Here is a 55,814-nt window from a genome sequence, read left to right as displayed (position 1 = left end):
ACTGCGCCAAGGCGCAAAGCCCGATCGAGAAGGCGATTTGCGCCGATCCGAAGCTCAAGGCGGCGGATGATGCGATGTCGGCGGCCTATTCGAGCCTGCGCGAGGCGCTCAGCGCCACCGAACGCAAGGGACTGACCGCCTCGCAGCGCAAATGGATCAAGAGCCGTGAAGACAGTTGCGGCGTCCAAGAGGGCGCGGAGCTGTCGAGCTGCATCCAAGATCAGACCGAGGAACGTCGCCGCCTGTTCCTGGCCGAGCCTGAAAGCGGCCCGGGCACCGGCGCTCGCATGGTGCCGGTCTTCGTCCAGCAGGATCCCGATCCGCATCGTTTCGATGTCGACTACACACTCATTCGCTTCGCCGCTCCCAAATCAAACGGGGAAAAGCTGTTCAACGCCGAAGTGGACAAGATCGTCAAGGATGCGCCCTTGAAGCGCCAGGCAGAGGCGGCGCCCGAAGGCATGAATTATGCATCCTACTCGGCGATGGACATCACTTACGCGTCGCCCAAATTCCTCTCGGCCAAGATCGAAGGATGGGAGAATACCGGCGGCGCCCATGGCAATGGCGGCACCTCGGCGATCAATGTCGATCTGGCGCGCGGCGTCGCGATGAAAGCCGATGATGTGTTCGACGGCAAGGCGCTGGCGGCACTCAAGGCCGACTGCGTCGCCCAGATCATCGTCCAGAAGAAAGAGAAGAATGACGGCCAGGATTTCGATCCGGCCAATGATCCGAATTACCAGGAGCAGACCGTGGTCGATGTGCTGAAGTCGCTCGACAGCTGGAATTTCTGGCAGGACAAAGCGATCGTCACCTTCAATTCCTATGCGATCGGCTCCTATGCCGAAGGTCCTTACGAATGCGAATTCCCGATGGCCAAGCTCAAATCGCTGGCCAAACCTTCCGCCCCGTTGCCTCAATAGGAGATCATCATGCTCGACCATGTCGGATTCGCTGTTGCGGATTATGCCAGGTCCAAGGCCTTCTATGAGAAGGCCTTGCGACCGCTCGGCATCAGCCTCCTGATGGAAGTGACGCCCGAGCAGACGGGCGGCGACGCCCATGGTGGTTTCGGTGAAGGCCAAAAACCTTATTTCTGGATCGGCACCGGCGCCAAGCCGAAAGGCGGCCAGCATGTCGCCTTCGCCGCGTCTGATCGCAGGGCGGTGGATGCCTTCTATGCGGCGGCGATCGCCGCCGGTGGGCGCGATAATGGCAAGCCTGGCCTCCGGCCGATCTACCACCCCGATTATTATGGTGCCTTCATCCTCGATCCCGACGGCAACAATATCGAAGCGGTGTGTCACGCTCCGGCATGAGCCTGCAGCTATCGCGGCCGCAATATCAGGCGCTGCTGCGGCTTGCCGCTTTTCATGCGCAACGCCGCGACGAAGCCGAGGACCTGCTCCATGACGCGCTGATCGCGGCGATCGCGCAAGGGCGCCGGCCCTGGCAGGAGGGCTTGGCGTGGTTTCGCGGTGTCCTGCGCCAGCAGGCCGCCATGCAGGCCCGCGGCGCGGTGCGCCGGCGCCGCCGCGAAACGCTGGCGGCGGTCCCTGACCACGCCGAGCCCGTTGCGCTGCCGGAACCGTGGATATCGGTGGCGGCCCTGCCCAAGAGCCTGCGTATCGTGGCGTTGCTGATTCTCACCGGCCACAACCGGGCGGAGATCTGCCATCTTCTGCGTATTGCGGACGAAACCTTGCGTCAGCGCCTCTGTGCCCTCAGGCGCAAGCTCGGCGGCGTGCGAGCGGGCGAGCCGCTCGCTGAATTCACCATGCTGAACGGGGGGCTCGCCGCCGGCGCGCTTCGGCGGGCGCTGCTGCCGGTGGTCAAGCTGGGTGGCGCCTCCTTCGGAAGTTATGATCCCGACGGGCATCTCTTTGCCGTAAAAATAGTGGGACGCACAGCTCACAAAACACCAGATGGCGGCAACTAGCGTGCATCCCGGCGACGTGGAATCACGTCTCCGAAAAGGATTCGCGCCAAATCTGGAGCAAATCCTTAGCGCCAAAGTCTTCAACTTTGGCGGGATTTGCCTTTCACAATTCAAAAGGGGAGCTCGTAATGCTCAAAAACTGCCGGATCGGGAATATCTGCTTCTTCGTGAAGGATGTCGCCCGCACCGAAGCCTTCTATCGCGACGTGATGGGCCTGGAGATCCAGCAAATGGGCGATGACGGCAGCGGCAATGACTGGATCATGATCGCGATCGAGAACAATATCGAGCTGATCTTCTTCAAAGGCGACAGCCGGCCAGGCACCACGCCGATCCTCGTCTTCGACCTGAAAGAAGGCCTGATCGACGACGTGATCGAGGGCCTGGCGCAGAAGGGTGCCAGCATCGTGACGCCGGTAAGCCATGCGCCGGGCGGTTGGTCGGCCGAGTTCGCCGATCCGGACGGCCATCAGTTCTCTGTCTATCAGAGCGTGGAGATGCCGCGCCGCAAGTGATGGGCTCTAGATCACGATGAATTTGGATCGTTACGATCCAAATTCATAAACGTGATCGATTCTAATATGTTGGCGCGGGATTCTCGCGAAAAACCGGGATCCACTTTTTCGCATCCCGCGCTAGCGATCCGACTGGTCGTCGGATCGCGCGCCCGTCGCGCGCAGCGGCGATGCCAGCGCGGCGCCGATCGGTGCCGCGGACCTGATCACCTGCGCCCACAGGCCGTGCTCGTGGATGTAATCCTGATAGGCGCGATAGGTGGGATCGCGTGCCAGATGCCGTTCCTCGGTCCAGGCGCGCAGCAGATAGACGCCGTTGATGCAGAGGAGCATCAGGGAATTGCGCAGCCCTTCGGCCAAGCCCGCTTCGTTGAAGAAGGGAAGCGATACCAGCCACCAGGCGAGATTCTTGGTGATGTAGGCCGGGTGCTTCACAAAGCGGTAGGGGCCGCTGGTGATGATGCCGCGATGGGTGAGATTAGAGAAGCGAAGGCCGAAGCTGACGGTCGACCAGACATAAATGAAGAGGCAAATGAGGATCGCCGCGCTCCAGAAAATCTGCAGCGCCGGCCATGCCGCGAGCAATGCGAACCAGTTGTTGTCGAGGACATCGCGACTGAAATAGGCATTCATGACGACGACGAACGGATCGTAGCATAAAAGGCAGACGAACCAGCCGAAGGCCGTCGGTTCGGCCGACCTGACGTGGGTGTCGAGAATGCGAAGCGTCAGGCTATAACCCGCCACCGCGAAGCTTACGTCCAGCAGAAAGAAGAAAGTGACGATCAGGCGATGCAAGGCGAGCCTGCCGAGCTCGTCCTGCTGCAAGCCGGTCAGGAAGGCGTTGAGCGAGCCGCACATATAGGCGAACATCAAAGGCAGGAAGAACGCCTTGACGGCCCAGCCCAGAGCATGCTGGCCGATCTGCCCCATATCCGATGGCACTTTGCCATGGAGAATGAAGCTGCCGATGGCCGCATAGGTGTCTTCGGGCTCGCGCAGTCGGCGGTCGATGAAGGCGATATAGATCGGCGCCGCAAGAATGACGCAAGGCATCACCAGCTCGATGGCGGGCCAGAAATTATCAAAGACCGGGCGACGATAAACCGGAAAGAACCAATAGCCGGCGGCGATCACCGAGAAGGTGGCGTAGAGCCCCGTCACTTTGCGGATCGTGCGCTCGAGCGAAAACGGACGGTTTGGTGAGGACGTAAGCCCGGTGGAGGGATTGCAATGCGTTCTGAACAGCGCGGTCTCGATAATGATCATGACCACCGCCGCCGCGGCGGCGATGAATAATGCCTTCACGTGGACGGGAAGCGCCGGTTCACGCAGAATTGTGACGGCAATACCAACCGTGATAACGCCGGCAGCGCCAGTCAGCTGCGTGGTTGCGGAAGATGGACGCAGACTCACGGAGGATCTCCCGTCCGTGTCCGATGATCAGTCTATCTGAACGTCCCAATCGACCCCGCTGTCGCTGTCGTTCGTAGAGCTGCTGTCGGCGACGGTGTTGCTCGTATCGCTCGTGCTGCTGGTGTCCGCCGTGCTGCTGGTGTCGCTGGTGCTGCTCGTATCGCTCGTGCTGCCACTGCTACTGCTACTGCTCGCCGTGTTGCCAATGCTGCTGGAGCTTCGCGATCTTTGTTCGTCGCTCTGCTTGTCGCATTTGAAGGGAGGAAGGCATTCATATCTGGTCGCGGCTGTCGTCGGTCCGATGACGAGACTCTTGAGCCACAAGCCGCCAGTTACCGCGACCGCCGCAACCAGAGCGCACCGCACCGCAACCTTGATCACTTGCATGACATAGCCTCCCGCGAAAATCGCGCAAAGTAGGCCCTCTCGCCTGTAGCTTGCATCAAACACGCGGCTACGTCAAGTTGTAGTTGCGTCAATGACACTTACAGGATTCTTTTGCCAAATGCGGAAAGTGCGAAATGCACGATCACCGAAGCGAGGCGCGGTTCCGTCTCGCCATCGAGGCCAGTGATGTCCATGCCCCGCATCGCCTTGCTCTGATGGATCGCTTCCATCACCTGATGTGTTTCACGCACAGTGATGCCGCCCGACCCCGGCAGATGGCCCGGAATGTCGGTGACGGCGGGGTTGTAGCTCACATGGAAGCCCTGCATGCCGGCGGAAGCGATCTGCACCGCCTGGCGGATCACCTCGCGCATACCGAGGGCGTCGATATCGGCGATGGTGAAGATCTTGAGCCGGGCGGATTTCAGGATCTCCACTTCCTCCGGCGCGGTTTCGCGCAAGCCTATGAGCACGACATTCTCAGGCGACAATTTCGGCGCCAGCGGTTCGGCCCCTGTGCCTAAGCCCAGCGCCCGGTAGAGTGCCGATTCCCCCGCTACCGCCTGTCCCGGCTGCTCGGGCAACATGCTCGCCACTGAATCGAGCCAGATGAGGCCGAAGGCGTCAAAGCTTCCGCTCAGCGCCTTCATCGCCGCGAAGCTGGTGCGGTGGTCGGCACCGAAGACCAGAGGTGTGGCGCGCCGGTCCAGCGCCCGCGCGATGGCGTCGGCGGAAGTCGCGGTGGTGAAGTCGACGTCATAGCCGATATTGGCGAGCCGGCCGTCGAGCGTCTGCTTGTGGAGCACCGGCGCCACGGCCTCATCGGCGAAAATGCTCACGCGTGAGGCGGGGGTGGCGGCATGGCGGTCATACATCGGAATCTTCTCCACATATTCGGAGGTCATGGCGGCGAGCAGGGCGCCATAGCTCATGCGGAAATTCACTTTATCGCCGACCCGGGGCGGATTTGCCGCCTCGGTGACGTCGAGGATCAGGTGGTCGCTCGAAGCGCCGAGCACGATGATGCCGGGCGCCACCGGCAAGAGACCTTCGATATGCGCATCCTCGCGCCCGATATTGACGATGCCGCGCAACCGCTCGCCGATGTCCTGGAAGACCGGGCGGCCGCCGAAGGCGTCGACGCCCGATTTGCCGATCGGCATCGAGGGCTTCATCTTCACTTCCAGCAGTTCGCCGGACAGCAGAAAGACGTCACGGTCGAGTTCAGGCCGCGGTGTATCGAGGAACGTGTCGCGCCCACCCTGCAATATCGCCTCGCCGACGCGCAGATTGTTGATGCCCTTGGGCATGCCGCCCGACAGCAGCAGCGGCAGCGAGCTCGAATTGCCGCCCGATATGTAAGTGAGATCGAGGCCGAAGGTCTTCCTTACCGTGTCGGAGAGGTCGGTCAGCTGGCCGAGATTGACTTCGGTCGGGATGATGGCGCCGAAGCAGGTGAGATTGGTGCCGAGTCCGGCGATGCGGATCCCCGGCAGCGCGAGGATCTGCTCTACCGTCGGGATGAGATCGTCGGGCCAGATGCCTTCGCGCAGATCGCCCAGATCGATCATCAGGATGATGTCGTGGATGCGGCCCATGCGCTCGGCGACGCGCGACAGCTCACGGATGACGGTCAGCTCGGAATTGAGGCTGACATCGACGGAGCGGACGACCTCGTCGATGAGCGACAGAGGCGGCGAGCGCAGCAGCATGATCGGCGCGTCGATGCCGGCGTCGCGCAAACGTTTGATATTCTCGAAACGCGATTCGGCGAGGCCCTGAACGCCACCGCGCAGCATGGCGCGCGCCACTTGCGGCATGCCGCAGGCGCCCTTGGTGACGCCGAAGGTGGAAATACCGGCCTCGGCGCACCAGGACACGACCGTTCTGGCATTGCGCTCGATCCGTTCGAGGTCGATGGTGACTTGCGGGCCGGGCATTGTGATCTATGCCATGATGAGTTGAGGCAACCCTCTCACCCTCACCCTGAGGTGCGAGCGCAGCGAGCCTCGAAGGGTCTGCTGCAGCACTCTCACTCTATCCTGAAGGATGCTTCGAGGCCCGGCTTGCGCCGGGCACCTCAGCATGAGGGTGCTGAGAGAGATGGTTCTTGCGAGTGTCGACATTCAATTCACATAAAGAAGGCCGTCGGTGTCGATCTCGGGCTTACGGCCGGAAACGAGATCGGCGACGAATTTCCCCGATCCGCAGGCCATCGTCCAGCCGACATGGCCATGGCCGCAATCGAGAAAGAGATTGGCATAGCGCGCCCGGCCCAATATCGGCACCGAGGCCGGCGTCATCGGTCTGAGCCCTGCCCAGTATTCGGCTTTCGCGCGGTCGAAGGCACCGGGAAAGAGATCTTCCGCGGTGGCGAGAAGCCGCGTGAAATCCGAAGGCCTGTGGCTTCTGTCGTAACCGGCGAATTCCGCCGTGCTCGCCACGCGCAGGCGATCGCCCAGCCTCGAATAGGCGATGAGCCGGTCCTCATCGACACCGCCCATGGTCGGGCCCTTTGCGGGATCGTCGAGCGGCAAGGTGGCGGAATAACCTTTCACCGGATAGATCGGGACATTGAGGCCGATCTTGCGGGTGAGGAGCGGCGTCTCGGGACCCAGCGCTATGACGACCGCATCGCAATCGAGCCGGCCCTTGTCGGTGAGGATAGTGGTGACGCGATCACCTTGTGTCTCGATGCCGGTCACGGTCGTGCCGAGGCGCAGGCGGACGTTGAGATTCTGCGCGCACCAGCTGGCGAGGTTGCGCGAGAATTTGCAGGAATCACCAGTCTGGTCGATCGGCGAATAAACGGCGCCGGCGATGCCGGGGGCTGCTGCCTTGAGGCCGGGCTCCAGCTCGACCAGGCGCTCGCGCCCGATCACGTCGAGCGTCAGGCCGTTATCCGAGAGGATCCGCATATGTTTGGCGCCGGCATCGAGGGTTTCCTGCGAGCGGAAGAAATAGAGGATGCCTTTGCCGTCCGCGTCATAGTCGACCTTGGTCGCGGCGGCGATCTCATTGATGCAGGCCTTGGAATAGAAGGCGAGCCGCAGCTTGCGCAAAGTGTTGATATGCGCGCGTGCATGGGTGCATTCGAACAGGAACTTCCAGCCCCAGGCGATGAAATGCGGATCGAGATTGAAACGCACCTTGATGCCGAGATCAGGCCGGTAGAGCGACTTGATGAAGACGGCCAGCGCCGCGGGCGAAGCCCAGGCATAAGAATCGCCGGGCGAGACGAGGCCGGCATTGCCATAGCTCGTTTCGCGCGCCAATTCGGCGTTGCGCTCGATGAGCTCGACCTCGTAGCCGTCGCGGCCCAGATAATAAGCGGCGGCCACGCCGACCACACCGCCGCCGAGCACCAGCACTTTCATAGGATGCCTCCCCTGATGGCCGTGCCTTTGGGCGGCCGCAAGCGTGGCGGCGTCGTGCCTTCGGCAAAGCGGATGCTGCGCGAACCTTCCTCGAACCGGGCGCAAGACTGGCGCCAGCGCGCCACCGGCCAGATCAGCTCGGCGGATGAATCTTCGGGCCGGTAGAGCGCCGTATAGAGGGTACCATAGCCGCGCCCATAAGACGTCTGGAAAACCGGCGGGCGCAAAAAGGCCTTGAGCAGCTCTTCCGCCTCCGGTGCATCCACCATCGCCGCATCGAGACTTTCGGCACGCTCCAGCGAGCGGGTGGCCGCGGCATGGCGCGGCCATTCGATCTCATGCTGGTGATTGGTGCTGACGCGCCGGCCGAGGACCTCGGTCGGGCGATCCGGCGCCACGAAGACGGTGGCATGGCGTCCCTTCCGGTCGAGCAGTGCCACCGAATAGGACATATGCACCGGCACGCGGTCGAGGATCTTCACCGCCTCGGCGACGGTCGATGCGAATTCGAGCACATAGCGCATGACGATCGGGATGCCGAAGCCGTCGCCGACCGCGGTGCGCCCGCCGAAAGCGAGCGATACGGCAAGGCCATCCTCATTGATCCCGTCGAGCACGCCCCACAGGCAGTCGACCACCGCGAGGACGCGGCGGCCATGGAGCCTGGAGGCGAGCCAGGTACCTTCCAGAAGCTCGGGGCTGTAGTCGTAATTGCGCAAGAGGGCGGGCGCGCTGCCGACGCTGATTGCCTGCGAGCAGCCGCCGACATACATGGGCGGGCACCACATCGAGAGGAAGCGCGCTTCGAGATCACCGCCGCCCGCCGTCTCGGCGATCCGCTCATAAGCGGGCAGCAATTCCGGCATATGCTGGCGCAAAGCGCGCAGGCTCGCCAGATAGGTCGGGCGCGCCTTCATGCCGTCGCGCATGAACCAGCGGCTATAGGCGTGCCAATGACGGTCATAGATCGCCCGCCATTTCGGCCCCGGCTGGTCTTCCGCGATCGCTTCGAAGACGAGGTTCATCCCACCTATCCTCACCCTGAGGTGCCCGCAGAAGGCGGGCCTCGAAGGGTCTGTATCCACAAATTCGCCCTATCCTGAGGGATGCTTCGAGGCTCGCTGCGCTCGCACCTCAGCACGAGGGAAATTCACAATATCTTGAACGACCCGGGCGCCGGGGCTTCCTCCCTTTGCACTTCGCTCAGCGGTTTCGCCGCATAGAGCTTCTTGATCCCCTTGATCCAATCGCGCGCCCGGTCGTTCAAGTCGAAATCGTCGCTCATCACCCGGCCGCGGGTGATCAAGATGCCGAGATCGGCGCCTTCATAGCGATAGTCGCCGGGGCCGGTGATGCGCAGGAAGAAAGCCTCGCGCTCGGATTCGATCGCCTGGCGGTTATAGTCGAAACGGTCATAGGAGACCGAGCCGTCGCTCGCCATGCGGTAGACGCCGGTCGGCGGCGCGTGGGTCACGATGTCGACGATATCATCGGTCGATTTGATGACGAGCTGCGACCAGGAATCGATGAACTCCTTCTTGGCCCAGCGCTCATTCAGCTCCTCGACGTCGATCTTGTATTTGAGACCGGAGAATTCGAGTAGGTGGAACAGGAAGAGTGGTGCATCGGCATAAGCGAAGGCCGCGTGATTGGTCATCGAGGAGGCGCCGCAGATGCGCGGATTGAGCTCGCCCAGATAGACCTCGCCGTCAGTCTCATCAATCAGGAAATCGAGATCGAAATAGCCGCGATAACCTTCCTTGATCAGCCGGTTGCCGAAGCGGAACGCCATGTCACGCGCCTTGTTGCGCACTTTTTCGCTGAAGGCGCCGGGGAAGATCTCATTGCCGCACCAGCCGCCCTTGTATGGCGTCAGTTCCTTGCGGCCGACCACTTCGGTCAAAAGCGGGCCGACCAGCGTGCCGGACCGCGTCGCGCAGGCCTCCATCGTGGCACCCCGGCATTTGATCCGCTTCATGATCTTCACTTCCTTCTCGCCGGTGATGTCCTTCGCATGGCGGGCGAAGTCCTGCTCATTGGCGATGAAGAATGTGGTGTGGCCGGAATCGCCGAAGGCGCTCTGTACCACCAGGTCGCGACCGATCTTCGCCTTGTCGGCGACCTTGATCAGCTCGTCATAGCTCGACGCGCGGGCCAACGTGTTCGGCACCGAGGCGACGCCCGCTTTGTTGCCGATGCGGACCGTCTCCATCTTATTGTCGCAGCGCGAGCGGAGCTTCGCTTGCGGAAACCAGACGTCGATGCCGAGCTCTTCGCAGAGGCCTTCGGTTTCCTCGTTGAACATCAGGAAGGTCGCCGCCGGCTTGCCGCCGCGCTTCTTCACATGATCGATCACATCCTTGTGCTGAAGCATGTGATTGTTGATGTCTTCGATCGATTCGAACTCATCATGCGGTGCCTTGGAGGGCACGAAGACATTCGGGTGGCGGCCGTCGAAACAGTCGATATAGGAGATGAATTTGAGATTGCGCACCCACTGGTCGATGCCGATCAGGTTGAAGTTGGTGGCCGAGATGAAATAGATCGGCTGCTCGTTGCGATGCATGACATTGCGCAAATCCGAAACGTTCCTGACCGTCTGCATCGCTTTCCCCTTTTAGGCCGCCGAACTTATCCGACGCGCTTTGTGCTTGACTTCGAGATAGGCATCGAGGCCCCAGGGCCCGAGCTCGCGGCCGATGCCGCTCGCCTTGAAGCCGCCCCAGGAGGTCTCGACGAAAATGACCTGCGGGCTGTTGATCCAGACGAGGCCGGTGTCGATCGCGTCGGCGACGCGCTCGGCTTTCACCGTATCCTTGCTGATCACTGTCGCCACCAAGCCAAAATCACTGTCATTGGCGAGCGCCACCGCCTGATCCTCGCTGGTGAAGGTCTTCACGCACAGAACGGGCCCGAAAATCTCTTCACGCCAGAGAGGGCTCGAAACCGGGACATCGCCGAATATCGTCGGAGCGATGAACCAGCCGGTGTCGAGCCCTTCCGGCCTGTCGCCGCCCAGGATCAGATCGAGTTTTTCGGCCTTGCCCTTGGCGATGTAGGACAGGACCTTGTCATATTGGGCTCTGGTGGTGAGGGGACCCAGAGTCGTCTTGGGATCGAGCGGATCGCCCGGCTGCAAGGCCTTGGCTGCCGCAATGACCCGCGCCATCAGCTTCGGCGCGATCGATTCCTCGACCAGAAGCCTGGAGGTCGCCGAGCACATCTGGCCGGCATTGAAGAAGATGCCGTTCACCACGCATTCGGTGGCGATGTCGAGATCGGCATCGGCGAAGACGACGATCGGCGACTTTCCGCCGAGCTCTAGGCTCACCGCCTTGGGACCGGCCGCGGCCGCCGCCATCACGCGCGAGCCCACACCGTTGCTGCCGGTGAAGGAGATCTTGGCGACATCCTTATGGGTGGTGAGCGGGGCGCCGACATCGGGGCCCAGTCCAGTGACGAGATTGAGCACGCCTTTGGGCAATCCGATCTCATCGGCGATCACGCCGAGCTCGAGCTCGACGATGGGCGTCACCTCGGACGGCTTCAGCACCACGGTGCAGCCGGCGGCAAGCGCCGGCGCCACTTTCCACGAGGTCGTCACCATCGGGAAATTCCACGGCACGATCAGACCGGCGACGCCGATCGGCTCACGCCGAAGGCTGGCGCGGAAGGCGCCGTCCGGCACCGAAACGGGGGAATCCTGCTCGCGGTCGAGATCGGCGGCGAGCCCGCCATAATAGTCGAAGGAGGACGCGACATCCTGCATGTCGATGAGCGCCTCGGCGTAGGGCTTGCCATTGTTGAGCGAGGACAGCCGGGCGAGCTCGTCTTTGCGCTGACGCACCTTCTCGGCGATGGCGCGCAGGAACTGCCCGCGCACGGCGCCGGAGGTGCGGCGCCAGGCCGGAAAGGCCCTGGCCGCCGCTTTTACCGCGAGATCCACATCCTCAGGGCCACCCGCCGCGACATGATGGATGACCTGTTCGGTATAGGGATTGAAGACGGGCAGCTTGCCCCCTTTCACGGGGGCACGCCACACGCCGTCAATATAAAGCTTGTCCTGCATCACTTGGCCAGTTCGCGGGCGAGGCTGTCGCCGGCGCGGATTTCAATGACGGTCGGGACCTTGCGCTTCGCCGACTGGACGAGCTCCTTGTGCAGCGCCGCGATATTGGCGGGACGCACGGCCTTGCAGCCCAGCCCTGAGGCGATGGTGACGAAATCCGGCGTGTAGATGTCGACGCCGATCTCGGGGATCTGGCGCTCCATCATATAGGCCTTGATCTCGCCATAGCCGGTGTTGTTCCAGATCACCACCGCGAGCGGCACTTGCGCCTCGACGGCGGAAGCGAGCTCGGGCAGCGAGAATTGCAGGCCGCCATCGCCGATGAGGCAAACGGAGGGACGATCCGGCTGGCCGAGCTTGGCGCCGATCGCGGCGGGAAGCCCATAACCCAGCGTGCCGTAACCGGTGCTCGAATTGAAATAGGAGCGCGGCTTCGGCGCTTCATAGGTCTGGTTCGAGGCATAGACCGGCTCGGTCTGGTCGCCGGCGATGACCACATCCGGCAGCGCCTTGCTGATCACCTCGAGAAGGCGACCATGCGTCTTGCAGGCGGGCCACAATTTGCTGGTGATCTTCTTGCGCGTGGCGGCGGCACGCTCGGCGCCTTTACGCGACTGGACGGTCGAGCCGACCGCGTCATTCAGCGCCGCGACAGCGAGGGCGCTGTCGGCGGTGATGGCGATATCGGCAGGCAGCTGGTTGACGAGCTGCAAGGGATCGATGTCGATGCGGATGAGCTTGCCCGCGACCTCGACGGGGCGCGCCGCCGGATACATTTCGGTCTCGCCGAATTCGGTGCCGATGGCGAGGACGACATCGCTCGCTTCGAGCTCGGCCTGTGCCGCATCCATGCCGAGATTACCGGCGAGCGCCAATTTGTGGCCGGGCGGCAGAATGCCTTTGCCGTTGATGGTGGTGAAGACCGGCGCGTCGAGCGTCTCGGCAAGCTTCTGGATGCCAGGCGCCGCATCCGCGGCGCCGCCGCCGGCAATGATCAGCGGCGTCTTGGCGCTTTTCAGCAGCTTTGCCGCGGCAGCGATCAGCTGCGGCTCGGCGGCGGGGCGTGAGGGCAGCGGCCAGGCCTTGGCCTTGCCGGTCATGCGTGCGGTGATGACGTCGAGCGGCAGCTCGATATGGACGGGCCGCGGGCGCGAACCCGAGAAGACCGCGAAAGCGCGGGCCAGCACTTCCGGCAGCTGCTTGGGATCGAGCACCGTGTGGCTGAAAGCCGACACGCCGGCGATGAGATTGCGCTGCGAGGGAAGCTCGTGCAGGCGGCCTTGCGCCATGCCGAGATGGGTGCGGTCATTGACGCTCGAGATCACCAGCATGGGGATCGAGTCGGCATAGGCCTGGCCCATGGCGGTGGCGATATTGGTCATGCCGGGGCCGGTGATGATGAAACACACGCCGGGCTTGCCCGAGGCGCGCGCATAGCCGTCGGCCATGAAGCCGGCGCCCTGCTCATGGCGCGGTGTCACATGGCGGATGCGTGTCTGCGGCAGGCCGCGATAGAGCTCGACGGTATGGACGCCGGGGATGCCGAAAATCGTGTCGACGCCATAGGCTTCGAGAATCTTGACGAGGAATTCACCACAGGTGGGCACACTAGTTCTCCTTGGATGTCAGCCGCCGCAGCACTACTGAGGTTCGCGACAGAAGACCATCTCATTCCTCATCATGGAATTCGGCGGTGCGCGGCACGATGATCATCGGCACCGGTGCGTTGCGGATGATGCGGCTGCCATTGGAGCCGAGAAAGACCTGAGCCAGTGGACCGATGCGGCCCGAGCCGATCACCAGCATCTCGCCGGGTTTCCAGCCGATGGAGGAGAGTGCCTCCTTCCAGTTGGCGCCGTCACCGATCTGCGTCTTGACCGGCACGTCACTCTGCAAGTCGCCGAGCAGCGCCTTCTGCGCCGTGGTCGCCTGGCTCTTCCATTGATTGGCGACGAGATTCTCGACCTGGTAGCCGGCGCCCGTCGGATACATCTGCTTGTCGCGCACCACGAAAGTGGAGAGGCGCAACGGGACCTGATATTTGCGGGCGAATTTCAGGCAATATTCGACGGTGGCGCGTGACTTGCGCGTCGCCGCGAAGGCGCAGGTCAAGCGGGTGAGCACCGTCTTAGGTCCCGCCTCGAAGCCGCGCGGCGCCAGCGCCACCGGCAATTTCGACAGATGCAGCAGGTGGCGGGTGACGCTGCCTTCCAGGAATTTGCCCGAGGCGGCGCTGCGCGAGGAGCCGAGCACGATGATGTCGGCGCCAAGTTCCTCGGCCGTGGCGATGAGGCCTTCCTCGGCCGAGTTGTTGTTGCGGGTGATGAACTGCACCGGCAGCTGATCGCCGACATAGGCTTTCGCCTTGTCGAGCGTCTTCTGTGCGTGCTTGTCGAGGAAGGCGGCATATTCCGCATCGACATTGGCCATCGAGGGATAGCCCCAGGTCTTGGGTAATATGAGGCAGACGACGAGCTTCGCCTTGTCGCGCTTCGACAGCATCATGCCGAGGGAGAGCGCTTCCTGTCCGCCGCGATCGGCCGAATAGGCAACCAGGTATTTCATGGCACCCTCCGCGCTTTACGACTTGGTGATGCGAGCTTTGGGCTCGAGCCGGGACTTCTTCACGCTGTAGAGGAAATAGAAGACCGCCGCGAGGAACAGCCAGATACCGAACAGCTCGTAGACCTGCACCTTGAGGTTGGAGATCAGATAGAGCGAGGACAGGATGCTGAGGATGGGCAGCACCGGATAGAGCGGCACTTTGAAGCCGCGTGGCAGATCGGGCTTGGTGCGGCGCAGGATCATCACGCCGGCCGAGACGACGATGAAGGCGGTGAGCGTGCCGAGGCTCGTCAGGTCCCACAGGATGTCATTGGGGATGAAGGCGGCGATGGCGCCGACGAACAAAGCCACCGCGATGGTGTTGGCGACCGGCGACAAAGTGCGCGGATTGACGCGGTGAAACAGCTCGGGGATGAGCCCGTCACGCGACATGGCGAAGAGGATGCGGGTCTGGCCGTAGAGCACCACCAGCGTCACGCTGAACACCGAGATGACGGCGCCCATGGCGAGGATCAGCGCCGGCCAGTTCGAGCCGGTGAGGTTCTGCAGGATGGTGGCGAGGCCTGCTTCCTGGCCTTCGAAGGCGGCGGCCGGCTGGACGCCGAGCGCCGTCACCGCGGTCAATACATAGAGCGAGGTCACGATGATGAGCGCCGCGATGATGGCGAGCGGCAGGTTGCGTTTCGGATTCTCCACTTCTTCGCCGGCGGTCGAGACTGCATCGAGGCCGACATAGGTGAAGAAGATGGTGCCGGCGGCGGCGCTGATGCCGGCGAAGCCCGCGGGCGCGAAAGGCTGGAAGTTGCTGGCGGAGAAACCGGTGACGGCGATGGCGATGAAGAGGATGAGGACGCCGATCTTGATCATCACCATGATGGCATTGGCCTTGGCCGATTCCTTGGTACCGCGGATGAGCATCAGGCAGCAGAGGAAGACCAGGATGGCGGCCGGCAGGTTGATATAGCCGTCGCCGCCGACGGCGAGCCGGTGATTGTCGGAAATGAGGGGGGCGGCGGAAAGCGCCGCGGGGAGGCCCGAGCCGAAGACGATCTCGAACAGCTTGTTGAGATAGCCGCTCCAGCCGATGGCGACGGCGGAAGCCGAGATGCCGTATTCGAGAACGAGACAGGCGCCGACGAAATAGGCGATGATTTCGCCCAAAGTCGCATAGGCATAAGAATAGGATGAGCCCGAGACCGGGATCATCGAGGCCATTTCGGCGTAACAGAGCGCGGTGAGGCCGGCGACGACGCCCGCCATGAGGAAGGAAATGATGACCGACGGTCCGGCGGTCGGCACGGTCTCCGAGAGGACGAAGAAGATACCCGTTCCGATGGTGGCGCCGACGCCGAACATGATGAGCTGAAAGAGGGTGATCGAGCGGCCGAGATGGCCGTGCTCAGGATCGGCCCCTTGGGTTTCGCTGATGAGCTTCTCGACCGGTTTCTTGCGCAGCAGGCGGAAACTCAGCGTTTGCTGTTCTGACATAATTTTCCTCCCAACACCCCTATAGCGGCAACCGGTCTCGCAAGGTGGGATGCGGCCGGCCTTAGGCGTTCGATGGCGCTTGAGCGCGCTTTTTCTTGACGGCGCTTTTACCGTGAAACGGCCAAAATGTGCTGCCGTAGTTGAGGGCACGCACAAGCGAAGCTATCGGCATGTGTCCCCCGCAAAGCGGTTTCTGCTGTTCCACTCGACAGCATCCGCGCTTCGGTGTCAAATGGCACTCGGCGGGAGGAAGACTATGAAAGACAGCGACGCATCCGTGAGGCTCGATCATCTCGACCTCAAGATCCTGGCCAAGCTGCAGACCGATGCCCGCATCACCAACCAGGAATTGGCCGATGCGGTGGGCTTGTCGCCCAGTCCCTGCCTGCAGCGCGTCAAAAGGCTGGAGCGGGCCGGCATCATCGCGATGTACCAGGCTCAGGTCGACATCAACAAAGTGTGCCGGCATGTCGACGTCGTCGCCGCCGTCACCCTGAACAGCCACGGCCTCGAGGATTTCAACGATTTCGAAAAGATGGTCGCCGACATGCGATATGTCGTCGAATGCACCAAGGTCTCGGGGACCATCGATTATCTGGTGCGTTTCATCTGCCCCGATATCGGCTCCTATCAGATGCTGTCGGACGAGCTCCTGAGGCTTGGTCCCAAAGTGGGAAACTTAAGCTCCTATATCGTACTGAAGGCGGTGAAGCCCTATCGCGGCGTGGTGCTCGACGATCTGGTGTCGCCGTAGCTTGGATCCTGGGCTAAAACACCTTCCATGAAAGCCGTCTTTTACGAAGCCTTCGGGCAGCCGCCCGTTCTCGCCGACCTGCCCGATCCTACCCCTGGTCCCCACAGCGTGGTGGTCAAGGTCGAGGCCACCGGCCTCTGCCGCAGCGACTGGCATGGCTGGATGGGCCATGATCCCGATATCGTCCTGCCGCATGTGCCGGGCCATGAGTTGGCCGGTGTCATCGTTGCGGTCAGCGCGCAAGTCCGGTGCTGGCGCGCTGGCGACCGCGTCACGGTGCCTTTCGTCGGCGGCTGCGGCAGCTGTCCCGAATGCGCCAGCGGCAATCAGCAGGTCTGCGAGAAGCAATTCCAGCCGGGCTTCACCGCCTGGGGCTCCTTCGCCCAATATGTCGCCATCGATTATGCCGACATCAATCTGGTCCGGTTGCCGGACGAGGTCGATTTCGCCACCGCCGCGAGCCTCGGCTGCCGGTTCGTCACCTCCTTCCGCGCGATCGTCGACCAGGGCCGCGTCGGGCCCGGCGAGTGGGTGGCGGTGCATGGCGCGGGTGGCGTCGGGCTTTCCGCCATCATGATCGCCAGCGCCATGGGCGCCAATGTCATCGCCGTCGACCTCTCGCCCGAGAAGCTGGCTTTGGCCAAGGAGTGCGGGGCAACGACGGGGATCGATGCGGCGACGATAAAGGACGTGCCGTCGGCCATCCGCGAGCTGACGCATGGCGGCGCCCATGTCTCGATGGACGCGCTGGGTTCGCCGGTCACATGTTTCAATTCGATCGCGTGCCTGCGCCGGCGCGGCCGCCATCTGCAGGTCGGCCTGATGCTTGCCGAGCATGCCCGGCCGCAGATCCCGATGGACAAGGTGATCGCCCATGAGATCGAGATCCGCGGCAGCCACGGCATGCAGGCGCATCGTTATCCGGCGATGATGGAGATGATCCTGGCGGGCAAGCTCAAGCCGCAGAAGCTGCTCGGCAAGACACTGAGCCTCGCCGAGGCGCCGGCGGCCCTGATGGCGATGGACAGATTCGCCGGCACGGGTATCAGCATCATCGCGCCGTAACCGGGCATGGTTAACGGCTTGGCAAGGACAGGGGCGCAGACTGGATACGACATCCAGGAAAGTGCCGTGCCATGCCCACGACCGCAGTGCCTGACGCCCCGGCTTTCACCTTGACCTGTCCGGCCAAGGACAGTCCCGACCATGAGGTGCAGGCCATCCGGGCGCGGGGCAACCTGCCTTTGATGATCGACGACCGGTTGCTCGCCGAGATCGCCAAGGGTGATCTCGCCGAAAGCTGGGAAACGGCGGTGCATCTGCCGGCCACGGCCCTTGCCGACATGAGCCGGCTCGCGGGCTCCAGGCTCGCCAATGTGCTCGACGACAATATCAGCTCGGCCGATCTCACCGATGTGGTGAGCGATGCGGCGGTGCTGTTCCTGCTCGCCATGCGGCGCGCCGGGGTCAAGAGTCCCGACGATATCGGACCCTGCACTTTATTGTGGGACGAGGAGCGCCGGCAGGAGCTCATCCTCAAACGCGCGTGAGCCATGGCCGAGACTGAAGCCTTCATGCCGGCGCCCGAGCTGGGCCGGTCTTTCCGGCCGGGCCTCGGCGTCAATCTCCTGATGCGCGATGTCGGCGAAGGCGTGCGTTTCGCCAGAGAGGTGCTGGGCGCCACCATTCTTCATGCCGATGCCGATTTTGCCGCCATCCGCTTCGGCGACAGCGTGTGGATGCTGCATCACGACAATACCTATCGCGGCAATGTGGTGCGGGGCCTCGTCGAAGGCCTGGAAGGCCGCGGCGCCGGCGTCGAGCTCAGGATCTATGGTCTTTCACCGGACGAGGCGGAAGCCCGGGCGCGCGCGCAGGGCTTCACCGTGCTGGCGGGATCGATCGACAAGCCGCATGGGCTTCGCGAATGCGTCATCCTCGACCATGAAGGTTATGTGTGGGTGCCGGGTATCGGTATTCCCGATCCGACAAGATAAAGTCCGGAGCCTGGTTTCGGCCGATCCAGCGCGGACGTGTGCGCTCCTGCTCGGGCAGGCCCGAGCGGACGACGTGCCAATAATGATGCGGGTCCATCAGCGCCGCCAGTCGAACACCGCGGTGACGAAGCCTTGCGCGTCATGCACGAATTCGTCGAGGAGCGACATGGGCGTGGGGCCGGCCGGCGTGACCTCGCCCGCCACTTCACCTTGGGCGAAAGAGAGGCGCGCGCCGAACTTGCCGGCGATATGGCGCATGCGGGCGTTCTCGGTGAGGCAGATCATATGGAGGCGCGTCACGCCGCGATTCTGCGCGGTGGTGAGGATGCGGTCCATCAGCTCGCTGCCGAGGCCCTGGTCTTGCCAGTCGCCCTCGACGGCGAAAGCGGCCTCGGCATCGGGCGCCATCCCGCCGAATATGCCGCGCAACTCGGCCGATGCGCGGATCTCGCCGTCGATGAAGACGCCGAAGATGGTGGCGTCCAGCCTAAAGGCGGTATCGACATAGGCGTCGATGAAATCATCGGTGGTGACGCCGCCGAAGCGCAACCGCCTTGCCTCTGGGTCAAGGCGCTTCAGATGGGCGCGCAACGCCCCCAGATCGCCCAGCCATAACTTACGCAAAGTCTTGTTCATAATAGATAAGTCCGGTCTCACACTGTGATTCCGACCTGGACTGTCCATCCCTAACGTGACAGAAGTTATGCTGCATTGCATCAAAATCAAGGAGATTTTTTGTGCAGTGCATGATGGAAATTCCGGCAGCGCAGGGCTGATCCGAACGGCTTTTTGGCGCATGTTGCTGACCGACAAGGCGTCTATAGCCATCAGGGCGCCGATAGCGCCATGCGGAGGATTTCATGACCAAGACCATCGGACATTTCATCGGCGGCAAACGCGTCGAGGGCAAATCAGGCCGCTTCGGCGACATCTTCAACCCCAATACCGGTGAGCTTCAGGCCAAGGTGGCGCTCGCGTCCCAGGCGGAAGTGCGCGCGGCGGTCGCCAATGCCAAGGCGGCGCAGCCCGAATGGGCGGCGAAGAACCCGCAAGTGCGCGCCCGCGTGATGATGAAATTCCTCGAGCTCGCCAATGCGCATCGCGAGGAGCTGGCGCTCTTGATCTCGATGGAGCACGGCAAGACCATTCCCGATGCCTTGGGCGATCTGCAGCGCGGCCTCGAAGTCGCGGAATTCTGCACCGGCATTCCGCATCTCCTCAAAGGCGACTTCACCGACGGCGCCGGCCCCGGCATCGACATGTATTCGATGCGCCAGCCGATCGGCATCGCCGCCGGCATCACGCCGTTCAATTTCCCGGCGATGATCCCGTTGTGGAAGGCCGCGCCCGCCATCGCCTGCGGCAATGCTTTCATCTTGAAACCGTCTGAGCGCGATCCATCCTGCCCGATGCGCCTCGCCGAGCTCTTCCTCGAAGCGGGTCTGCCGCCCGGCATTCTCAATGTCGTCAATGGCGACAAGGAAGCCGTCGATGCGGTGCTCGATGATCCCGATGTCGGCGCTGTCGGCTTTGTCGGTTCGACGCCGATCGCCGAATATGTCTATTCACGCGGCACTTCGCACGGCAAACGCGTGCAGTGCTTCGGCGGCGCCAAGAACCACATGATCGTGATGCCCGATGCCGATATGGACAAAGCAGTCGATGCGCTGATCGGCGCCGGCTATGGCTCGGCGGGCGAGCGCTGCATGGCGATCTCGGTCGCCGTGCCGGTGGGTGAAGCCACCGCCGACGCGCTGGTCGCCAAGCTCATCCCGCGCGTCGAGAAGCTCAAAGTCGGCCTCTCGACCGACCGCGAGGCCGATTACGGTCCGCTCGTGACCAAGGCGCATCTCGACAAGGTGAAGTCCTATATCGATCTCGGCGTCAAGGAAGGCGCCAAGCTCAAGGTCGACGGCCGTGGCTTCAAGATGCAGGGCTACGAAAACGGCTTCTTCCTCGGCGGCTCGCTGTTCGACAATGTCACCAAGGATATGCGCATCTACAAGGAAGAGATCTTCGGACCGGTGCTGTCGGTGGTGCGTGCCAAGACCTATGAAGAGGGCCTGACCCTCGCCAATGACCATGAATATGGCAATGGCGTCGCCATCTTCACGCGCGACGGCGATGCGGCGCGCGATTTCGCCTCGCGCGTTCAGGTCGGCATGATCGGTATAAACGTGCCGATCCCGGTGCCGCTCGCCTATCACACCTTCGGCGGCTGGAAGCGCTCGGCCTTCGGCGATCTCAACCAGCACGGCCCCGATGCGGTGCGCTTCTATACGCGCACTAAGACGGTGACGTCGCGCTGGCCATCCGGCATCAAGGAAGGCGCGCAATTCTCCATTCCGACGATGCGCTGACGATGCGAGAGATCGAGAACGCGCTTGCCGCTGTCCAGGTCCTGAGCTTCAGGCTGCCGATGCTGTGGGCGATGGCGTTCTCGCCTAGCCCCGAGCGGCGCGCCGAAGCGGTGAAGATGGTCGCCGAGAAACAGATGGCTATGGCGGAAGGCCTCAATGCGGCGGCGCTTTCGGCGCTCGCCACCTGGATGAAACTCGCCTCGGGGGCTAAGGTTTCGGCGCCGGCAGCAACGACCAGGATGATCAAAGCGGCGACGCGGCCCGGCGAAAGACGCATGCGCGCCAATGCGCGCAGGCTCTCGCGCCGCAAGCGTATCTGATCAGGTTGAAAGGCGTGGATGCGCGGCTCAGGCCGGCTGCAGCGCTTCGTGGAAGGAGACCAGGCGCCGCTTCTTCTCGTCCCACAGTACAAGTCGCACGGACCGCAAGCTCTCGAGCAGAGTCAGGCGGCCGACCTGGTGAAGCTCGGGGCGGTCGCGCAAGACTTCCGGCAGGCGGTAAAAGGGAATGCGGCTCGACAGATGATGCACGTGGTGCACGCCGATATTGGCGGTGAACCAGCGCAAGATGGGCGGCAGGTCGTAATGTGAACTGCCATGCAGCGCCGCCTCGTGGAAGCTCCAGTCGCCATCATGCTCCCAGAAGGTCTCCTCGAACTGGTGCTGGACATAAAACAGCCAGACGCCGATCGCCGCAGCCAGGAACGTAATCGGCAGATGAACGAGCAGGAACGGCACAAGGCCGACCAGCCAGATCGCCAGCCCGGCGAGCAGCGCGATCGCCGCGTTCGTCGCCATGGCGCTCAACCAGGGCCGCCAGCCATTGTGCATCAGGCCCATCGGCAGCCGGTGGCGCAGAAGGAACAGATAGGCCGGCCCAATGCCGAACATCACGGCCGGGTGGCGGTACAGGCGATAGAGGCGCTGCCGCCAGGGCGTCCGCGCCTGAAACTCCGACACCGTCAGCGTGTCGATGTCGCCGATGCCACGGTGATCGAGATTGCCCGAGGCCGCGTGATGCAGGGCATGGGAATGCCGCCAGTAGTCGTAAGGCGTCAGCGTCAGCACGCCAAGGATCCGTCCGACCCAGTCATTGGCGAGCCGGTAGGAGAAAAATGAGCCGTGGCCGCAATCATGCTGGATCAGGAACAGGCGGACGAGAAAGCCCGCCGCCGGCACCACCAGGAGCAATCCGATCCAATAGCCGGCGTCCACGGCGGCCCAGATCGCCAGCCAGAGAAGCAGGAACGGCACGACCGTGATCGCCAGTTCTACGAGGCTGCGCGCGTTTCTCGGTTCGCGATAGGGAGCCAGGTGCTTCATGAGCTCGCGGGCATTGGGCGCAACTCCGGTGTTCCGGGGTTGTTCTTGCATGAGGGGCTCCTGACCGGCTGGAAGGCGCGAACTTGTGGGCCGCGCCGCTTATTGTTTCCATCGGTGGGATCCGTTCCCCGATACTCAAGCCAATGGAGCGAGATGAAACTCGCCTGTTAAAATCGACGTCTAGAGCTTCCAGCGTCCGGCGTCTATTCAATATTGAGTGTGCTCACGGGGCGGCGGCCTGATGCGTCCCTTCATTTTGGGATGCAGGCGGCGATATTAGCCAAATGTTCCTGATGTCTCCCTGCCGATCGCCGGATCTCTCCAGCGGCGGTGGCCCCCAGCTAACGCTCGTCCCGCTTGGTCATCACGGGACTCTTCACGCCGAAATCGCCGGCATGAAGATGCGAGGCCTGGCGCGGCGACAAAGGACGCGGTGACCGGTCGTCGAATACCAAGGGCAGGCGGCTGATCGCCAAGCGCCGCCACTGGCTGATCAAGTTGGGATGCAACCCATGGCGGATCGCCAGCTCGGCCACAGTCGCACTCCGGCGGATCGCCTCCAAAGCGATGCGGGCCTTGAAGTCGGCCGAGAATCGCCTGCGCGTCTTCATGATGGATCCACCCTCCCGTCAAAATGATCCATCCGATCATCGTTCCTGACTGCGGGAGGGCCGCTATTTGCCGGACCTCGCGCAGAACTCATCCAAATAGGGTATCAGCTCATCACGCCGCGAGCTGCCGCAAAAATACAACAGGCCTGGACCATTCCCTTTGCCCGAGCCGATATTGAAGTTGCCCTGCCCGTTGCCCTGCCCATTGCTCGGGCTGTTGCCTCCGCTGCCGCCAGGACCACCACCAGGCCCGCCGCCGGGATCCGGGAGGGCGTCGCCATTGCCGTTTCCGTTCCCGTTGAAATCTCCGATATTGCCATTGCCGTTGCCATTGCCGTTGAAGCTGCCGACATTGAAGTTGCCGTTGCCATTGCCGTTTCCATTGCCGACGTTGAAATTACCGTTGCCATTGCCGTTGTTGCCGGCCATGACGCCGCTCGTCATGAGCGCGATCACGACCGATGCAGTTAAGGTCATCTTCATGGTCATACTCCTCGGCGGGGTGCGACTTGTTCCGGGCGATGCAATCGCCGGTGTCACGTTCCCGGCATCCATCCAATTCCCGCACTGTCGCGATAACAGCGACGGTCATATCTTTTTCGCAGAGGCTCGATGTGTTTACTACTTGGCCAGGTAGCTTAGGCCGTTAGGCCAGACCAGATATATCCTTCGATATAAGCTGCGGGTGGCGCCGTCCCGGTGACCGTCATCGACATATTGATCCGACGACTGAAGTTCCATCTCAAATTAGGCGCTAAGACCATCATGAGTTGATCGCAAGCTTCGTCTTCGCTCATTCTGACACGCGCGGCATGCGTGGGACGTGAGATCATGATTGAACGACAAATTACGATCGCACTTTAACAGAAAGTAATTTTACGCGCGTTTTAACGACTTTCAGTTTCTTCCGTTGCGTGATATGTTGGTCGGATGGGGATGCCCCGCCTAGTGCGGCGGTCGAAGACCGATGTAGCTCAAAAAGCAAAGGCACCCTTGTGAACCATATGGCAAATCCGATTGCGAATGGACTCTCCTGTCAAGATTGTTCGGCGCGTTTCGCGTTGACGCTCTTGCCGGGGCTCATTCGGCTCGACTGATCATTCGCCATCATGGCCACTGCAAGGAAACGCCTCTTCGTGTGTAGGTAGCGTATGCGTGTTCGCTTCGGCTTGCCTGGCAGCAGGCGTAACCGAAGAACTGGTTAGTTGATGCGTTGTGGGAGGCGCCCATGATCACGTTACGAGGAGTGGGGCAAGACGAAACCGAACAGAAGGCAGACTTTCTTCATCTGACGGCATCCAGCATTTCAGCGTCGATAGGCGACTCCCCAGGACCGGAGCACGGCACTGGGAACGGCGCCGATCGCGGGAGCAAAGTTCCGGGTGATACGGCTTGCCTGGTGGCTGTGGTCGAAACCAGAAGCCTGCTCCGCGATTGCATATCCCAGCTGCTGCTGAAATACAGTGGGGTATCGGTCAAGAGATGCGTCACGATCGGTGAGCTTCTTCTGGACGGGCCGGATCACAGGCCGGATCTGATCATCCTGGGCGCGGCCAATAAATCGCGCCAGGAAGCGCTGGATGAGATCTCCATACTGCGCGAAAGCGATTTTACCTGCCGCCTCATCATTTTGACCGACAGCTGCGATCCGAGCTTCGTCGCCGATGCGCTCCGGCTTGGCGCGCAGGGCATCGTGACGACGTCTTCGAGCGCCGATGTGGCGGTGGAGGCTTTCCGACTGGTGATGGCCGGTGGAACATTCATCCCGACGGAAGGTCTCGCCGCCACGTCGCGGCCGCTGCATATGAACGGCAAGACTCAGGGACAGCTGACGGCGCGCGAGGAGCAGATCATCACCTTGCTTAGGTGCGGAAAGCCCAACAAGCAGATCGCCCGCGAGCTCGGCCTGTCGGAGGGTACCGTGAAGGTGCATCTCCACAATATCATGAAGAAGTGCGGGGTCGCCAACCGCACCCAGATCATCGCGCTTCCCTCCCTGCCCAAGTTCCATTCATAGCGAAAAAGCGGAATAAGTCCCGTCACGGTTGACGGGACTTGTCTTCGAACGGCATGGCATAGGCCATGCCCCCGCAGCGGGGGTAGAAAAACCCCGGCACAAGGCCGGGGTCATCGAGGTGCAGGCAGCAGGGGATCGGGGAAGAACTGCCTGGGGAGGGCTGCGAGCCTGTCAGACCCGCAGGAAGTGCTGCGTCACGGATTTCCGTTGAAGTTGCCGTTCCAGTTTCCAACATTGTGATTGCCGTTGCCCGAACCACCGTTGAAGTTGCCATTGAACACGCCGCGATTGCGGTTGCCGTTGCCGTTGCCGGAATTGAAATTGCCATTGAGGGCGCCGAGATTCTGGTTGCCGTTGCCGCTCCCCGAATTGAAATTGCCGTTCAATCCACCAATGTTGTTGTTGCCGTTGTTCTGGCCGGAATTGAAGTTGCCGTTGAAGGCGCCGACATTGTTGTTGCCACTGGTGCTATCGGCATTGCCGTTGCCGTTGAAGGCGCCGATATTGCCAGTGCCGCCATTATTGGCGCCGATATTGCCCTGTCCAGTATTGTTGTAGCCGATATTGGCGTTGCCACCGAAGATCGCTCCGCGCAGCTGGTCATGACTGGGGAGATCCACGACCGGTTGGTAGAGAGCCCGCTCTTGCGGTGCCGTCGGCGGGACAAGGGGCAAAGCGCCACATGGCGCCGCCGCCAAGCCAATAAAAAGCGCTGCCACTGATGTGGTTTTCATCTGTTCCTCCACGACTGCCCGCCCGACATCGAGCGGCGCCTGCACCTTGCTTACCTCTGTGATGGCCCGGGCCGGTGGACGGACCGGCCCGGGCCGCTGGACTCGCGCTTATGGCCAAGGGTACGGACTGCGAGTCCCGCTGACGCGTTCGCCTCGGATTTACGGGTTGAAGTTGCCGTTGCCGCCGCCGTTGAAGCTTCCGAGGTTGTTGTTGCCGTTGCCATTGCCGTTCAGGCCGCCGCCGCCGCCCCAACCGTTCACGTTGCCGTTGAAGTTGCCGTTGACGCTGCCGAGGTTACGGTTGCCGTTGAAGTTACCGTTGCCGGAGCCGAAATTGGCATTGCCGTTCACATTGCCATTGGCATTTCCGATGTTGAGATTGCCGTTCACATTGCCGTTCCCGGAGCCGATATTGGCGTTGCCGTTGCCGTTGCCATTGGCGCTGCCGAGATTGGCATTTCCGTTGAAGTTTCCGTTGAAGCTGCCGATGTTACCATTGCCATTGCCGTTGCCATTGTTGGCGGCGGCCGCAAAGGTCGTCATCGCTGCGATCATGGCGGACGCGATGATGAGTCTCTTCATGGGTATACTCCTCGTGACGCAAGAGGGCGACTGGCGGCACCAGTTCCGGCGTTGTCGCAATGCGGTAGCCACCATGATCTTGCATTACACTGTGGTGCGACGGGCAATTCTTCGCAGACGACAGCGGCGTTTACTATTTAGCCAGAATGCATAGGCCGTTCAGCCGACGCGCTTACGCCTTTCGGTATAGGCAGGCGGTCGGTTCACGACTCGCGTGTCCCGATGGAACGCGTCCTTCATCATTCGGTAAGCTTTCGGTGCGAGTCTCTTATGCCTAGCACGGAGCGTCGCTTGATGCTCCGGGGCCCGCCTGACCGAAACGGCATAAGACCTCCGGCCAAACGGCGTCTCGGACCGAGATGGAGGTTTGCATGTCGTCGACCCATGTCCGGCGCGCCCCGCTCATTGCTCTCGCCGCCGGTTTTTTCATCCTCACCATGCCTCTCGTCAGCCATGCGCAATTCGCCATGTGCGGCGAGCGGGCGCAGATCGTCGAGCAGCTCAAAGTCAAATACAAGGAAACGCCGCAGGCCGTAGGCATCGTCTCCGACAATGGCGTCGCCGAGCTCTTCGTATCGGAGCAAGGCACCTGGACGATGCTGATGACGCTGACGAGCGGCAAAAGCTGCATCATCGCCGCCGGCCATTCCTGGGATGCCGTGCCGACGCTTGCGCGCGGCACGGGCATCTGAGTCCGGTGATCACGGCGCCACGATGATGCGGCCCTTCATATTGGGATGAAAGCGGCAGTAGTAGTCGAGCGTGCCGGCTTTATCGACGACGACGCTGCCCGACTTTTTGACAGGCAGCTGGACGTCCCAGCCGCCTTTCACTGACGCTGTGTGAACGAAGGTGTCCTTGTTCACCCATTCAATCGTGTCGCCGATCTTCGCCGCGATCTCGGCGGGCGAGAAGGCCATTTTCTCGATCGTCACCTCGATGGTGGCGGCTTGCGCCATGCCGGCGCTCAGGATCAGCGTCGGCATGGCGACCAAGAGAAGATGTCTCATCCGTCTCTATTTCAGCGCTGCGGCGACATGCTCGGCATGCTGCTGATGGCCCTGGAACAGCTTGAGGCCGGTCTCCAGCAGGCCCTTGAGCTCGGCATTCTGCGCCGAGGGAATGAGCAAACCTTCGAGCGCGCTATTGACCTGCTTGTGGTACGCCACTTCGTTGTCGACATAGGCCTTGTCGAAGGCGGCGCCCTCGAGGCCCGAGAGCTTGTCGCGCTCGGCCGTGGCGGCCTTGGACAGCGCCTGGCTGGTGGCATTGTCCTCGGGCGTGACATTGAGCTTCTTCACCAGGTCGAGCGCCTGCTGCTTGACCGCCTCGTGGTCGCGCAGCATGCTCTCGGCGAACGCGACGACCTCCTTGTTCTTGGATTTGGCGATGGCCTGCTTGGCCGCCTCGACATCGATGGCGCCGGCGGTATAGGCGATGTGGGCGATCTGGGGATCGCTCGGCTTATCGGCCGCGGTGGCGAGGGACAATGAACCGGCGAGGCCGAGAGCGGCGACGGTGGCGAGCAGTCTTACATGCATGAGCTTCTCCTTTGCCCGGCGCGTTGCCGGGCTTTTGTTGTGGGCGACAATGATTGGATGAAGCGGGCCGAGAAAGGTTCCTGGGTAGCTCAATTGGGGAGGCCCAGGCGTTTCATGACTGAAACAGTCAGTCGCTCACAGCGCCGACCGGCAAAGGGAAAGGCATCGAGCAGCAAGGGGCCGATCTGCTCGTCGAGCTTGCGGCGCACCAGAGCGCGGGCCCGGTGCAGGCGCGTCTTCACCGTCTGCGGCTTGATCCCGAGAAGCTCGGCGGTCTCCTCCAGGCTCAATCCCTCGATGACACGCGCCACGAAGACGGTGCGGTAGACATCGGGCAGCGCGTCAGTGGCCTGTTCGACCAGCGCCAGGATCTGTCTCTGTGCCATGGTTCGTTCCGGATCTTCAGTGCCGGCATTGAGCGGGAAGGGAATGATCTGGGCGTCGTTTACGGTTGTGTCCATCATCACCGTCGCGGCGCGTTGCCTTTTACGCAGGCGGCCCAGCGCCTCGTTGATGGCGATGCGCGACAGCCAGGTCGCGAGGCTAGCCTCGCCGCGGAAGGTGCTGAGATGCGCGAAGGCCGTCACATAGGTTTCCTGGACGATGTCCTCGGCCTCGCTGTCATTGCGGATGATGCTGCGGGCAAGGCGGTACAGCTTCTGATTATGCTGGCGCATGATGAGGCGGAAAGCCTCCGCCTCGCGCGCCATCGCCCGGCGGGCCAAGTCCATGTCCTCCGGCGCGGCAATGCCTTGATATGGCTGTGGCATAGACATCCTCCTTACTCGTAGATGCCGCCCGGAGGAAATGGTTCCCGGATTTTTGCGACGGTTGCGCCGAAACACGCTCCACGCCATAAGGCGGCATGGGGTTCTGGGCGGATTATCAGGACAAGATCGCAAGCGGCGCGTTGAAACCCGACGAGGCGCAGGGCGCCATCGCGCGTAAGCTCGACCATCTGGCCGAGGCGCTCAAGGATTATGCGCCGAAGCCCGCCGGCTTCTTCGCGCGGCTGACCGGTGCGAAGAACGGGCCGGCGCCGAAAGGCCTCTATATCCAGGGCGAGGTTGGGCGCGGCAAGACGATGCTGATGGACCTTTTCTGCGCCCATGCCGATATCGAACCCAAGCGGCGGGCGCATTTCCACGCTTTCATGCAGGACATCCATGCCCGCCTCCATGCCGCGCGCCGCGGCGCCAAGGATCCGCTGCTGACGGTCGCGAATGCGGTCGCGGCGGAAGCGCGGCTGCTTTGTCTCGACGAAATGCAGATCGCCGACATCGCCGATGCGATGATCGTCGGCCGGCTGTTCGACATCCTCTTCCAGCGCGGCAGCGTGGTGGTGACGACCTCAAATCTCAAGCCGGGCGATCTTTATAAGGACGGCCTCAACCGCCAGCTGTTCCTGCCCTTCATCAAGCTCATGGAAGAGAAGCTCGATGTGGTGACGCTCGACAGCCCGACCGATTACCGGCTCGGCCGCGTCAGAGGACGTGAAACTTTCATCCATCCTCTAGGTCCCGACGCCGACCGCAAGCTCCAGGAACTGTGGGTGAAGCTCACCGACACCGAGACCGGCGCGGCCACGGCGCTCGACGTGCTTGGCCGCAAGCTCCCGGTGCCGCAGGCGGCGCATGGCGCGGCACGCTTCACTTTCGCCGATCTCTGCGAGGCGCCGCTCGGGCCGCCCGACTACCTGGCGCTGGCGCAGAATTTCCGCACTCTGTTCATCGAACATATTCCGGTGCTGACGCCGCGCCACCGCAATCCGTCGAAGCGCTTCATCCTGCTCATCGACACGCTCTATGACGCGCATGTGAGGCTCGTCGCCTCCGCCGAAGCGGTACCGGAAGCCCTCTACAGTGAAGGTCACCACGCACAGGAATTCCTGCGCACCGTCTCGCGCCTGCAGGAAATGCAGTCGGCCTCCTGGTGGGGTGCAAAAATCGTCGAAACTTGACGTTTTGGTCAATAATTCCCGAATGAATTCTTGAAGATGTCAGGCGATGGGCGTACAGGTTCCGTCGCTTTTGCACTGCGAAAAGGCGCGCGTAACGCGTTGACCTGCACGTCACAGGGAAAATACAAATGGCAAGAAATAAAATTGCGCTGATCGGCGGTGGCATGATCGGCGGGACTCTCGCACATCTGGCCTCCTTGAAGGAGCTGGGCGACATCACGGTGTTCGATATCGCCGAGGGCCTGCCGCAGGGCAAATCGCTCGACATCGCGCAATCGGGTCCGGTCGAAGGTTTCGACGCAAAGCTCACCGGCACCAACAAATATGAAGCCATCGAGGGCGCCGATGTCGTGATCGTCACCGCCGGCGTGCCGCGCAAGCCGGGCATGAGCCGCGACGACCTGCTCGAGATCAATCTCAAAGTCATGGCGCAGGTCGGCGCCGGCATCGCCAAATACGCGCCCAAGGCCTTCGTCATCTGCATCACCAACCCTCTCGACGTCATGGTCTGGGCGCTGCAGAAATATTCAGGGCTGCCCGCCAACAAGGTGGTGGGTATGGCCGGTGTGCTCGACTCGGCCCGCTTCCGGCATTTCCTCGCCGAGGAATTCAATGTCTCGGTCGAGGACGTCACCGCTTTCGTGCTCGGCGGCCATGGCGACACGATGGTGCCGCTCACCCGTTATTCGACCGTCGCCGGCATTCCGGTTCCCGATCTCGTCCAGATGAAATGGACGACGCAGCAGCGCATCGACCAGATCGTGCAGCGCACCCGAGACGGCGGCGCCGAGATCGTCGGCCTGCTCAAGACCGGCTCTGCCTATTACGCGCCCGCCACGTCGGCGATCGCGATGGCGGAATCCTATCTGAAGGACAAGAAGCGCGTGCTGCCCTGCGCGGCGCAGCTCACCGGCCAGTATGGCATCGAGAATTTCTATGTCGGCGTGCCGGTGGTGATCGGCGCCAACGGCGTCGAGCGCATCGTCGAGATCAAGCTCGATGGCGATGAAAAGACCGCCTTCAAGAAGTCGGTCGATGCGGTGAAGGGCCTGATGGACGCGGCGAAGAAGATCGCCCCCGATCTCGCCTGATCTGAACCACAATCCGTCATCCCGGCACGCACCGGGATGACGTTCTTGCGCCGCGACGACGAAGTGAGGGAGACGCCATGAATATTCACGAATACCAGGCCAAACAGGTTTTGAAAGCCTATGGCGTGCCGGTGGCGCATGGCCTGCCGGCCTTCTCGGTGGACGAAGCGGTGAAGGCCGCCGAGACGCTCGGCGGTCCGGTCTGGGTCGTCAAGGCGCAGATCCATGCCGGCGGGCGCGGCAAGGCCGGCGGCGTCAAGGTGGTGAAGTCGATCGACGACGTGAAGAGCGAGGCCAAACGGCTTCTCGGCTCGACGCTCGTCACTCATCAGACCGGCCCTCAGGGCAAAGTGGTGCAGCGGCTCTATATCGAAGAGGGCTCGGCCATCGACAAGGAGTTCTATCTGGCGCTTCTCGTCGACCGCGAGACCTCAAGGCTCGCTTTCGTCGTCTCGACCGAAGGCGGCATGGACATCGAGAAGGTCGCGCATGACACGCCCGACAAGATCATCAATGTCTCGATCGATCCCGCTACCAATATCTGCCCGCATCATGTGCGCGCCATCGCCAAGGCATTGAAATTGCCTATGAGCGGCCCGCAGCAGAAGCAGCTCGCCAAGCTCGTCACCGAGCTCCACCGCGCTTTCGTCGAAAAGGATATGAGCCTGCTCGAGATCAATCCGCTGATCGTGACCAAAGCGGGCGACATTCTCTGCCTCGACGCCAAGATCAATTTCGACAGCAACGCGCTCGACCGTCATCCCGACATCAAGGAGCTGCGCGACGTCACCGAGGAAGATCCCAAGGAGATCGAGGCGTCGAAATTCGATCTCTCCTATATCGCGCTCGACGGCACGATCGGCTGCATGGTCAACGGCGCCGGCCTCGCCATGGCGACGATGGACATCATCAAGCTCTATGGCTCGGAGCCCGCCAACTTCCTCGATGTCGGCGGCGGCGCGTCCAAGGAGAAGGTCGCGGCGGCGTTCAAGATCATCACCGCCGATCCCAAGGTGAAGGGCATCCTGGTGAATATCTTCGGCGGGATCATGAAATGCGACATCATCGCCGAAGGCGTGGTCGCGGCGGTGAAGGAAGTCGGCCTCAAAGTGCCGCTGGTCGTCCGTCTCGAAGGCACCAATGTCGAGCTCGGCAAGCAGATCCTGCGCGACTCGAAGCTCAACGTCATCGCCGCCGATGATCTCGACGACGCGGCGCAGAAGATCGTCAAGGCGGTGGGCAAGGGCTAATGCGACAACGCGCGGACATTACCCTCCCCCTTGCGGGGAGGGTCGGCCCAAAGGGCCGGGGTGGGGGTCGGGTGGTCTCTCCATCTGAACTTCGCGCGATGAGTGTGAGCCGTTCCTGTGATACCACCCGACCCCCACCCCTAACCCCTCCCCGCAAGGGGGAGGGGAATATGGTCGGTGAGGCTACATGAGCACGCCGCACTATGTGGGATATGCGCTCTTTATCGCCGGATGGACCAGCTTCATCTGGGCTCCGGTGATCATCGGCTTCACCGCTGGTAGCTCTCGTTTTAGATGGCCAGCTGCCATTGGTGTCGCGGCATCCCTGCTCGCCATTTTCAGCGTGCTCTTCTTTGCAGGAGAGCCAGCGATCAAGCCCGATCCGGACTGCGAGAGTCTGGAGGAGCTTGAAAAGATCCTCTGCCGGGAAGGTCAAATAGCCCAGGCGTGGATCCGTGGCACGATGATGCTCACCATGATCCCTGCAGCGCTCCTTGCTTCAGTAATTTTCTATTTCGGCTGGCGGAACGGCCGTAACATCGAAACTCGAAAGGTTGCCCATTAATGTCCATCCTGATCGACAAGAACACCAAGGTCATCTGCCAGGGCATCACCGGCAATAACGGCACTTTCCATACCGAGCAGGCGATCGCCTATGGCACCAGGATGGTGGCGGGCGTCACGCCGGGCAAAGGCGGCATCACCCATGTCGGGCTGCCGGTCTATGACACGGTGGTGGAAGCGCGTGACGCGACGGGGGCTGATGCCACTGTCATTTATGTGCCGCCGGCCTTCGCGGCGGACGCCATCTCGGAAGCGATCGAGGCGGAGATCCCGCTCATCGTCTGCATCACCGAAGGCATTCCGGTGATGGACATGGTCAAGGTCAAACGCTCTCTCACCGGCTCCAAGTCGCGCCTCGTCGGGCCCAACTGTCCGGGCATCCTGACGCCGGGCGAATGCAAGATCGGCATCATGCCGGGCAATATTTTCCAGAAGGGCTCGGTCGGCATCGTCTCGCGCTCAGGTACGCTCACTTATGAAGCGGTGTTCCAGACGACGCAGGAGGGCCTGGGCCAGACCACGGCCGTCGGCATCGGCGGCGATCCGGTGAAAGGCACCGAATTCATCGACGTGCTCGAGATGTTCCTCGCCGATCCCCATACGGAATCGATCATCATGATCGGCGAGATCGGCGGCTCGGCCGAAGAAGACGCGGCGGAATTCATCCGCAAATCGAAAGTGAAGAAGCCGATGGCTGGCTTCATCGCCGGCCGCACTGCGCCGCCCGGGCGGCGTATGGGCCATGCCGGCGCCATCATCTCAGGCGGCAAAGGCAAAGCCGAAACGAAAATCGAAGCGATGAAGCGCGCGGGCATCGCGATATCGGATTCTCCCGCCGCCCTCGGAAAGACATTAAAGCATGTCTTGAAAGGCAAGTGACTCTTTCTATGTAGCAAGGAGGAGGGCCGGACAGGGTTCCCGGTTCTTGATGGAAATGAACAAGACAGATCTCACGACCGCTTTCGAGCAGACATCCTTCCTCTATGGCGGCAACGCCCAATTCATCGAGCAGCTTTACGACAAGTTTCTTGAGAATCCCGCTTCCGTCGATCCGGCGTGGCGGCAGTTCTTCGGGACACTTGCCGATGACAAGGAGGCGACCAGGAAGCAGTTGAAAGGCCCGTCCTGGGCCAGGCCCGATTGGCCGCAAGCCCAGAATGGCGAGCTGATCTCGGCGCTCGATGGCAATTGGCCGGCGGCGGAAGCGCAGGTCGGCGCCAAAATCGCTGCCAAGGCCAAGGAAAAAGGCCAGGCGCTTTCCATCGAGGAAGTGCGCAAGGCGACGATGGACTCGGTCCGCGCGCTCATGATGATCCGCGCCTATCGCATGCGCGGCCATCTCGCCGCCGATCTCGATCCGTTGAGACTGCGCGAGCCGGTGCCGCAGCCCGAGCTCGATCCCAAATCCTACGGCTTCACCGATGCCGATCTCGACCGGCCGATCTTCATCGACAAGGTGCTGGGCCTCGAGCAGGCGACCATCCGCCAGATGGTCGATATCCTGCAGCGCACCTATTGCAATACGCTCGGCGTCGAGTTCATGCATATTTCCGATCCCGAGCAGAAAGCCTGGATCCAGGCCCGCATCGAGGGGCCGGACAAGGAAATCTCCTTCACGCCGGAAGGCAAGATCGCCATTCTCGGCAAGCTCATCGCGGCGGAAGGCTTCGAGCATTTCCTCAATGTGAAATATACCGGCACCAAGCGCTTCGGCCTCGATGGCGGTGAATCGATGATCCCGGCGCTCGAGCAGATCGTTAAGCGCGGTGGCCAGCTCGGCATGCAGGACATCGTGCTCGGCATGGCGCATCGCGGCCGTCTCAACGTGCTCGCCAATCTGATGTCGAAGCCGTTCTCGGCGATCTTCCACGAATTCAAGGGCGGCTCTTCGACGCCCGACGAGGTCGAAGGCTCGGGCGACGTCAAATATCATCTGGGCTCCTCGTCCGACCGCGAGTTCGACGGCAACCGGGTGCATCTCTCGCTCACCGCCAACCCCTCGCATCTCGAGATCGTCGATCCGGTGGTGCTCGGCAAGGCGCGCGCCAAGCAGGATCAGCGCGGCGACAAGGAACGTATCACGGTGCTGCCGCTCCTCATCCATGGCGATGCGGCTTTCGCGGGGCAGGGCGTGGTGGCCGAATGTTTCGGGCTTTCCGGTCTGCGCGGTCACCGTTCCGGCGGTTCGATCCACTTCATCGTCAACAACCAGATCGGCTTCACCACGAGCCCGTTCTGGGCGCGCTCCTCACCCTATCCGTCCGACGTCGCCAAGATGATCGAGGCGCCGATCTTCCATGTGAATGGCGATGATCCGGAAGCGGTGGTGTTCGCGGCGAAGATCGCCATCGAATTCCGCCAGAAGTTCAAGAAGCCTGTCGTCATCGACATGTTCTGCTACCGCCGGTTCGGCCATAATGAATCGGACGAGCCGTCCTTCACTCAGCCCCTGATGTACAAGCGGATCTCGGCGCATCAGACGGTCGTGGCGCTCTACAGCAAGCGCCTGATCGATGGAGGCGTGCTGACGCCTGACCAGCTCGAGGCGATGAAGGCCGAATATCGCAAGCATCTCGACGATGATTTCTCGGCGTCCGAATCCTACAAGGCCAACAAGGCCGATTGGCTCGACGGTCGCTGGGCGCATTTGAGCTATGCCAAGGACGCCGATGACCCGCGCCGCGGCCAGACCGGCTACGATCTCGCCAAGCTCAAGGAAATCGGCCTCAAGCTCAACAAGGTGCCGAAGACCTTCAAGCCGCACCGCACCTTGCAGCGCGTCCTCGATGCCAGGCGCAAGACGATCGAGGAAGGCCAGGGCATCGACTGGGCGATGGCCGAGCAATTGGCCTTCGGCACGCTGCTGCAGGAAGGCTTCCCGGTCCGGCTCTCGGGTCAGGACGTGCAGCGTGGCACCTTCTCGCAGCGCCATGCGGTGCTGGTCGACCAGGATACCGAGAAGCGCTACACGCCGCTCAATCACCTGGTGAAGCACCAGGAAGTCAAGATCAACGTCATCAACTCGATGCTGTCGGAAGAGGCCGTGCTCGGCTTCGAATATGGCTACTCGCTGGCCGAGCCCAACACGCTGGTCCTGTGGGAAGCGCAGTTCGGCGACTTCGCCAATGGCGCACAGGTGGTGTTCGACCAGTTCCTGTCGTCGGGCGAGCGCAAATGGCTGCGCATGTCGGGTCTCGTCTGCCTCCTGCCGCATGGCTATGAGGGCCAGGGCCCGGAACATTCCTCGGCCCGGCTCGAGCGTTATCTGCAGATGTGCGCCGAGGACAATATGCAGGTGGCGAACTGCACGACGCCCGCCAACTACTTCCACATCCTCAGGCGCCAGCTCCGGCGCGACATCCGCAAGCCGTTGATCCTGATGACGCCGAAGTCGCTTCTGCGCCACAAGCGGGTGGTTTCGGCGCTCGCTGAAATGGGGCCGGAAACCTGGTTCCACCGTCTGCTGTGGGACGATGCGCAATATTCGGGCGGGCTCGTCGCCGACGACAAGATCCGCCGTGTGGTGATGTGCTCAGGCAAGGTCTATTACGATCTCTTCGAGGAGCGCGAGAAGCGCGGCCTCAAGGACATCTATCTCTTGCGCGTCGAGCAGCTCTATCCCTGGCCGCACAAGGCGTTGATCCAGGAGCTTGGGCGCTTCAAGCAGGCCGAGATGGTGTGGTGCCAGGAAGAGCCGCAGAATATGGGCGCCTGGACCTTCGTGCAGCCCGGCATCGAAAGGGCGCTCGACTATCTCGGCGCCCAGCACAGGCGGCCGCGCTACACCGGCAGGCCCGCTTCCGCCGCGACGGCGACGGGCCTGATGAGCAAGCATCAAAAGGAATTGAAGGCGTTTCTCGAAGACGCGCTTGGGGAGAAGTAAATAACCATGGCAAAGGAAATCCGCGTCCCGCAGCTCGGTGAATCGGTTACCGAAGCGACGATCGGCAAATGGTTCAAGGCGCAAGGCGAGGCGGTGAAGGTCGACGAGCCGCTGGTCGAGCTCGAGACCGACAAGGTCACGGTGGAAGTTCCAGCACCTGCCGGCGGCGTGCTCGCCTCGATCGCGGCGCAGCCCGGCCAGACGGTGAATGTCGGTGCTCTTCTCGGCGCCATCGAGGAAGGTGCGGCCGCAGCCGTAGCCGCGCCCAAGGCGGAAGCCAAGAAGTCCGCCGAAATTCCACCGCCCGCGCCGGCCGCCGTCGCCGCCGAAGCCAAGCCGCTGTCGCCGGCGGTGCGCAAGATCGTCGAGGAAAACAAGCTCGATCCCAGCGCCATTGCCGGCACCGGCAAGGACGGACGCCTCACCAAGGGCGATGTGCTGGGTGAGGTCGGCAAGCCTGCGGCACCGGCGCCGGTCGCCTTCGTGCCGCCGCCCGCACCCACGCCGTCGGCGCCCCGCGTGGCGTCGCCCCAGGCCGATGCCGAGCGTGAGGAGCGCGTGCGCATGTCGCGCCTGCGTCTCACCATCGCGCGCCGTCTCAAGGACGCGCAGAACACCGCCGCGATGCTCACCACCTTCAACGAGGTGGATATGAGCCACGTGATGGCGCTGCGCAATCAGTACAAGGAAGTGTTCGAGAAGAAGCACGGCGTGAAGCTCGGCTTCATGAGCTTCTTCGTGAAGGCGGTCATCCAGGGGCTGAAGGAGATCCCGGCGGTCAATGCCGAGATCGACGGCGATGACCTCGTCTACAAGAACTACTATCACATCGGCGTGGCGGTCGGCACCGACAAGGGCCTCGTCGTGCCGGTGGTGCGCGACGCCGACCGGCTGTCCTTCGCCGGCATCGAGAAAACGATCAACGATTACGGCAAACGGGCGCGCGACGGCCAGTTGCAGATCGCCGAAATGCAGGGCGGCACCTTCACCATCTCGAATGGCGGCGTCTATGGCTCCTTGATGTCGACGCCGATCCTCAACGCGCCGCAGTCGGGCATTCTCGGCATGCACAAGATCCAGGAGCGCCCGGTGGCGGTGGGCGGCCAGGTGGTGATCCGGCCGATGATGTATCTGGCGCTTTCCTATGACCACCGCATCGTCGACGGCAAGGAAGCCGTGACCTTCCTGGTGCGCGTCAAGGAAGGCCTCGAAGATCCGCAGCGCGCGCTGCTCGATCTTTAGAATGAACCACTTCCGCAACCTCCTCACGCTGAGGTGCCCGGCGCAGCCGGGCCTCGAAGCGCCCGGCAGGATGGAGCGGAGATGCGGCAACACACCCTTCGAGGGCCGCTTCGCGGCCACCTCAGGGTGAGGGTAGTAGTTGATCAGAGAGGCAATCTTAGAAATGGCTGATCCCTTCGACATCACCATCATCGGCACCGGCCCCGCTGGCTATGTGTGCGCCATCCGTGCCGCCCAGCTCGGCATGAAAGTCGCGGTGATCGAAAAGCGCGCCACCCATGGCGGCACCTGTCTCAATGTCGGCTGTATCCCGTCCAAGGCGTTGCTGCATGCCTCCGAGCTTTTCGCCGAAGCCGGGCACTCCTTCGCCAAGATGGGTATCGGCGTCTCGCCGACGCTCGATCTCAAGCAGATGATGGTGTTCCGCCAGGAAGCGATCGACGGCAACACCAAGGGCATCGACTTCCTGTTCAAGAAGAACAAGATCACGCCGATCCGCGGCACCGCGAAGATCGTCGCTCCCGGCAAGATCGAGGTCGACGGCAAGGACATCGTCGAGACGAAGAACATCGTCATCGCCACCGGCTCCGACGTGGCGGGCCTCAAGGGCGTCGAAGTCGATGAGAAGCAGATCGTGTCCTCGACCGGCGCGCTCGTCCTCGACAAGGTGCCGGAGACTCTGGTGGTCATCGGCGCCGGCGTGATCGGCCTCGAGCTCGGCTCGGTCTGGGCCAGGCTGGGCGCCAAGGTCACGGTGATCGAATATCTCGACCGCATCCTGCCCGGCATGGATCTCGAAACGGCGAAGAATTTCCAGCGCCTCCTCACCAAGCAGGGCTTCACGTTCAAGCTCGCCAGCAAGGTGACGGGTGCGGAGAAGACCAAAACCAAGGTGAAGCTCAGCGTCGAGCCGGCGGCCGGCGGCACTGCCGAGACGATCGAAGCCGACACGGTGCTGCTCGCCGTCGGGCGCGTGCCCTTTACGAATGGCCTCGGCCTCGATGAAGTCGGTGTCAAGCGCGACGGTAAGGGCCGGGTCGAGGTGGGCGATCATTTCGAGACCAATGTGCCGGGCATCTATGCGATCGGCGACGTCATTCGCGGCCCCATGCTCGCGCATAAGGGTGAGGATGAAGGTGTGGCGCTGGCGGAACTCCTCGCCGGCCAGGCGGGCCATGTGAATTACGCCGTCATTCCGAGCGTCGTTTATACGACACCCGAGATCGCCGCGGTCGGTAAGACCGAGGAGGAGCTCAAGGCGGAAGGCGTTGACTACAAGGCCGGCAAGTTCCTGTTCCTCGCCAATGGCCGCGCCAAGGCCAATCAGACGACCGACGGCTTCGTGAAGATCCTTGCCGACGCCAAGACCGACCGCGTGCTGGGCGCCCATATTCTCGGTGCCCAGGCCGGCGAGCTGATCCACGAGGTGGCGGTGCTGATGGAATTTGGCGGCTCGGCGGAAGACCTGGCGCGCACCACCCACGCCCATCCGACTCTGGCTGAAGCGGTGAAGGAAGCCGCGATGGCCGTCGCGGGAAGAGCGATCCACTCGTAAGCGGCGCCACGCTCTCTCCGTTCTATACCGTCTCCCAACCATTTTACCGTCATCCCGGCGAAAGCCGGGATCCATTAGGCTGTTGCAAATACGCAGCAGTACATTATCTTGCGGGAATGCGCGAGGAGAAGGTTCCCGCCGTCTATATTCTTGCGAGCAAGCGTTACGGCACGCTCTATATCGGCGTGACGAGCGATCTTTGCAGCCGTGTTGCGGCGCATAAGGAAGGCAAAATTCCGGGCTTCACCCGTGACTACGGTGTGAAGAGCCTCGTCTGGTACGAATTCCTCGACACCATGGAGGATGCCATCAAACGCGAGAAGCAACTGAAGGAATGGCAGCGGAACTGGAAGATCGAGCTGATCGAGAGACTCAATCCGACTTGGCGAGATCTCTTCGAGGAGGCATGTGGCGCTTGGCTTGAGTAGATATTGTTCTGATGGAGTTTATTGGATCCCGGCTTTCGCCGGGATGACGGTGGAGGGGCGGGGCTTTGTAACTTTTATCGTCACAACCCCGTGGTCGGCCGCGGGTTGGTGCCGTCGAAATAACGCGTGTAACGGAAGGGCTCCGGATCGACGCAAGGTGTGGCGCCGGTGACGAGATCGGCCATCAGCTTGCCGGCGCCGGGGCCTAGGCCGAACCCATGCCCAGAGAAGCCGGTCGCGAGATAAAGCCCCGGCAATTGCGCGAGGGGCGACATCACCGGCACGGCATCGGGTGTCGCGTCGATGACGCCGCCCCAGCGCTGCGCGATTTCGAGATCGCGGAAGGCCGGGAAATACTCTTTCAGGCTCGCCGCCGCCTCATCGAGGATCGCGGTGACGGGCTCGGGATCGAGGATGCGTACTTCCTCGAAAGGCGATGTTTCGTCCAACGCCCAGCGGCGCTTGAGCCGCGCCTCGTCGAAGAAGCGCTTGCCAAATCTCAGGCGCAATCCGCTCCAGTCGACTTTCAGAGCGGGCAGGAATTCGCGGAACAAGAGGAATGAATCGGGCAGGATATCGGCCACCGACAGATGCCGATGGGCGATCGTGTAGCCGCCGTCGAGCCGCTTTCGCAGCGAGAATTTGCCGGCCGAGCAGGAACGCTCGAGCGGCGTCTCGATCGGGGCGGTACGCATCACCGAATTGACGACCGAGAGCTGCGGGAAAGGAATGTCGAGATTGCCGAGAAAACGGCGCGACCAGGCGCCACCCGCCAGCACCACCGTATCACAGGCGATGCGGCCCTTCTCGGTGACGACCGCCGACACTTTGCCGGCCGACGTTTCGAGGCCGCGCACCGCGCATTGGGTGAGGATCCTGGCGCCCTTCCTGCGGGCGCCCTGCGCCATCGCGGGGGCGGCCATGAAAGGCTCGGCGCGGCCGTCGGCCGAGGTGAAGAGGCCGCCCTTCCAGCGCCGTGTCGCGCCGGGCTGCAGGCTCTCGGCCTCTTCGCCCGAGACGATGCGCGTGTCGAGGCCGAAAGGTTTGGCATTACGCTCCTGCCAGCTCTCGCGCGCCGCCAGCTCCGCATCGGTCTCGCAAAGATAGATGATGCCGCTTTGGCGAAAGCCGGTCTCGCCGCCGATCCGGGCGTTCATGCCGCGCCAGGCTTCGAGCGCCACCAGGATCAGCGGAATCTCGCGGGGATCGCGGCCCATCTGACGGCACCAGCCCCAATTGCGGCTCGATTGCTCACCGGCGATGACGCCTTTTTCGAGGAGGGTCACGTCGATGCCACGCTCGGCCAGCTCGAGCGCCGTCGCGACCCCAATGATGCCGCCACCGATGATCGCGACCGCAGTTTGTTTCGGGATTTCCGTATCGGAATAGACGTGATCGGGCGTGACGGGCATGACGGCGCCTTGAGTGCTGGGTGTTGCTTTCGTAGCCCGCTTTAGGGAAAAGCTCCACAAGACCTTGGTCGTCCCGCCTTCGATCATCGCGTGGCGAGGCAAGCGCCGAAACGCGGCATCCTGCCGGGAGAAAGTCATGGCTACAGATCAGCATCCAATTCCGCGTATTGCGCCTACGCTCACGACGGAACGGCTGATCCTGCGCCCCATCATTCTCGACGACTTTGCCGGCTATGAGAGACTGATGGCTTCGCCACGCTCCGTCTATATGGGCGGGCCTTTCGACCAGGCGGCGGCCTGGGGCCTGTTCTGCCATGAGGTGGCGCTCTGGCATCTCGCCGGGCATGGCGGATTGTCGATCGAGCTTCGTTCGACTGGCGCTTGCATCGGCCAGGTCGGGATCAATCATGGACCGCTGTTCCCGGAGCGTGAGCTCGGGTGGCAGCTTTATGAGTCTTATGAAGGCAAAGGCTACATCAGCGAGGCGGCTCGGGCTCTCTTGAATTGGGCCTTTGGCGAGCTCGGCCTGACCACCCTCATCAGCTATGTCGATCCCGGCAATAGCCGGTCGATTGCGGTTGCACAGCGTCTCGGCGGCGTCTTGGATTCTTCGGCGCCCCGTCAGGACGAGTCCGATCTCGTCTTTCGCTACACACCATAGAGCTAGTCGACGGCCGTCACCTCGTAGCCGGCTTTGCGCAGTAGCGCCACCAGGCCCTGCTCGCCCGGCAGATGCGCGGAACCCACGGCGATGAACGCATTGCCGTCGGCCAGCAAGGGCAAAGCGCGCTCGGCCATCAGCCGGTTCCGTTTGTTCAGCACTTCATTTTCCAGATAGGCCGATATTTCGGGATCGGGTTCATCCGTCGGCACGCCCTGCTTCGACAAGACCCAGACGCTCGCCAGCCGGCGGGCGAGATAGAGCTGCGCGAAGGTCTCGGCAAAATCCCCGGCCTGATTGGCGTATTTCGCCGTCATGACCAGCATGCGTGCCTGCTGCTCGAGTGTTGCGCCGGCCAGAACCGCCATCTGCTCCTCGACTTTTTCCAGCCCGATGACGGGAACGCCATGGCGCTTCGCCAGCTGGCCAATGGCGCGGTCGAGCATCGGCAGATCGGCCTTCTGGCGCGCCATCTCGCAGGTCGAATAGCTCAGCATGACGACCACCATCCAAGGCTGGACGGCGCCGAGCGTAATCATCCGCTCCGGCGGTATCTGCGGGGCGTCGCGGATGAAATGCTCGTCTTCATCCGGAATGAGATCCCACATGTCCTGGCCGAGCGGCATCGCCATGAAGCGGGCATTGCGATAATAAGCGCGCAGGTGATCGGCCGGATCGACGACTTCCTTGATTTCGAGAGCGACGACGCTCGCTGTCTCGATTGCGCTGCGCGCCGCATCGGGCAAAGCGTGAATGCGTGGATCGGTCAGATGGATCGTGCCGAAGAGATGCGACGGCTTCGCCTTCCCGGTCTTGTCGGTGATACGCCAGAGGACCGCTCGTCCATTGGGAATATCCGTCTCGGCCGTCGCCAGCCGGGCTCTCAGTTCAGGCGCCGTCGTCTTGAGCGCCGGCAGGAGATTCGTGCCGGTGCAGACCGGCGGCTCGGCGGCTATCGCGATCTCGATGCCGAGCAGGAGAGTGATGATGGTGGCGAGGAGACGCATCCGCATCAGGCCCTCGGATGCGCCTTGGCATATTGCTCGAGCAGATGCGTGGTGTTGACCTCGGTATAGACCTGGGTGGTCGACAGCGAGGAATGGCCGAGCAGTTCCTGGATGGTGCGCAGATCGGCGCCGCCGGCGAGAAGATGGCTGGCGAAGGAATGGCGTAGCGCATGCGGCGTCGCGGTGTCGGGCAATCCCAGCGCACCGCGCAGCCTCGCGATCAGAAGCTGGATATTGCGGGCATTGAGCGGCCCGCCCTTCACACCGCGGAATAGAGGTGCCTTGGAATCGAGCGCCAGCGGGCAGAGTGCCAGATAGCGGTCGAGCGCCGCGCGCGCCGCGTCGATCACCGGCACGATGCGCGTCTTTCCACCTTTGCCGAGAATAGTGAGCGGGTCATGGCTCGCCTGCTGCGGCGTGAGGCTCAAGGCCTCGGAGATGCGCAGGCCACAGCCATAAAGCAAGGTCAGCACAGCGGCGTCACGCGCCGTGACCCAGACCGGCGTTTCTTCGCCGGCGAGCGTGTCGGCCTTGACCACCTCGCGCGCCGCGCCCGCGGTCAAAGGCTTCGGCACGCCATGCGGAATTTTCGGCGCCCTCAGGACGCTCAACGCGGCATTGCTCAGGATTTTGCGCCGTTCGAGAAAACGAAAATAGGTTCGGATCGCCGAGAGCTGACGGGCCAAAGTGCGGCTGCCATTGCCCTCGTTGCGCCGGCGCGCCAGGAAGGCGCGGAAATCCGACGGGGTCAGCCCCGCGAGATCGGCGAGCGTCGCCGGTCCCCCCAGATGATCGGCGAGGAAAGCCATGAACTGGCCGATATCGCGGCCATAGGCGTCGAGCGTATGGACGGAAGCGCGCCGTTCCGTCTTGAAATAGGCCAGCCAAGCCGCGACGGTCTTGGACGTCTCGGGCGCGGCGTGGAAAAGCTCAAGGTCGGAAGTCTCGGCCATGGGTCGAGACTAGCGCCGAAAAGGTTACCGGATAACCCATAACCGTCACCCCGGCGAAAGCCGTTATCGTGTGCACGCATCTCGCGAGGGGATGCGTCTTCACCTCGCCCCGCGTGAGCGGGGAGAGGGAGGGGCCCGTTGCGAAGCAATGGGAAGGTGAGGGGCACCCGGTCTCTTGGCGCGAGGAATAACGGATCTATCGGGAACTCGGCCCTCTATCTCGAAGGAAGAGGTAACAGGGATGCCCCTCACCCTCCCAACGCTTGCGCGTTGGGTCCCTCCCTCTCCCCTCTTCGAGGGGCGAGGGCGATCACTTCACCACAGCGAGCGAAGTTCAAATCGCCTGGCCGGTCTTCTTCCAGTCGGCGAGGAAGGATTCGATGCCCTTGTCGGTCAGCGGGTGCTTGACCAGGCCTTTCAGCACGGCGGGCGGCACGGTCGCCACATCGGCGCCGATGAGGGCCGCTTCCTTGACGTGATTGGCGGTGCGGATCGAAGCAGCGAGGATTTCGGTCCCGAAATCGTAATTGTCATAGATCTGGCGGATCTCGCGGATGAGCTCCATGCCGTCGATATTGATGTCGTCGAGGCGGCCGATGAAGGGCGAGATGAAAGTGGCGCCGGCCTTGGCGGCGAGCAGCGCCTGGTTGGCGGAGAAGCACAAGGTGACATTCACCATGGTGCCGGCCTGGCTGAGCGTCCGGCAGGCTTTGAGCCCGTCGAGGGTCAAGGGCACTTTCACCGTGACGTTCTTGGCGATCTTGGCGAGCTTCTTGCCCTCGGCGACCATGCCGTCGGCATCGAGCGCCGTCACCTCGGCGCTCACCGGGCCTTCCACGGCGGCGCAGATCTCGGCGATCACCTCTTTGAAATCGCGGCCCGATTTGGCGATGAGCGTGGGGTTGGTGGTCACCCCGTCGAGGAGACCGGTGGCGGCCAATTCCTTGATTTCATTGATTTCAGCGGTGTCGACGAAGAATTTCATGACGATATCCTTAGAGGCTCTGTTAGGGCCGCAACCTAGTCCCGGGGGGTGACCCTGACAAGATCAAAGCGCATCCGCCTGGCGCGGATCGAACCCCGTTTCCGCAACGACCGCCGCGCATAATAGTTCGAAATAGCGCGTCAATGCCGCATCGTCATGACGGAGCTCGGCGCCGTCGAGCGCATGGACCGGGCGGACGAGGCGCAGGCTGTTGGTGAGGAACAAGGCGTCCGCTTCCCGAAGCTCCGCCCGTACCAACGCCCTTTCCTCAGCTTGCGTCAGAGTCAGCAGCTTCCGGCGGGCGATGCCGGGAAGAATGCCGGCGCTGAGTGGCGGCGTCGCGAGCCGGCCGTTCTTGAGCAAGAAGACATTGGCGATGGTCGTCGCCGCGACCTGGCTTTTTGTGTTGAGCAGCAGCGCGTCGTCGCAGCGGGCCGCGGCGGCTTCCCGCGCCGCCAGGATATTGTCGATGTAGGACAGCGTCTTGAGACCAGACGCGGGCGATGTCTCATTACGCCGGATTGTCGAGGTGACGAGCTTCGCCGGCGCGAAGAGCATTCCCTTGATCCAGGGCGCCAGCGTGACGAGCAGGCTCGGCGTGCTGCCATCGGCGGCGAGGCCGCGTATGCCTGCGCCGCGCGTCAAGGTGATGCGCAATATGCCATGGTGATGGGGTGTGGCGCGCAATGTCTCGCCGATGGCGGCTTCGATATTGCCGCGGTCGGCCGGGATGCCGAGAGTCTTGGCCGCCTCGATCATGCGCTCGAGATGTTCCGCGAGCCAAACGGGCTTGCCGGCGAAGACGGCGAGGGTCTCGAAGATGCCGTCGCCCAGCAACAGGCCGCGATCACCGGGATCGACTGCGAGACTGCCGGTGGCAAGCTCACCGTTGAACCAGACGGTCGCGCTCACCGCGCCACCTTCAGGAAATTGCGCAATATGTCGTAGCCATGTTCGGTGAGCACCGACTCGGGGTGGAACTGCACGCCATAGGTCGGATGGCTCTTATGTTCCAGCCCCATGATCTCGCCATCTTCGGAGCGTGCGGTGATATTCAACGGCTCATCGCCCGCGAGCTCGACGATGAGCGAATGATAACGCCCGGCATTGAAACCGTCGGGCAGTCCCGCCAGTACACCTCCGCCCTGATGGCGAATGGCGGAGGCCTCGCCATGCATCGGGCGTCTGGCACGTGTGACCTTGCCGCCAAAAGCCTCGCCGATACATTGATGACCGAGGCAGATGCCGAGAATAGGAAGGCGTCCGGAGAATTTGCGCACCACATCGAGCGAGACGCCAGCTTCATGCGGCGTGCAGGGGCCGGGTGAGATCACGATGCCCTTCACATCGTCGTCGATCCTGTCGGGGGTGAGCGCGTCATTGCGCTTGACCTCGGCTTGCGAGCCAAGCTCGCGCAGATAACGCGTCACATTATGGACGAAGCTGTCGTAATTATCGATGACGAGGATCATGTCTCGAAGCTCGCCTGAATGCGTGTCACCTTGGCGAGGGTCTCCTCATATTCGTCCGCCGGATTCGATTTGGCGGTGATGCCGCCGCCGCCCTGGAATTCGGCGCGGCCGTCATGGAACAGCACGGTGCGGATGGCGATGTTGAGATCCATCCCGCCGGTAAAGCTTAAGTATCCGATCGAGCCGCAATAGACGTTGCGCGGCACGCGCTCGATCTCGGCGATGATCTCCTGGGCGCGCATCTTCGGCGCCCCGGTGATCGAGCCGCCGGGGAAGCAGGCGGCGATGAGATCGCCGCGGCTCTTGTCCGGCGCGAGACGGCCGGTGACAACCGACGTGAGGTGATGCACCGAGGCATAGGTCTCGAGTCCGCAGAGGACCGGCACCTGCACCGTGCCCGGTTCGGCGACGCGCGAGAGATCGTTGCGCAGAAGATCGACGATCATCACATTCTCGGCGCGGTCCTTGCGGCTCGCCAGAAGCTCGGCTTTCAGCTCGGCATCGATGCTGGCATTGGCGTCGCGCCGCCGCGTTCCCTTGATCGGGCGCGCTTCGGCAAGGCTGCCATCGAAGCTGATGAGACGCTCGGGCGAGCTCGAGGCGATCTTCACCGCGCCATAATCGAGAAAGGCGCCGAAGGTTGCCGGATTGCGCTGGCGCAGAGTGAGATAGAAAGTGAGCGGATCGAAGCTCGCCGGAATGGTTGCCGTGAAGCGCTGCGCGATATTGGCCTGGAAGATGTCGCCGGCGAGAATGTAGTCGATTGTGCGCTGGATCGCCGCCTCGTAATCGGGGCGGGTGAAATTCGACTGCCAGCCGGCAATCACATGGTCGCCGGAAAGCGGCGGTTCAGGTTCGAGGCAGAGCTGCTCGACTTCGGCGAGGCGCTCTTCGGCGCGCAGCAGGCGGGCCTCGGGCTCGGTCTCCGGAAAACCGGCTGAGACGATCCAGCAGCGCCTCGCCTGATGATCGAAGGCGACGACCGTGTCGTAAGCGTGAAGGGCGATGGCCGGAATGTCGGGCGCCGGAGTCCGCGCCTTGATCTGCGGCTCGAGCAAACGGGCGAATTCATAAGCGATATAGCCGGCGAACCCGCCCTGGAAAGGCGGCAGCTCGGACGCGGGCGGCAAGCTCCAGCGCTTCAATCGCCGGTCGAGGCGGGCGAGAGCCGCGAGGCCGCCTTCGCCTTCCGCCAAGGTAAAGGTCTCGAACGGGTCGGCGGCGATGTAGGAATAGCGGCCGAGCTCGCCCTGCTGGGCCGCGCTGTCGAGGAAGGTCACGTCCTTGCGGCGCGCAAAACGGCGCAGCAGCAGCGCCGGATCGCGGTAAGCGATCTCGCGCCGGAGCACTTCGGCCATGGACGCAGGGACATGTTTCATGGCCGCCTCATATAGGCAATGCCGTCACTTTTCGCCATGGGCTTGTCCCTGAGGACGAGTTGGCGCAAGGCTCCACATCATGTCCGCCGATTCCCCGGTCACCGCCGATGTCCTGCTGCCGCTCGCGCTCGAGGGGCCCTATACCTATGCGGTGCCGCCGGGGCTTTCGGTGGCGCCCGGCGACTATGTCGAAGTGCCGCTGGGGCCGCGCTCCTTCATCGGCTGCGTCTGGAAAATCGGCGAGGGTGACGGCGGCGGCAAGACCTTGCGGCCGATCGTCCAGAAATTCGACCTGCCGCCCTTGAGTGATACACATCGCGCCTTCATCGACTGGGTGGCGCAATATTATCTGGAACCGCTCGGCAATGTGCTGCGGCTCTGCCTCAGGGCTCCTGGCGCCTTTGGTGAGGCGAAGGGCGACGTCGCCTATCGCATCGGCCCCAACCAACCGGCGAAGCTGACCGCGCAGCGCGCCCGCGTGCTCGACATTGCGCGCGAGGGCCTGGCGATGAAAGCCTCCGAGCTCGCCGAGCTTGCCGGCGTCGGCACATCGGTGGTGAAGATGCTGGCCAAAGCCGGCGCGCTCGAAGTGGTGGCGCTGCCGCCGCATCGCGCTTTCCCCGCGCCCGATCCCTCCGCCGGCAAGCTCGCTTTGTCTGAGGCGCAGGAAGAGGCGGCCCGGGAATTGCGCGCCCTTGTGACGAGGCGCGCGCAAGGCACGCTGCTGCTCGACGGCGTCACCGGATCGGGCAAGACCGAAGTCTATTTCGAGGCGATGGCGTCGGCGCTCGCTTCCGGGCGTCAGGTGCTGCTGCTTCTCCCCGAGATCGCGCTCACCCAGCAATTCATCGAGCGCGTCGAGCGGCGCTTCGGCGCCGCGCCGGCGACCTGGCATTCCGGCATGCGGCCGCGCGAGCGCGAGCGGGTTTGGCGCGGCGTCGCGGATGGTGGGGCGCGCATCGTCGTCGGCGCGCGCTCGGCCCTGTTCCTGCCCTGGGCGCGGCTCGGCCTCGTCGTCGTCGATGAAGAGCATGAGAGCGCCTACAAGCAGGAAGACGGTGTGCCCTATCACGCCCGCGACATGGCGATCGTCTATGGCGCGCTCGGCAAATTCCCGATCGTGCTCGCTTCCGCCACGCCTTCGCTCGAAAGCCTCGTCAATGCCGAGCGTGGCCGCTACACCCATGTGCAGCTCGCGGTCCGCCATGGCGCCGCCGAATTGCCGCCGAGCCACATCATCGACATGCGCCAGGCGGCGCCACAGTCCGGATCATGGCTGTCCGATCCATTGGCGAACGCAGTGAGCGAGACGCTCGCCAAGGGCGATCAGGCGCTGCTCTTTCTCAACCGGCGCGGCTATGCGCCCTTGACGCTCTGCCGTGCCTGCGGTCATCGCTTCGATTGTCCGAACTGCGCCGCGTCGCTGGTCGAGCATCGCTTCCGCAAGCAGCTGATGTGCCATCATTGCGGCCATACCGAAGCGATCCCCGGCCAATGCCCCAAATGCGAGACGCCGGGCAAGCTCGTGCCCTGCGGGCCGGGCGTCGAACGGCTCGCGGAGGAAGTGGCGCAGCGTTTCCCCGAAGCGCGACTCACCATCCTGTCGAGCGATCTGGCGCGCGGCACGCTGCTCAAGGATGCGATCCGCGAGGTGACCGATGGCGTGCATAATCTCGTCATCGGCACGCAGCTCGTCGCCAAGGGCCATCACTTTCCGCATCTCACTCTCGTCGGTGTCGTCGATGCCGATTTCGCGCTCGATTCGAGTGATCCGCGCGCCGGCGAGCGCAGCTGGGCGCAGATGGCGCAAGTGGCGGGGCGCGCCGGGCGCGGCGAGAAGCCGGGCCGCGCGCTGATCCAGACCTACAGGCCTGATCATCCGCTGATGCGGGCGCTGGCGGAAGGCGACCGCGACGGCTTTCTCACGGAAGAGAAGCGCCTGCGCGAAGGGGCCGACCTGCCGCCTTATGGGCATCTCGCGGCCATCGTCATATCGGGGCGCGACGGGCACGAGACCGAACGCTTCGCCCGCTCGCTGCAGCCGCTCGCCCCCTATGGCGAAGGCGTGCATGTGCTGGGCCCGGCGCCGGCGCCTTTGCATCTGGTGCGCGGGCTGCATCGCTGGCGCTTTCTGGTGAGAGCGCGCCGCGGCATCAATGTGCAGGCCTATCTCAAGGCCTGGCTCGGCGACATCAAGCCTAAGGGATCGCTGCGCCTCGCGATCGATGTCGATCCGTATAATTTTCTCTAGTCATTCTGCTCCGCCGCAAGCGCGCGCCATTTGGCGGCATAACGCGCCATCATCGCCGGCGCCTTCGGATCCACGCGGTCGAGCGAGAGAGCGAGCTCGGGCAGCTTGCCGTCTTCGCTCATCAAGGCCAGCACCATGGCGCCTTGCGTGGTGCCGTCGCGCAATTGCGAGGCGAGCACTTTCTGCTTCGGGCGGAGAGCCGCGAGGCATGAGAGAAACACCGGGTTCTTGGCGAAAGGCCCATCGACGATGATGTCACCTTTCGACTTCACCGCGGCGAGCGAGCGGTCGACCATCAGCGCGCAATAAAGCGCGGCAAGGGTCGCGCGTTCTTCTTCGCTTGCAGGTGCCGGGCCTCTCACCAGGCCTTTATTGCCGGTGCCGGGCATCGGTCCGCCCGAGTCGGTGAAGGACGGAAGCGCGAAGCTCTCTTGCGAGAGAATGTCGGCGAGCGCCTTGAAGCTCGCCGCTTCGGCGGCGGCGCCACGCGAGAGAATCTCGAATTCGCGCCCGCCCATGAAGCGGCAGCAAGCGACGGGCTTGCCCCAGATGTCGGTGTTGGTCACCGTGTCGCGCTTAGGGTCGAGCTCGGTGATGCCGGTGTCGGTGTCGAAGCCGATGATCCAGGTGCCGGTCGACAGAAGCGTGAAGTGTTTCCGGCCGCCGGCGAGGTAGCGCAGATAATTGGCGCTCGAATCGTGGATGCCGGCGAGCACGTCGCCGCGGCCGCGGAAACGGCCATCGCGGAATTCCTCCTTCAGCGTGCCCGTCACTTCCCACGCCTTGGCCCAGGGCGCGAAGAGCTTGTCCCAGCCGCGCAGACGCGCCAGCGACGAGAAGCTGTTGTCGCGCACATCCATCAGCTGTGACTGGCACGACATGCTGGCGACCTCGATCACCGCTTTGCCGCTGAGCAGATAGCTCACATATTGAATCCAGGGCAGGATGGTTTTGACCTTGGCGAAATCCTCGGGGAAAGCCTCTTCTTCCCAGAAGAGCTGCATGCCATGGGTCAGCGCCATCGGCAGAAGCGGCCCGAAGACTTCCGAGAAAGGCGGCTCGACCTTGCGATAGGCGTCGATGATCTCGGGTGGCGGCTCGGCCATGTAATCCATCACCGGCAAGGCCAGTGAACCATCCTCGGCGAGGCAGGCAATCGCCGCGCCATGGGCCGAGGGCACGATGACGTCGATCGGCAGCACCGCGTCGAGTTCGGGCAGATGTTTGGCACAGAAGGCGATCAGCGGCTTCGGATCGAGATGGAGAAAGGGCGGGCCTGAGCCATGGCGGCTCGCCATCTTGCGCTCGGCCAGCGGTTTTCCGGCGCTGTCGAAGAGCACGATCTTGCTGTTGGTCGCTCCGACATCCACCACGGCGATGCCGCGCACATTGTTTCCCGTCATGATCCCCTCTGTGGGACGCCCCCCGGGCGCCCATCACAGATTTTTGTACATGATCGTGGTGGAGTCGAGACGATCTTTATGGGTATCGCGGCAATAGCCGGGGATGACGCCGGTCGTATGATAGCCGATGGCGGCATAAAGCGGCTCGGCCGTGTCGCCGGTGCGGGTATCGAGAGTGAGCAGGCTGCGCCGCAACCGGCGCGCCTCGTCCTCGATCGTCGCCATGAGTCTTTTGGCGATGCCCTGGCGGCGGAAATCCGGATGCACCAGCAATTTGCGGATCTCGGCGCGATGCGGCTGATTGGCCGGCGTGTCGTAATCGAGCTGCACCGCGCCGGCGATGCGTGCGCCGTCTTTCGCCACCAGGAGCAAGCGCGTGCCGCTCGCCACCGGCCCCGCGACCTTGTCGCGCCAGAAGCCTTCCGCGTCTTCCATGCTGTGCGGCATGATGAAGCCGATGCTGGCGCCGGCATGGACGCAGTCATGCAGGAGCTTCGCCAGTTCCGGCAATTCGTGTGAGATGTCCTCGGCGGTGAAGAGCGAGAGGTCTATCGTCATGTCTCACACCATGAAGATCAGATAGCGGGCTGAGATTTTCTTCGGCGTCGCGAAGCTGCTCGGGCCGAAAAGCTGATAACGCAGGCAGTCGCCGGCTTTCAGCCCATAGGTCGTGCCGGCCACCGTGATGTCGAGCTGGCCCTCGAGCAGAACGAGATGATGCTCGAGGCCCTGTTTCGGCGCCTTGTCGTAATCGATGCGTGTGCCGGGGCCGATCTCGCCTTCGATCACTTCACCGACAAGCGTCTGCGCCGGCGGCGACACCGCGCGGCGCTTGAAGCTGATCTCTGGATCGCTCCACAAAGTCTGGGCGCTGCGCCGGATGAGCGGCGCGAAACCGTCCTCGGCCATATACATCAGCCGTGACAGCGTCAGGCCGAAGGCGGCGCAGAGCTTGCCCAGCATGCTGGTGGTCGGGCTGATGGCGAAATTTTCGAGCCTCGACAAAGTGGCGCGGCTCACCCCGCTGCGGCCGGCCAGCTCGTCGAGCGACCAGCCGCGGTCGATACGTAGGGCCTTCAGGCGCTGGGCGATCCGCCGGTCGATGGCATCATCCATAATTTCCATATTTGAGATATTTTCTCGAATATGAGAATTTGTCAAGAGACCGCGACTTTAGCCTTTCTGGACCTTTCGGATTTCAGGTTGTAGGGTCCGCCCGAAAATTTGATCAAATGGAGCCGTCGCGATGTCGAAGTCCAAACATGCCGATCTCAAGAAGAAGATCATCTGGGTCTGCCGTCAGATGAACGAGATGGGCATCAATCAGGGCACGTCGGGCAATGTCAGCGCCCGCACCGAGGACGGTTTCCTGATGACCGCGTCGGGCGTTCCTTATGACATTATGGATGTCGAGCACATCGTCGAGATGGATCTCGAGGGCGGCTATTACGGCAAATATCTGCCGTCGACCGAATGGCGCATGCATATGGACATCTTCAAGGCGCGACCCGAGGCGGGCGCCATCGTGCATACGCATTCGATCTATGCCACGGCACTGGCGACCTTGCGCAAAGACATCCCGCCCTTCCACTACATGATCGGCGTCACCGGCGGCTCGACCTTGCGGGTCAGCGACTATGCCGAATTCGGCACCCAGGCGCTCTCCGACACGATGCTCAAGGCGCTGAAGGACCGCACCGCCTGCCTCCTCGCCAATCACGGCCAGATCGCCTTCGGGCCCAATCTCGACAAGGCCCTGTGGCTCGCGGGTGAGATCGAGACGCTCTGCCACCAATATTGGGCGGCGTGTCTCGCCGGCAAGCCGGTCATCCTCAAGGATGCGCAGATGAAGACCGTCCTGGCGCGCTTCAAGACATACGGCAAGCAGGCCGGTGAGCTGAAAGGCGGCGAGGCGCTGGCGGTGATCGCACCGACGCGCCGCGATGCGCCCGAGGCGAAGCCTGAGAAGGGCAAGAAAGACAAGCCGAAGAAGGACAAGTCCAAGAAGGCCAAGGACAAGGCGAAGTGATTTCCAATGTGTCGTCGCTGGCGCGCGAATTGCGCCGGCATGCCGAGGAGAAAGGCCCGATCCGGATCGGTGTCGCCGGCGCCGGCCAGATGGGCACCGATCTCGCCGTTCAGCTCGCCCGCATGGAGGGCCTGCGGCTCGCGGCCATCGCCGAGCTCAATATCTCCAATGCGCAAGCGGCACTTCTCCTCGCCGGCCATGGGCGCGAGGACTTCGCCGAGGCGAAGTCCGCCCAGGATATCGACCGGCTGATCGAGATGAAGAAGATCGCCATCACCGGCGATCTTCAGGCGCTTGTCGGCGCCGGGCGCATCGATGTGGTGATCGACGCCACCGGCAATCCCAATACAGGGGCCGTCTTCGCGCTCGCCGCGATCAAGGCCGGCAAGCCGATCGTGATGCTCAATGTCGAGGCCGACATCACCATCGGCCGCTTTCTCCATGAAGAAGCGCGCCGCGCCGGCGTCGTTTATACGGGCGCGGCGGGTGATGAGCCGGCCGCGGCCCTCGAGCTCATCGGTTTCGCCCAGTCGCTCGGCCTCTCGATCGTCTGCGCCGGCAAGGGTAAGAACAACCCGCTCAAATTCGATGCGGTGCCGGCCGATTACGAGAAGGAAGCCCGTGAGCGCAACATGAATGCGCGCATGCTGGTCGAATTCGTCGACGGCTCGAAGACCATGGTCGAGATGGTGGCGATCGCCAATGCGACCGGCCTCGTGCCTGACCTGCCCGGCATGCATGGTCCGGCGGCGACGCGTGACGAGCTTGCGGACGTGCTGATTCCGAAATCCAAGGGCGGCGTGCTCAGCAAGACCGGCTGCGTCGATTATTCGATCGGCAAGGGTGTGGCGCCCGGCGTCTTCTGCATCGTCGAGGCCGATCATCCGCGCGTCGTCGAACGCATGATTGATCTGAAAGTCGGCAAGGGGCCCTATTTCTCGCTGTTCCGGCCCTTCCATCTGACCAGCCTCGAAGTGCCGATCTCGGCGGCGCATGCGGTGCTGCACAAAGAAGCCGACATGGTGCCGCTCGATCATCCGGTGGCGGAAGCGATCGCTCTCGCCAAGCGCGATCTCAAGCCCGGCGAAACGCTCGGCAAAATCGGCGAGACGGAATATCGTGCCTGGGCGATGACCTGGGGCGAAGCGCGCCAGGCCAATGCAATCCCGATCGGTCTGGCCGAGCGGGCAAAGGTGGTGAAGCCGGTCAAGGCCGGCAGCTATCTCACCTATGACAATTGCGTTCCCGACGACACGCTCACCATCACCCAGATCCGCCGCCGCCTCGACCAGGCGGATGCGCGTTTTCTGGCCGCGGCGGAGTAGGTTCTGGATTTTTCCCTCCCCCTTGCGGGGAGGGTCGGTCCGAAGGGTCGGGTGGTGCTTCCGAATCTTCTTCTCTAACGATTTGCCAGACCACCCGACCCCCATCCGGCTCCCGGCCTAAGGCCCGGGAGCCACCTTCCCCGCAAGGGGGAAGGATGAAGGCACAATCACCTTTGCAATATCATCCGCATGTTTGCGGATATGCGGCACCGCGACGGTTTCGAAGAACTGGCCGCGGGTCAGCGTGCCGAGCGCGAAAAGGCGTGAAAGATGACCATTGCGCGTCCGGCAACGTCCGTCATCATCGATGGCGATGCCGAGACCCAGAGGGCATTCGGTGACCAAGCCCTCATCGAGAAGCGCACTCAGCAGAGCATGCGCGCGCAGCGACAGGCTCGGCCCGGTGGTGTTGACGACGAGATCGGCCGCGAGAGTGCCGGTGGCCAGATCGACATCGATACGATCGGAATGCGGTGTGAGTCGGTGGATGCGACCGGCGCGCAAGGACAGGCGCCCGACCGTCTTCAGCTCCTCGATCCGGTGCCAGGTCGGCGGCGGTGACCGGTGGCGGTGATGCAGCCACAGCCGGGCGCCATGCCTCATGAAGCTGCGGCGCTGTTCCTGTGTCCATTGGGTCCAGATCGCTTCGACATGCCCGCGTAAGCCATCGATGACTTCATACCAGTCGCGCTCGCGCAACTCGCGCTTCACCATACTCCAGACCATGGTCGGCGAATGGCCGATGACGTGTTCAGCTTCGGCCCAGGGTGTTACGGTCCGATCGCAAGGCGGCGTCAGCGGATGCGCTGCGGCCAGGGTGAAATGTGCTTTGGGGTTGGCCTCCGCGATCAGCGTCACGGCATCGAGTGCGGTCAGGCCGGTACCCGCGATGACGACGCGGTTGCGTCCTTCAGTCCTTTCTGGCGTCAGGCTCCAAGGATGTTCGATGATGCGCGGATCGCTGATCCCAGGCGCCAGGAGCTTGGGCGGCAGATTGCCAAGCGCCAGCACGGCATGTGAGGCCGCAAGCGTCGTGCCGTCCGCCAAGGTGATGGCGAGTCCATCATCGGTTGAACGGATTGCGCTGGCCATCGTCTGGAAATGGCGGACGTCCTTGCCGGTGATGGCATTCGAAACGGCTTCGGTGAGGAAATCACCATAAAGCCGGCGCGGCGCATAGTCATGATCGGCGCGTTCGGCGAGCCACGGCTCGAAGAGCGGATCGTCCGCCTCGGCATACGTGTCCATCTTGGGCGTCGTCACATTGAGGAGATGCTTGTCAAAGCG

Annotated in this window: 55 protein-coding genes (1 of these 55 only partly in view); 25 read left to right on the top strand and 30 right to left on the bottom strand. The window is 62.8% G+C overall.

The window, feature by feature from the left end:
* The 4 genes from JHL16_RS22500 to JHL16_RS22485 all read left to right on the top strand — a co-directional run.
* Positions 1–926 carry the 3' portion of a lysozyme inhibitor LprI family protein gene (locus tag JHL16_RS22500; protein WP_200187044.1) on the top strand. Its footprint begins 76 nt before the window's first position, so 926 of the gene's 1,002 nt are visible here — the last part of the coding sequence; the start codon falls outside the window, past its left edge; its stop codon occupies positions 924–926.
* A gap of 9 nt (positions 927–935) precedes the next feature.
* Positions 936–1,322 carry a VOC family protein gene (locus JHL16_RS22495; protein WP_200187043.1) on the top strand — a complete coding sequence of 129 codons (387 nt, stop codon included), beginning with the start codon at positions 936–938 and terminating at the stop codon, positions 1,320–1,322.
* Positions 1,319–1,942 carry an RNA polymerase sigma factor gene (locus JHL16_RS22490; protein ID WP_200187042.1) on the top strand — a complete coding sequence of 208 codons (624 nt, stop codon included), beginning with the start codon at positions 1,319–1,321 and terminating at the stop codon, positions 1,940–1,942. Before JHL16_RS22495 ends, JHL16_RS22490 begins: the two co-directional genes overlap by 4 nt.
* A gap of 128 nt (positions 1,943–2,070) precedes the next feature.
* On the top strand, positions 2,071–2,457 hold the full coding sequence (locus JHL16_RS22485) for a VOC family protein (protein ID WP_200187041.1): 387 nt from the start codon (positions 2,071–2,073) through the stop codon (positions 2,455–2,457).
* A gap of 120 nt (positions 2,458–2,577) precedes the next feature.
* Here the strand turns inward: JHL16_RS22485 and JHL16_RS22480 are convergent, their stop codons facing one another.
* The 10 genes from JHL16_RS22480 to JHL16_RS22435 form a co-directional block, all read right to left on the bottom strand.
* Entirely contained in the window at positions 2,578–3,873 is a 1,296-nt protein-coding gene (locus JHL16_RS22480; protein WP_200187040.1) for an isoprenylcysteine carboxylmethyltransferase family protein, read from the bottom strand.
* A 27-nt stretch (positions 3,874–3,900) separates the two neighbouring features.
* Complete coding sequence (locus tag JHL16_RS22475; RefSeq protein ID WP_200187039.1) at positions 3,901–4,260, bottom strand: hypothetical protein; 360 nt, start codon at positions 4,258–4,260, stop codon at positions 3,901–3,903.
* A gap of 98 nt (positions 4,261–4,358) precedes the next feature.
* Positions 4,359–6,200 carry an alanine racemase gene (locus tag JHL16_RS22470; RefSeq protein ID WP_200187038.1) on the bottom strand — a complete coding sequence of 614 codons (1,842 nt, stop codon included), beginning with the start codon at positions 6,198–6,200 and terminating at the stop codon, positions 4,359–4,361.
* Between the two features lie 186 nt (positions 6,201–6,386).
* The gene (locus tag JHL16_RS22465; protein ID WP_200187037.1) at positions 6,387–7,637 is read right to left on the bottom strand and encodes a D-amino acid dehydrogenase; all 1,251 of its coding nucleotides are present in this window, start codon (positions 7,635–7,637) and stop codon (positions 6,387–6,389) included.
* Complete coding sequence (locus JHL16_RS22460; protein WP_200187036.1) at positions 7,634–8,662, bottom strand: C45 family autoproteolytic acyltransferase/hydrolase; 1,029 nt, start codon at positions 8,660–8,662, stop codon at positions 7,634–7,636. Before JHL16_RS22460 ends, JHL16_RS22465 begins: the two co-directional genes overlap by 4 nt.
* Before the next feature lie 125 nt (positions 8,663–8,787).
* Positions 8,788–10,242, bottom strand: coding sequence for a biotin carboxylase (locus tag JHL16_RS22455; RefSeq protein WP_200187035.1), 1,455 nt, complete (start codon positions 10,240–10,242; stop codon positions 8,788–8,790).
* 12 nt (positions 10,243–10,254) lie between these two features.
* Positions 10,255–11,706: an aldehyde dehydrogenase family protein gene (locus JHL16_RS22450; protein ID WP_200187034.1), complete on the bottom strand. Its 1,452-nt coding sequence runs from the start codon at positions 11,704–11,706 to the stop codon at positions 10,255–10,257.
* Positions 11,706–13,313 (bottom strand): 5-guanidino-2-oxopentanoate decarboxylase, encoded by a 1,608-nt coding sequence (locus JHL16_RS22445; protein ID WP_200187033.1) that lies wholly within the window; start codon positions 13,311–13,313, stop codon positions 11,706–11,708. The genes JHL16_RS22450 and JHL16_RS22445 overlap by 1 nt, the downstream gene beginning before the upstream one ends.
* A 61-nt stretch (positions 13,314–13,374) precedes the next feature.
* On the bottom strand, positions 13,375–14,271 hold the full coding sequence (locus JHL16_RS22440; protein ID WP_200187032.1) for a universal stress protein: 897 nt from the start codon (positions 14,269–14,271) through the stop codon (positions 13,375–13,377).
* Positions 14,272–14,286: 15 nt separating this feature from the next.
* Positions 14,287–15,759, bottom strand: a complete 1,473-nt coding sequence (locus JHL16_RS22435; RefSeq protein WP_200187031.1) for an amino acid permease — start codon at positions 15,757–15,759, stop codon at positions 14,287–14,289.
* 256 nt (positions 15,760–16,015) lie between these two features.
* Between JHL16_RS22435 and JHL16_RS22430 the strand changes: the two genes are divergently transcribed.
* The 4 genes from JHL16_RS22430 to JHL16_RS22415 all read left to right on the top strand — a co-directional run bounded on the left by JHL16_RS22430 (position 16,016) and on the right by JHL16_RS22415 (position 18,510).
* Positions 16,016–16,513 (top strand): Lrp/AsnC family transcriptional regulator, encoded by a 498-nt coding sequence (locus tag JHL16_RS22430; RefSeq protein WP_200187030.1) that lies wholly within the window; start codon positions 16,016–16,018, stop codon positions 16,511–16,513.
* 27 nt (positions 16,514–16,540) lie between these two features.
* Entirely contained in the window at positions 16,541–17,578 is a 1,038-nt protein-coding gene (locus JHL16_RS22425; RefSeq protein ID WP_200187029.1) for a zinc-dependent alcohol dehydrogenase family protein, read from the top strand.
* Positions 17,579–17,649: 71 nt separating this feature from the next.
* Complete coding sequence (locus JHL16_RS22420; RefSeq protein ID WP_200187028.1) at positions 17,650–18,063, top strand: hypothetical protein; 414 nt, start codon at positions 17,650–17,652, stop codon at positions 18,061–18,063.
* A gap of 3 nt (positions 18,064–18,066) precedes the next feature.
* Positions 18,067–18,510 carry a VOC family protein gene (locus tag JHL16_RS22415; RefSeq protein WP_246771005.1) on the top strand — a complete coding sequence of 148 codons (444 nt, stop codon included), beginning with the start codon at positions 18,067–18,069 and terminating at the stop codon, positions 18,508–18,510.
* Positions 18,511–18,606: 96 nt separating this feature from the next.
* Here JHL16_RS22415 and JHL16_RS22410 read toward each other — a convergent pair whose 3' ends face one another.
* Positions 18,607–19,146: a GNAT family N-acetyltransferase gene (locus tag JHL16_RS22410; protein WP_200187027.1), complete on the bottom strand. Its 540-nt coding sequence runs from the start codon at positions 19,144–19,146 to the stop codon at positions 18,607–18,609.
* 224 nt (positions 19,147–19,370) lie between these two features.
* Here JHL16_RS22410 and JHL16_RS22405 point away from each other — a divergent pair, with 224 nt between their 5' ends.
* Together JHL16_RS22405 and JHL16_RS22400 are read left to right on the top strand one after the other, a co-directional pair.
* The gene (locus JHL16_RS22405; RefSeq protein WP_200187026.1) at positions 19,371–20,870 is read left to right on the top strand and encodes a CoA-acylating methylmalonate-semialdehyde dehydrogenase; all 1,500 of its coding nucleotides are present in this window, start codon (positions 19,371–19,373) and stop codon (positions 20,868–20,870) included.
* A gap of 2 nt (positions 20,871–20,872) precedes the next feature.
* Complete coding sequence (locus tag JHL16_RS22400; protein ID WP_200187025.1) at positions 20,873–21,190, top strand: hypothetical protein; 318 nt, start codon at positions 20,873–20,875, stop codon at positions 21,188–21,190.
* A 27-nt stretch (positions 21,191–21,217) separates the two neighbouring features.
* Here the strand turns inward: JHL16_RS22400 and JHL16_RS22395 are convergent, their stop codons facing one another.
* The 3 genes from JHL16_RS22395 to JHL16_RS22385 all read right to left on the bottom strand — a co-directional run bounded on the left by JHL16_RS22395 (position 21,218) and on the right by JHL16_RS22385 (position 23,286).
* Positions 21,218–22,243, bottom strand: coding sequence for a fatty acid desaturase (locus JHL16_RS22395; protein ID WP_200187024.1), 1,026 nt, complete (start codon positions 22,241–22,243; stop codon positions 21,218–21,220).
* A 290-nt stretch (positions 22,244–22,533) separates the two neighbouring features.
* Positions 22,534–22,803 carry a transposase gene (locus JHL16_RS22390; RefSeq protein WP_200187023.1) on the bottom strand — a complete coding sequence of 90 codons (270 nt, stop codon included), beginning with the start codon at positions 22,801–22,803 and terminating at the stop codon, positions 22,534–22,536.
* Between the two features lie 63 nt (positions 22,804–22,866).
* Positions 22,867–23,286 (bottom strand): hypothetical protein, encoded by a 420-nt coding sequence (locus tag JHL16_RS22385; RefSeq protein ID WP_200187022.1) that lies wholly within the window; start codon positions 23,284–23,286, stop codon positions 22,867–22,869.
* A gap of 916 nt (positions 23,287–24,202) precedes the next feature.
* Between JHL16_RS22385 and JHL16_RS35440 the strand changes: the two genes are divergently transcribed.
* Positions 24,203–24,820, top strand: coding sequence for a LuxR C-terminal-related transcriptional regulator (locus tag JHL16_RS35440; RefSeq protein ID WP_200187021.1), 618 nt, complete (start codon positions 24,203–24,205; stop codon positions 24,818–24,820).
* A 194-nt stretch (positions 24,821–25,014) separates the two neighbouring features.
* On the opposite strand, the gene JHL16_RS22375 is transcribed toward JHL16_RS35440, so the two are convergent.
* Positions 25,015–25,599 (bottom strand): hypothetical protein, encoded by a 585-nt coding sequence (locus JHL16_RS22375; RefSeq protein WP_200187020.1) that lies wholly within the window; start codon positions 25,597–25,599, stop codon positions 25,015–25,017.
* Positions 25,600–25,713: 114 nt separating this feature from the next.
* Positions 25,714–26,136: a hypothetical protein gene (locus tag JHL16_RS22370; protein WP_200187019.1), complete on the bottom strand. Its 423-nt coding sequence runs from the start codon at positions 26,134–26,136 to the stop codon at positions 25,714–25,716.
* A gap of 371 nt (positions 26,137–26,507) precedes the next feature.
* Here JHL16_RS22370 and JHL16_RS22365 point away from each other — a divergent pair, with 371 nt between their 5' ends.
* On the top strand, positions 26,508–26,828 hold the full coding sequence (locus JHL16_RS22365) for a hypothetical protein (RefSeq protein WP_200187018.1): 321 nt from the start codon (positions 26,508–26,510) through the stop codon (positions 26,826–26,828).
* 9 nt (positions 26,829–26,837) lie between these two features.
* Here the strand turns inward: JHL16_RS22365 and JHL16_RS22360 are convergent, their stop codons facing one another.
* The 3 genes from JHL16_RS22360 to JHL16_RS22350 all read right to left on the bottom strand — a co-directional run bounded on the left by JHL16_RS22360 (position 26,838) and on the right by JHL16_RS22350 (position 28,447).
* On the bottom strand, positions 26,838–27,146 hold the full coding sequence (locus JHL16_RS22360) for a cupredoxin domain-containing protein (protein WP_200187017.1): 309 nt from the start codon (positions 27,144–27,146) through the stop codon (positions 26,838–26,840).
* A 6-nt stretch (positions 27,147–27,152) separates the two neighbouring features.
* On the bottom strand, positions 27,153–27,677 hold the full coding sequence (locus JHL16_RS22355; protein WP_200187016.1) for a DUF4142 domain-containing protein: 525 nt from the start codon (positions 27,675–27,677) through the stop codon (positions 27,153–27,155).
* Positions 27,678–27,766: 89 nt separating this feature from the next.
* Positions 27,767–28,447, bottom strand: coding sequence for an RNA polymerase sigma factor (locus JHL16_RS22350; RefSeq protein ID WP_246771004.1), 681 nt, complete (start codon positions 28,445–28,447; stop codon positions 27,767–27,769).
* 95 nt (positions 28,448–28,542) lie between these two features.
* Between JHL16_RS22350 and zapE the strand changes: the two genes are divergently transcribed.
* From zapE to JHL16_RS22305, 9 genes are all read left to right on the top strand, one after another.
* Positions 28,543–29,637 carry a cell division protein ZapE gene (gene zapE / locus JHL16_RS22345; protein ID WP_200187015.1) on the top strand — a complete coding sequence of 365 codons (1,095 nt, stop codon included), beginning with the start codon at positions 28,543–28,545 and terminating at the stop codon, positions 29,635–29,637.
* A 128-nt stretch (positions 29,638–29,765) separates the two neighbouring features.
* Positions 29,766–30,728 carry a malate dehydrogenase gene (mdh, locus tag JHL16_RS22340; RefSeq protein WP_137857169.1) on the top strand — a complete coding sequence of 321 codons (963 nt, stop codon included), beginning with the start codon at positions 29,766–29,768 and terminating at the stop codon, positions 30,726–30,728.
* 77 nt (positions 30,729–30,805) lie between these two features.
* Complete coding sequence (sucC, locus tag JHL16_RS22335; RefSeq protein WP_200187014.1) at positions 30,806–31,978, top strand: ADP-forming succinate--CoA ligase subunit beta; 1,173 nt, start codon at positions 30,806–30,808, stop codon at positions 31,976–31,978.
* 187 nt (positions 31,979–32,165) lie between these two features.
* Positions 32,166–32,543, top strand: a complete 378-nt coding sequence (locus tag JHL16_RS22330; protein ID WP_200187013.1) for a hypothetical protein — start codon at positions 32,166–32,168, stop codon at positions 32,541–32,543.
* A complete protein-coding gene (gene sucD / locus JHL16_RS22325) occupies positions 32,543–33,421 on the top strand; it encodes a succinate--CoA ligase subunit alpha (protein WP_200187012.1) in 879 nt (292 codons plus the stop codon). Before JHL16_RS22330 ends, sucD begins: the two co-directional genes overlap by 1 nt.
* A 55-nt stretch (positions 33,422–33,476) precedes the next feature.
* On the top strand, positions 33,477–36,425 hold the full coding sequence (locus tag JHL16_RS22320; protein ID WP_200187011.1) for a 2-oxoglutarate dehydrogenase E1 component: 2,949 nt from the start codon (positions 33,477–33,479) through the stop codon (positions 36,423–36,425).
* 6 nt (positions 36,426–36,431) lie between these two features.
* Complete coding sequence (gene odhB / locus JHL16_RS22315; protein ID WP_200187010.1) at positions 36,432–37,667, top strand: 2-oxoglutarate dehydrogenase complex dihydrolipoyllysine-residue succinyltransferase; 1,236 nt, start codon at positions 36,432–36,434, stop codon at positions 37,665–37,667.
* A 163-nt stretch (positions 37,668–37,830) separates the two neighbouring features.
* On the top strand, positions 37,831–39,222 hold the full coding sequence (gene lpdA, locus JHL16_RS22310) for a dihydrolipoyl dehydrogenase (protein ID WP_200187009.1): 1,392 nt from the start codon (positions 37,831–37,833) through the stop codon (positions 39,220–39,222).
* 116 nt (positions 39,223–39,338) lie between these two features.
* Complete coding sequence (locus JHL16_RS22305; protein ID WP_200187008.1) at positions 39,339–39,650, top strand: GIY-YIG nuclease family protein; 312 nt, start codon at positions 39,339–39,341, stop codon at positions 39,648–39,650.
* Between the two features lie 80 nt (positions 39,651–39,730).
* Here JHL16_RS22305 and JHL16_RS22300 read toward each other — a convergent pair whose 3' ends face one another.
* Entirely contained in the window at positions 39,731–41,062 is a 1,332-nt protein-coding gene (locus JHL16_RS22300; RefSeq protein WP_200187007.1) for an NAD(P)/FAD-dependent oxidoreductase, read from the bottom strand.
* Positions 41,063–41,198: 136 nt separating this feature from the next.
* Here JHL16_RS22300 and JHL16_RS22295 point away from each other — a divergent pair, with 136 nt between their 5' ends.
* On the top strand, positions 41,199–41,723 hold the full coding sequence (locus JHL16_RS22295; protein WP_200187006.1) for a GNAT family N-acetyltransferase: 525 nt from the start codon (positions 41,199–41,201) through the stop codon (positions 41,721–41,723).
* 2 nt (positions 41,724–41,725) lie between these two features.
* On the opposite strand, the gene JHL16_RS22290 is transcribed toward JHL16_RS22295, so the two are convergent.
* The 6 genes from JHL16_RS22290 to pabB all read right to left on the bottom strand — a co-directional run bounded on the left by JHL16_RS22290 (position 41,726) and on the right by pabB (position 47,519).
* A complete protein-coding gene (locus JHL16_RS22290) occupies positions 41,726–42,736 on the bottom strand; it encodes a TraB/GumN family protein (protein ID WP_200187005.1) in 1,011 nt (336 codons plus the stop codon).
* Entirely contained in the window at positions 42,736–43,683 is a 948-nt protein-coding gene (locus JHL16_RS22285; RefSeq protein ID WP_200187004.1) for a tyrosine recombinase XerC, read from the bottom strand. The genes JHL16_RS22290 and JHL16_RS22285 overlap by 1 nt, the downstream gene beginning before the upstream one ends.
* A 334-nt stretch (positions 43,684–44,017) precedes the next feature.
* The gene (gene fsa, locus JHL16_RS22280; protein ID WP_200187003.1) at positions 44,018–44,668 is read right to left on the bottom strand and encodes a fructose-6-phosphate aldolase; all 651 of its coding nucleotides are present in this window, start codon (positions 44,666–44,668) and stop codon (positions 44,018–44,020) included.
* Between the two features lie 63 nt (positions 44,669–44,731).
* Positions 44,732–45,580 carry an aminotransferase class IV gene (locus tag JHL16_RS22275; protein ID WP_200187002.1) on the bottom strand — a complete coding sequence of 283 codons (849 nt, stop codon included), beginning with the start codon at positions 45,578–45,580 and terminating at the stop codon, positions 44,732–44,734.
* Positions 45,577–46,140, bottom strand: a complete 564-nt coding sequence (locus JHL16_RS22270) for an anthranilate synthase component II (RefSeq protein ID WP_200187001.1) — start codon at positions 46,138–46,140, stop codon at positions 45,577–45,579. Before JHL16_RS22270 ends, JHL16_RS22275 begins: the two co-directional genes overlap by 4 nt.
* The gene (gene pabB, locus JHL16_RS22265) at positions 46,137–47,519 is read right to left on the bottom strand and encodes an aminodeoxychorismate synthase component I (protein WP_246771003.1); all 1,383 of its coding nucleotides are present in this window, start codon (positions 47,517–47,519) and stop codon (positions 46,137–46,139) included. Before pabB ends, JHL16_RS22270 begins: the two co-directional genes overlap by 4 nt.
* Positions 47,520–47,598: 79 nt before the next feature.
* Between pabB and JHL16_RS22260 the strand changes: the two genes are divergently transcribed.
* The gene (locus JHL16_RS22260) at positions 47,599–49,770 is read left to right on the top strand and encodes a primosomal protein N' (RefSeq protein ID WP_200187000.1); all 2,172 of its coding nucleotides are present in this window, start codon (positions 47,599–47,601) and stop codon (positions 49,768–49,770) included.
* On the opposite strand, the gene JHL16_RS22255 is transcribed toward JHL16_RS22260, so the two are convergent.
* From JHL16_RS22255 to JHL16_RS22245, 3 genes are read right to left on the bottom strand one after another with little or no spacing between them, the layout of a single operon-like run.
* Positions 49,767–51,173, bottom strand: a complete 1,407-nt coding sequence (locus tag JHL16_RS22255) for an FGGY-family carbohydrate kinase (RefSeq protein ID WP_200186999.1) — start codon at positions 51,171–51,173, stop codon at positions 49,767–49,769. The genes JHL16_RS22260 and JHL16_RS22255 overlap by 4 nt on opposite strands.
* Before the next feature lie 33 nt (positions 51,174–51,206).
* Positions 51,207–51,731, bottom strand: coding sequence for a GNAT family N-acetyltransferase (locus JHL16_RS22250; protein WP_200186998.1), 525 nt, complete (start codon positions 51,729–51,731; stop codon positions 51,207–51,209).
* A 3-nt stretch (positions 51,732–51,734) separates the two neighbouring features.
* Positions 51,735–52,289: a helix-turn-helix domain-containing protein gene (locus JHL16_RS22245; RefSeq protein ID WP_348647257.1), complete on the bottom strand. Its 555-nt coding sequence runs from the start codon at positions 52,287–52,289 to the stop codon at positions 51,735–51,737.
* 130 nt (positions 52,290–52,419) lie between these two features.
* Between JHL16_RS22245 and JHL16_RS22240 the strand changes: the two genes are divergently transcribed.
* Together JHL16_RS22240 and JHL16_RS22235 are read left to right on the top strand one after the other, a co-directional pair.
* Complete coding sequence (locus JHL16_RS22240; RefSeq protein WP_200186996.1) at positions 52,420–53,202, top strand: class II aldolase/adducin family protein; 783 nt, start codon at positions 52,420–52,422, stop codon at positions 53,200–53,202.
* A complete protein-coding gene (locus tag JHL16_RS22235; protein ID WP_200187230.1) occupies positions 53,202–54,527 on the top strand; it encodes a homoserine dehydrogenase in 1,326 nt (441 codons plus the stop codon). The genes JHL16_RS22240 and JHL16_RS22235 overlap by 1 nt, the downstream gene beginning before the upstream one ends.
* Before the next feature lie 117 nt (positions 54,528–54,644).
* Here JHL16_RS22235 and JHL16_RS22230 read toward each other — a convergent pair.
* On the bottom strand, positions 54,645–55,814 hold a 1,170-nt coding region (locus JHL16_RS22230; protein ID WP_200186995.1), incomplete at its 5' end, for an FAD/NAD(P)-binding protein.

It is taken from the genome of Taklimakanibacter albus (assembly GCF_016595235.1).
GTDB classification, from domain to species: domain Bacteria; phylum Pseudomonadota; class Alphaproteobacteria; order Rhizobiales; family Aestuariivirgaceae; genus Taklimakanibacter; species Taklimakanibacter albus.
This window is presented reverse-complemented; position numbering and strand designations above follow the sequence as displayed.

Bases quoted from the DNA above. Each gene is read 5' to 3' on its own strand.
- JHL16_RS22495 (WP_200187043.1), top strand. From the start codon at position 936: ATGCTCGACCATGTCGGATTCGCTGTTGCGGATTATGCCAGGTCCAAG.
- JHL16_RS22490 (WP_200187042.1), top strand. From the start codon at position 1,319: ATGAGCCTGCAGCTATCGCGGCCGCAATATCAGGCGCTGCTGCGGCTT.
- JHL16_RS22485 (WP_200187041.1), top strand. From the start codon at position 2,071: ATGCTCAAAAACTGCCGGATCGGGAATATCTGCTTCTTCGTGAAGGAT.
- JHL16_RS22475 (WP_200187039.1), bottom strand. From the start codon at position 4,260: ATGCAAGTGATCAAGGTTGCGGTGCGGTGCGCTCTGGTTGCGGCGGTC.
- JHL16_RS22470 (WP_200187038.1), bottom strand. From the start codon at position 6,200: ATGCCCGGCCCGCAAGTCACCATCGACCTCGAACGGATCGAGCGCAAT.
- JHL16_RS22465 (WP_200187037.1), bottom strand. From the start codon at position 7,637: ATGAAAGTGCTGGTGCTCGGCGGCGGTGTGGTCGGCGTGGCCGCCGCT.
- JHL16_RS22460 (WP_200187036.1), bottom strand. From the start codon at position 8,662: ATGAACCTCGTCTTCGAAGCGATCGCGGAAGACCAGCCGGGGCCGAAA.
- JHL16_RS22455 (WP_200187035.1), bottom strand. From the start codon at position 10,242: ATGCAGACGGTCAGGAACGTTTCGGATTTGCGCAATGTCATGCATCGC.
- JHL16_RS22450 (WP_200187034.1), bottom strand. From the start codon at position 11,706: ATGCAGGACAAGCTTTATATTGACGGCGTGTGGCGTGCCCCCGTGAAA.
- JHL16_RS22440 (WP_200187032.1), bottom strand. From the start codon at position 14,271: ATGAAATACCTGGTTGCCTATTCGGCCGATCGCGGCGGACAGGAAGCG.
- JHL16_RS22435 (WP_200187031.1), bottom strand. From the start codon at position 15,759: ATGTCAGAACAGCAAACGCTGAGTTTCCGCCTGCTGCGCAAGAAACCG.
- JHL16_RS22430 (WP_200187030.1), top strand. From the start codon at position 16,016: ATGAAAGACAGCGACGCATCCGTGAGGCTCGATCATCTCGACCTCAAG.
- JHL16_RS22425 (WP_200187029.1), top strand. From the start codon at position 16,541: ATGAAAGCCGTCTTTTACGAAGCCTTCGGGCAGCCGCCCGTTCTCGCC.
- JHL16_RS22420 (WP_200187028.1), top strand. From the start codon at position 17,650: ATGCCCACGACCGCAGTGCCTGACGCCCCGGCTTTCACCTTGACCTGT.
- JHL16_RS22415 (WP_246771005.1), top strand. From the start codon at position 18,067: ATGGCCGAGACTGAAGCCTTCATGCCGGCGCCCGAGCTGGGCCGGTCT.
- JHL16_RS22410 (WP_200187027.1), bottom strand. From the start codon at position 19,146: ATGAACAAGACTTTGCGTAAGTTATGGCTGGGCGATCTGGGGGCGTTG.
- JHL16_RS22405 (WP_200187026.1), top strand. From the start codon at position 19,371: ATGACCAAGACCATCGGACATTTCATCGGCGGCAAACGCGTCGAGGGC.
- JHL16_RS22400 (WP_200187025.1), top strand. From the start codon at position 20,873: ATGCGAGAGATCGAGAACGCGCTTGCCGCTGTCCAGGTCCTGAGCTTC.
- JHL16_RS22395 (WP_200187024.1), bottom strand. From the start codon at position 22,243: ATGCAAGAACAACCCCGGAACACCGGAGTTGCGCCCAATGCCCGCGAG.
- JHL16_RS22390 (WP_200187023.1), bottom strand. From the start codon at position 22,803: ATGAAGACGCGCAGGCGATTCTCGGCCGACTTCAAGGCCCGCATCGCT.
- JHL16_RS22385 (WP_200187022.1), bottom strand. From the start codon at position 23,286: ATGAAGATGACCTTAACTGCATCGGTCGTGATCGCGCTCATGACGAGC.
- JHL16_RS22370 (WP_200187019.1), bottom strand. From the start codon at position 26,136: ATGAAGAGACTCATCATCGCGTCCGCCATGATCGCAGCGATGACGACC.
- JHL16_RS22365 (WP_200187018.1), top strand. From the start codon at position 26,508: ATGTCGTCGACCCATGTCCGGCGCGCCCCGCTCATTGCTCTCGCCGCC.
- JHL16_RS22360 (WP_200187017.1), bottom strand. From the start codon at position 27,146: ATGAGACATCTTCTCTTGGTCGCCATGCCGACGCTGATCCTGAGCGCC.
- JHL16_RS22355 (WP_200187016.1), bottom strand. From the start codon at position 27,677: ATGCATGTAAGACTGCTCGCCACCGTCGCCGCTCTCGGCCTCGCCGGT.
- JHL16_RS22350 (WP_246771004.1), bottom strand. From the start codon at position 28,447: ATGCCACAGCCATATCAAGGCATTGCCGCGCCGGAGGACATGGACTTG.
- zapE (WP_200187015.1), top strand. From the start codon at position 28,543: ATGGGGTTCTGGGCGGATTATCAGGACAAGATCGCAAGCGGCGCGTTG.
- mdh (WP_137857169.1), top strand. From the start codon at position 29,766: ATGGCAAGAAATAAAATTGCGCTGATCGGCGGTGGCATGATCGGCGGG.
- sucC (WP_200187014.1), top strand. From the start codon at position 30,806: ATGAATATTCACGAATACCAGGCCAAACAGGTTTTGAAAGCCTATGGC.
- JHL16_RS22330 (WP_200187013.1), top strand. From the start codon at position 32,166: ATGAGCACGCCGCACTATGTGGGATATGCGCTCTTTATCGCCGGATGG.
- sucD (WP_200187012.1), top strand. From the start codon at position 32,543: ATGTCCATCCTGATCGACAAGAACACCAAGGTCATCTGCCAGGGCATC.
- JHL16_RS22320 (WP_200187011.1), top strand. From the start codon at position 33,477: ATGAACAAGACAGATCTCACGACCGCTTTCGAGCAGACATCCTTCCTC.
- odhB (WP_200187010.1), top strand. From the start codon at position 36,432: ATGGCAAAGGAAATCCGCGTCCCGCAGCTCGGTGAATCGGTTACCGAA.
- lpdA (WP_200187009.1), top strand. From the start codon at position 37,831: ATGGCTGATCCCTTCGACATCACCATCATCGGCACCGGCCCCGCTGGC.
- JHL16_RS22305 (WP_200187008.1), top strand. From the start codon at position 39,339: ATGCGCGAGGAGAAGGTTCCCGCCGTCTATATTCTTGCGAGCAAGCGT.
- JHL16_RS22300 (WP_200187007.1), bottom strand. From the start codon at position 41,062: ATGCCCGTCACGCCCGATCACGTCTATTCCGATACGGAAATCCCGAAA.
- JHL16_RS22295 (WP_200187006.1), top strand. From the start codon at position 41,199: ATGGCTACAGATCAGCATCCAATTCCGCGTATTGCGCCTACGCTCACG.
- JHL16_RS22290 (WP_200187005.1), bottom strand. From the start codon at position 42,736: ATGCGGATGCGTCTCCTCGCCACCATCATCACTCTCCTGCTCGGCATC.
- JHL16_RS22285 (WP_200187004.1), bottom strand. From the start codon at position 43,683: ATGGCCGAGACTTCCGACCTTGAGCTTTTCCACGCCGCGCCCGAGACG.
- fsa (WP_200187003.1), bottom strand. From the start codon at position 44,668: ATGAAATTCTTCGTCGACACCGCTGAAATCAATGAAATCAAGGAATTG.
- JHL16_RS22270 (WP_200187001.1), bottom strand. From the start codon at position 46,140: ATGATCCTCGTCATCGATAATTACGACAGCTTCGTCCATAATGTGACG.
- pabB (WP_246771003.1), bottom strand. From the start codon at position 47,519: ATGAAACATGTCCCTGCGTCCATGGCCGAAGTGCTCCGGCGCGAGATC.
- JHL16_RS22260 (WP_200187000.1), top strand. From the start codon at position 47,599: ATGTCCGCCGATTCCCCGGTCACCGCCGATGTCCTGCTGCCGCTCGCG.
- JHL16_RS22255 (WP_200186999.1), bottom strand. From the start codon at position 51,173: ATGACGGGAAACAATGTGCGCGGCATCGCCGTGGTGGATGTCGGAGCG.
- JHL16_RS22250 (WP_200186998.1), bottom strand. From the start codon at position 51,731: ATGACGATAGACCTCTCGCTCTTCACCGCCGAGGACATCTCACACGAA.
- JHL16_RS22245 (WP_348647257.1), bottom strand. From the start codon at position 52,289: ATGGATGATGCCATCGACCGGCGGATCGCCCAGCGCCTGAAGGCCCTA.
- JHL16_RS22240 (WP_200186996.1), top strand. From the start codon at position 52,420: ATGTCGAAGTCCAAACATGCCGATCTCAAGAAGAAGATCATCTGGGTC.